The organism is Pseudomonas sp. FW305-3-2-15-E-TSA4 (genome assembly GCF_058787295.1).
In genome coordinates this window covers 56,590-113,828 of sequence record NZ_JBYSZP010000013.1, presented here as the reverse complement: position 1 = coordinate 113,828, position 57,239 = coordinate 56,590, and the positions used below count along the sequence as shown (strand labels likewise).

Here is a 57,239-nt window from a genome sequence, read left to right as displayed (position 1 = left end):
CAGGCGATCATGTGGGACCGCATCAACATCGCCGAAGTGGTTGGCGTGCAGGTCATCAGCCTCGATCAGGCGCCGGAAGGTTACGGCGAGTTCGATGCCGGCGTACCGAAGAAGTTTGTGATCGATCCGCATCGGTTGTTCAGTGCGGCGTAAGTAAAAAGGGCGACCCACGGGTCGCCTTTTTTTTAGATCAAAAGATCGCAGCCTTCGGCAGCTCCTACAGGGATCGATGTAGGAGCTGCCGAAGGCTGCGATCTTTTGATTTTTGCAATCAGAGGGCTGCCAAAGCGCCTTGGTACAGCACCGGCCCCGTCGGCTGCCCGGTCGGCGAACCACCTTTCGGCTCCAGACTCACCGCCAGCGCAATCTGCTGGCCGATCAGGACTTTCTGCGCCGCGCTCAACTCGACCTTGCCCTTGCCGCCTGCAGGAATCACCCCCAGTGAAATCGGCTTGCCGTCCGCCGGTATCGCCCACAATTCCAGACTGCGATCAGGCCCGACCGCCGCCAATGTCAGCGGTTCGACCTGCAGATAATCCGCATGCGCCTCGACCTTCAGCGCCGGTTGCGCGTCGGCGCTCAGCAGGGTGGCGTGGTAGCGGGCGTCGTCGCGGTTGTACAGGGAGCCGAGGAACACCAGCACCACGATCGAACAGGCAGCGACGCTGACGCGCAGCCAGTTCCAGAACGGACGTTTTTCCGGGACGTGCAGCACTTGCGGTTCGATCCGTGCGGTGATGCCTTGCCACACCCGATCTGGCACCGGTTGCTCCGGCAGCGTTTCGGTAAGGCTGGCGAGGCTCTCCTGCCACTGCGCCAACTCGCTTCGCAGTGCTGCATCATCCAGCAGCAATTGTTCAAAACGCCGACGCGCCACCGCCGACATCAGGCCAATGGCGTAATCGGCAGCGAGGGCGCGGCGCAAGGCGGGGGTCTGGTAGTTCATGATTCAAGGCACCTGCGCAGACGTTCCATGCCACGACGAATCCACGACTTCACCGAGCCCAGTGGTGCCGCCAGGTGTTCGGCCAGTTCCGAGCAGGAAAGGCCCTGAAAGTAGGCGACGCTGATCGACTGGCGCTGCATGCCGTCGAGGGTGTCGAGGCAACGGTGCAGCGCGCTGGCTTCGCGGCTGCTGTTCAACAGGTCGTGGGCCGAAGGGCCTTCGTCCGGCAGGGTGTCCTGTTCGAAGTCGGTCATCGGCCACTCGCGCTGTTTGCGCAGTTGGTCGATGGCCTGATGGCGGGTGATGTTGATCATCCAGGTCAGCGGCGCCGACAAATGGGCTTCGTAGCGCGAGGCGTTGTTCCAGATGCGCACGAAGCTTTCCTGCAGCACTTCCTCGGCCAGATCCGCCCGGCCCATGAAGCGCAGGGCCACGCCGTGCAGGCGCGGGCCAACGCTGCGATAGAGCGTTTCGAATGCACCGCGGTCGCCCAGTGAGCACTGGGCCAACAGCTGGCGCAACTGATCGTGGTCGGCGATGGAAATGACGGCTCTCCAGGCAATGGGCGGGCGACGAGGGCGCTGCTCGGGCTGTTCACAGGCTAGTTCAGCGACGGCGCTTGTGCCATTCATCTCGGGTTATCCGCGGTTTCACGTTTTATATACGTGGCTATGCTGAAAATGGATGCGTCGGCGAGGAACATGCTGGCTGAAACCCGGTCAAACCGGCAGTTTTGCCGCTCATAGACGGGCGGTTACCACAGCGCAAGAGGATGTCTGAATGAAGATTTTACGCGGTATTGCCTTGGCTTCACTGATGACCCTTGCAGCGAGCCCGGTGTTTGCCGGCTTCAGTCTGGACGATGTGACAAAAGCGGCTGCAAGCATGCAGGGTGGCAACGCTGCCACCGCCGCCGCGCCGACCTCGGAAACCGCCGGTTTGCTGCAAGCCGTTACCGGTCTCGGTGTTACGCCTCAGCAAGCCGTCGGTGGCACCAGCGCCATGCTCGGCCTGGCCAAGAATCAGTTGAGCAGCACCGATTATTCGCAGCTGGCCAAAGAAGTGCCGGGCATCGACAAACTGTCGGGCGGCAGCGGCAACCTGGCGGCGTTGAGTGGTTTGCTGGGTTCGTCGGGCAAGTCGGCCGGGCTGGAAAACGCGCTGGGCAACGTCAAGGACACCAACGACCTGAACAACGCCTTCGGGGCCTTGGGCATGGACAGCGGCATGGTCGGCCAATTTGCCCCGGTGCTGCTCAAGTACCTGGGTGACCAAGGCGTCGGCGGCCCGATTCTGCAGAGTCTCGGCAGCATCTGGGGCGCCGGCACCGGTAGCTGATTCAGCTGCGCTCGCCGCGCAATTCGCTAATGCGCTGATCCTTCTCGGTCCAGAGCTGGTTGACCCAGTTCTGGACCTGCTGACGAAACAGTGGATCGTTTTCGTAATCGCCCTGCGACAACGCCGGGTCTAGTTCGCGGGTCTGGATGTCGACGATGACGCGCGGCACGCTGCCGCTGATCAGATCCCAGAACCCCGGAATCTTTTCCTGTGGATAAACCACAGTCACGTCGAGCAGCGCATCGAGTTGTTCGCCCATCGCCGCCAGAACAAACGCCACACCTCCCGCCTTGGGTTTGAGCAGATGCTTGAACGGTGACTGCTGCTGCGCGCTTTTCGCCGCGGTGTAGCGGGTGCCTTCCAGATAATTCACCACCGTCACCGGCTGGCGTTTGAACAGCTCGCAGGCCTGCTTGGTGATTTCCAGATCCTTGCCCGCCAACTCCGGGTGCTTGGCGAGGAACGCCTTGCTGTAGCGCTTCATGAACGGGTAATCCAGCGCCCACCACGCCAGACCGAGGAACGGTACCCAGATCAGCTCTTTCTTGAGGAAGAACTTGAAGAACGGCGTGCGCCGGTTGAGGGTCTGGATCAGCGCCGGAATGTCGACCCACGACTGGTGGTTGCTGACCACCAGGTACGAGGTGTCACCACGCAGGTCTGCGCCGCCGCGAATATCCCATTGGGTGGGGATGCACAGGCGAAAGATCAGCTTGTCGATTTCGGCCCAGGTCTCGGCAATCCACATCACCGCCCACGAGGCGTAATCGCGCCAGCGCCCCGGCGCGATCAGCTTGAGCAGGGCAAAGACCAGCAACGGCCCGATCAGGATCAGGGTGTTGAGCAACAGCAGCAGGGTGACGAAACAGCCGGTGAGCAGGCGGCGCATAAGCAACTCTATGAAGGCGGATGGGCGCGCCATGATAAGTGGCTTCGGGTGACAGGCCAAATCGATGGTGACGAATGTTTCACTTTTGGCTGGCTATGCTGGAGCTGATTACCGTGTTGGCAGGGCTGGCCTCTTCGCGAGCAAGCCCGCTCCCACAGTGGATCTTCAGTGTGCATGCCATCTCCAACAGATCCCGGATCCCCTGTGGGAGCGGGCTTGCTCGCGAAGGCGGACTCCAGCGAACCAATTGCCCGTCCGCTGTCTAAAATCTCGCGTCTGACGCCCTCATTTTCCAAGGAAGCCCCTTACGTGAAATCCCTCCTTGCACTGTTTGCCCTCGTCGCCCTGCCGGTCATGGCCGCCGAGCCGACCCTGTACGGGCGTTACGAATACATCGCGCTGCCGGAAATCGGTGGTGAGGTGCTCAAGGCCAAGATGGACACCGGCGCGCTGACTGCCTCGCTGTCGGCCAAGGACATCGAGACCTTCACCCGCGATGGCGAAAACTGGGTGCGTTTCCGCCTCGGCACCAAGGACGCCAGCAACAAGGTCTACGAGCACAAGATCGCACGGATCAGCAAGATCAAGAGTCGCTCGGATGAAGAGGACGAGGGTGACAGCACCGAAGTCGCCAAGCGCCCGGTGGTTGATCTGGAACTGTGCCTGGGCAACGTCAAGCGTACCGTTGAGGTCAACCTGACCGACCGCAGCAACTTCAACTACCCGCTGCTGATCGGTGCCAAGGCCTTGCGCGAGTTTGGCGCAGCGGTGAACCCGGCGCGGCGTTTCACCGCCGACAAGCCGGACTGCTAAGTGGTCTCATTGACGTAACGTCAGGCTTGGGGCACCGTTCGCGCACTTAACCCATGGGCTCGGACGCCATGCCTCATATCCTGATTGTCGAAGACGAAGCGGCGATTGCCGACACGCTGATTTTTGCCCTGCAGGGCGAGGGGTTCGCGACCACGTGGCTGAGCCTCGGCGCGGCGGCGCTGGAGTTTCAACGGCAGACCCCGGCTGACTTGATCATTCTCGATATCGGCTTGCCGGACATCAGCGGTTTCGAAACCTGCAAACAGCTGCGGCGCTTCAGTGAAGTGCCGGTGTTGTTTCTCAGTGCCCGGGACGCCGAGATCGATCGGGTGGTGGGGCTGGAGATCGGCGCCGACGATTACGTGGTCAAGCCGTTCAGCCCACGGGAAGTCGCCGCGCGGGTACGGGCGATTCTCAAGCGCATGGTGCCGCGTCCTGCGGTTGAAGCGTCCTCGACGCTGTTTCGCATCGATGCCGAGCGTGTGCAGATCGTCTATCGGGGACAGCCGTTGAGCCTGACCCGTCATGAGTTTCGCCTGTTGCAATGCCTGCTCGAACAACCGCAGCGGGTGTTCAGCCGCGAGCAATTGCTCGATGCGCTGGGCGTGGCGGCGGACGCCGGTTACGAGCGCAGCATCGACAGCCACATCAAAAGCGTGCGCGCCAAATTGCGCCTGGTGCGGGCCGATGCCGAGCCGATCCAGACCCATCGCGGCCTCGGTTACAGCTACAGCCCGGGGCACAGCTGATGTCGTTGGGGCTGCGGATTTTTCTGGTGTATGTGCTGTTTATCGGCCTGACCGGTTACTTCGTGCTCAACACGGTGATGGAAGAAATCCGCCCGGGCGTGCGCCAGTCCACCGAAGAAACCCTGGTCGACACCGCCAACCTGATGGCGGAGATATTGCGTGATGATTTCAAGGCCGGCACGCTCAGCGAGAACCGCTGGCCCGAATTGTTGCGGGCCTACGGCGAGCGTCAACCGCAGGCGACGATCTGGGGCTTGCCGAAAAACCAGGTCAACCACCGCATCTACGTCACCGACGCCAAAGGCATCGTGGTGCTGGATTCCAGCGGCGTGGCGGTCGGGCAGGATTACTCGCGCTGGAACGATGTCTACCTGACTTTGCGTGGTGAGTACGGCGCTCGTTCGAGCCGCAGCGATCCGAATGATGCGAACTCCTCGGTGATGCACGTCGGTGCGCCGATCCGCGACAACGGCCGGATCATCGGCGTGGTTACCGTGGCCAAACCCAACAGCTCATTGCAGCCTTATGTTGATCGTACCGAGCGGCGCTTGCTGTTTTACGGTGCCGGGCTGATCGGCCTCGGTCTGCTGTTCGGCGCTTTGCTGTCGTGGTGGCTGAGCCGCGCGCTGCACCGTTTGACCGGGTATGCGCAGGCGGTGAGCGAAGGCCGGCGAGTGGAAGTACCGCATTACCGTGGCGGCGAACTGAAGCAACTGGCCACAGCGGTGGAGCAGATGCGCACCCAGCTCGAAGGCAAGGCTTACGTCGAACGCTACGTGCACACCCTGACCCATGAATTGAAAAGCCCGCTGGCGGCGATACGCGGTGCGGCGGAATTGCTGCAGGACGAGATGCCAGCGATTCAGCGCCTGCGTTTTGTCGGCAACATCGACAGCGAAAGCGCACGGATGCAGCAGTTGATCGAGCGGCTGTTGAATCTGGCGCAAGTCGAGCAGCGTCAGGGACTGGACGAGCGCGTGGCGGTACCGCTGGCGGCATTGGTTGATGATTTGCTGCGGGCGCAGGCAGCGCGCATCGAAGGCCGGCGGCTCAAGGTCGAGCAGACGATTGCGCCAGATCTGCTGCTGATCGGCGAGCCGTTTCTGTTGCGTCAGGCGTTGGGCAATCTGCTGGAGAATGCGCTGGATTTCACCCCGGTCGCCGGGCTGCTGCGCTTCAGTGCCGAGCGCGTGGGGGAGCAGGTCGAGTTGCGCTTGTTCAACGAAGCGACGGCGATTCCCGAGTACGCTCTGCCGCGCTTGAGTGAACGGTTTTACTCGCTGCCGCGCCCGGACAGTGGGCGCAAGAGCACTGGACTGGGGCTGAACTTTGTTGAGGAAGTGGTGAAGTTGCATGGTGGGTCGATGCATATCCGCAACGTCGAGAGCGGTGTGGAAGTGACATTGCGCTTGTCCTGAAACCGAGTCGCTGCCTTCGCGAGCAAGCCCGCTCCCACAGGGGGGGGGTGTTGAAACACAGGTCTCTGTCACACCAAAGATCAACTGTGGGAGCGGGCTTGCTCGCGAAGGGGCCGGTGCAGTCTCCACACAATCTCCATATTCCCCCCACATTCCCCTCATACATCAACAGCAGACTCTGCCCATCCAAACAGGGAGAGTCCCATGAACAAGAATCTGACCATAAAGCTCGGGGCGATTGCCCTGCTGATCCTGCTGTTGCTGATACCGCTGCTGATGATCGACGGCATCATCGATGATCGCCAGCAACTGCGCGACGGCGTGCTCGAAGACATCGCTCGCAGCTCCAGCTACAGCCAGCAACTGAGCGGGCCGGTGATGGTAGTGCCGTATCGCAAAGTGATTCACAACTGGAAGCTCAACGACAAAACCAACCAGCGCTACGACGAGCCAAGTGAAGAACGCGGTCGGCTGTACTTTCTCCCGGAGCGCTTCGAACTCGACGGCCAGGTGCAGACCGAGCTGCGCAATCGCGGTATTTACGAAGCGCGACTGTTCCATGCCGACAATCGCATCAACGGGCATTTCTCGTTGCCGGCGCAGCTGGGGATCAAGGAAGATTTTGCCGATTACCAGTTCGATGCGCCGTTTCTGGCGGTAGGCATCAGCGATATTCGCGGCATCGAAAACGCGCTGAAACTGGAACTCGATGGCCAGCGTCTGGATTTCGTCCCCGGCACTCAGGTCGGCTGGCTCGGCGAGGGTGTGCGGGTCACGTTGCCAGCACTGGACACTCGCAACGCCACCGAGCTGACCTTCGGTTTCGACCTGCGCCTGCAAGGTACCGGTTCGCTGCAGGTGCTGCCGGTGGGTAAAACCAGCCAAGTCAGCCTCGCTGCCAACTGGCCGCACCCAAGCTTCGTCGGCAACTTCCTGCCGGGCAAACGCGAGATCAGCGACCAGGGTTTCAGCGCCGATTGGCAGACCACGTTTTTCTCCACCAACCTGCAGGAAGCGATGAACCGCTGCGTGCTGGGCAATGACTGCGAGGCGTTCAACGGGCGCAGCTTCGGCGTGAGTTTCATCGATCCGGTGGATCAATATCTGAAGAGCGATCGGGCGATCAAATATGCGCTGTTGTTTATCGTTCTGACGTTCGCCGGTTTCTTCCTGTTTGAAGTGCTCAAAAATCTGGCAGTACACCCGGTGCAATACGCGTTGGTCGGGGTGGCGCTGGCGTTCTTCTACTTGTTGCTGCTGTCGCTGTCGGAGCACATCGGCTTTGCCCTGGCATATCTGTTGTCGGCCAGTGGCTGTGTGTTGCTGATCGGGTTTTATGTCTGCCACGTGCTGCACAGCGTGCGTCACGGTCTGAGTTTCTCCGCGGGATTGGCGGCGTTGTATGGCCTGCTGTATAGCCTGCTGAGCGCCGAGGATTACGCGCTGCTGATGGGCTCGCTGCTGTTGTTCGGCCTGCTCGGGGTGTTCATGGTGCTGACGCGCAAACTCGACTGGTACGGGATCGGGCAGAAGCCGGCCAAGCCGCTGGAATTTGATGTGGGGGCGATGCAATGAGCGGGCTGCGTGAGGATCAGCGCTGGAAGGAAGAGTTGGTGACGCGGATTGTCGGGTTTCTGCCAGTGGGACCGGGCTGGTGCATTCGCGAGCAGGCTCGCTCCCACAGGAGTACGCATTCCAATGTGGGAGCGGGCTTGCTCGCGAAGGGGCCGGATCAGGCGCCGCAGCCTTAAGGCTTGGGCAGGGTGGCGACCATGGACGGTCGCTGGCTCACCTCGAAATACCAGTTGGCCAGTTGCGGATTGGCGCTGCGCCAGTCCAGATCCGGATGGCGCAGATCGATGTAACCCAGTGCGCAGGCGACGCTGATCGCCGCGACGTCGAAATGGCTGGTCAGCTCGGCGATGGCGTCACTTTCCAGATAGGCCAGGGCGCGCCGGATCTTTTCGCGCTGGGCATCGAGCCATTCGTCCCAGTGTTTTTCCGGGGCGCGCAGCACCAGTTCGTAACGCACCATCACCGAGGCATCCATGATCCCGTCGGCCAGCGAGGCCAGGGTCAGGCGCCGCCAGCGGGCTGCGCCTTCGCGGGGGATCAGCGGATTGCCGACGTGTTGCTGGTCGAGGTATTCGAGGATCACGCGGCTGTCATGGATCACGTTACCGTCCGCCAGACGCAGCGCCGGGATCTTGCCCAGCGGGTTGTCGGCGTTGAGCGCGGTGTCCGGGCTGACCGGCGTGAGGACGCAGTCTTGCAGGGCGACGCGATCCTGCTGACCGGTCTCGTGCAACAGCACCATCACTTTGCGCACGAACGGGGAAAGCGTGTTGTGGAACAGGGTCATGCTGGGGGCGGACATTGGCAAACCTCGGTGGTCATCGAAGAGCAGGAGATTAGCCTAGTCAGATACAGAGCGGCTGGCGAGGGATTTGGTGGTGTTCATCAGGCCGCCTTCGCGAGCAGGCCCGCTCCCACATTGGATCTGTTTCGTTCACAAATCCCCTGTGGGAGCGGGCTTGCTCGCGAAGAGGCCTTGTCAGGCGACACGGAAATCACCCGCGTCGCAGCAACCCCTTGATCGCCAGAAATGCCGGAACACCCAACCCGACCCAGCTCAACGCATCCCAGATCCCGTCCCCCAACAGCGCCGAAAACAATCCCGCCGCACTCAGCAGCGCAATCACCAGCGGGGTGCTGAAGACCTTCCAGAAATTGCTCTGACGCGGCTTCATGCAACAGCCTCCGCTGGCAGTGGTTTCGCCGCTTTACGCCGTACCACCCACAGGTACACGCCGCTGCCGAGGACAATGATGGTCAGCACGTCGAGGGTTGCCCAGAGGATCTTCATCGGCATGCCGCCGTAGTCGCCGAAGTGCAGCGGCTGGGACATGCCCATGGCGTCCATGTACCACGGGCGCTCGGCCACAGCGGTGACCTGTAGGGTGCTGGCGTCGATCAGCACCGGCGTCAGCAGGTGCGAGGTCAGATGCGTGCCGCCCTTCATGAACACTGCGTAGTGATGCTCACTGGAAAACCGCGTGCCGGGGAAGGCGATGAAGTCCGGGTTCATCCCCGGCGCCACGTCGCGGGCGATGTCGAGCAGGCGGGTGGCCGGGGCCAGGCGGGTCAGCGGCGGGACATCGCGATAGGGCGCGACCATGGCGGTCAGCGTGTCATTGCGCCACGCGGCGATGAGCAGGTCAGCGCAGGCGCTGATCACTCCGGTAACGCCGACCACCAAGGCCCAAGTCAGGGTGACGACGCCGATCAGGTTGTGCAGGTCGAGCCAGCGCAGGCGGGTGGACTTGTCCTGACGCACGGTGCCGAACTGCAAGCGGCGCATGAACGGCAGGTACAGCACCGTCCCCGAGATGATCGCGACCACGAACAGCAGGCCCATGAACGCCAGCAGCAACTTGCCCGGTAGCCCGGCAAACATGTCGACGTGCAGGCGCAGGATGAACAACATCAGGCCACCGTTGGCCGACGGGGTTTCCAGCGCTTCACCGGTGCGCGCATCGAGCATGAAGGTGTGCGACGAGTTCGGTTCGGTGCCGGCAGTTTTCGCCATGATCGTCAGCACGGCGTTGGGCTCGTCGTCTTCGAAACCGAAGTACTGCACCACTTCGCCGGGGCGATGTTGTTCTGCGGCCTCGACCAGTTGCGCCAGATTCAGGCGCGGCGTGTCGGCGGGCATCTCGCGCACTTGCGGTGCATCACCGAGCAGATGCTCGATCTCGTGATGGAAAATCAGCGGCAGACCGGTCAGTGCCAACATCAGCAAGAACACAGTGCAGATCAGGCTGGTCCAGGTGTGGATGAACGACCAGCGGCGAATTGTTTTACTTTTCATCTCATGACCTTCAAAAACACCGAAGCCGTCCACGGGGGGACGGCCTGGTGACAGAACCTGTTTCAGCTCACGCGCTTACCACTTGTAAGTGGCGCTGGCGACGACGCTGCGCTGGTCACCGTAGTAGCAGTAGTAGCCGTCGCAAGTGGAGATGTAGTCCTTGTCGAACAGGTTGGTGGCGTTAACTGCCAGCGACGCACCTTTGAGGCTGTTGTCCAGGCGGCCGAGGTCGTAATGCACCGAGGCGTCGAACACGGTGTAGGCGTCCGCCTTGCCCAGCCAGGTGTTGGCCTTGTCGCCGTAAGTGTTGCCGGTGTAACGCACGCCACCGCCGATGCCGAAACCGTCGAGTACGCCGCTGTGCCAGGTGTAGTCGGTCCACAGCGAAGCTTGCTGGTTGGGCATCAGTTGCAGGCGATTGCCCTTGTCCACGCCTTTCTGCACTTCGGATTTGGCCAGGGTGTAGGCGGCGATGACTTTCAGGTTATCGGTGACGTCCGAAACCGCTTCCAGCTCCAGGCCTTTGACCTTCACTTCACCGGTCTGGCTGGTGATGGTCACGTTGTTGACGATGCTGTTGACCGCGACGTTCTTCTGGGTCAGGTCATACACCGCAGCGCTGAGCAAGGTTTTGCTGCCCGGCGGCTGGTACTTGATGCCCAGTTCCCATTGCTTGCCTTCGGTCGGCTTGAGCGAACCGGTGGAGGTGGCGTCGGCGCCGCTGGTTGGCTGGAAGGATTCGGCGTACGACAGGTACGGCACGAAGCCTGAGTCGAACACGTAGCTGAGCGCCGCATTGCCACTGAACGCCTTGTCGCGCTGGGTGTTGGTGGCGTCACCCTTGTTGATGAACTGCGTGCTGGTGTGCACCCAGTCTTCACGCCCGCCGAGGGTCAGGCGCCACTGGTCGAGGGCCATCTGGTCTTGTACGTACAGGCCGGTCTGGTAGGTCTTCTGGTCATAGTCATAGAACGCCGAAGAGCGCGGCGGACGGGTGATCGGCTGACCGTAGATCGGGTTGTTGACGTTAATGTCCGGCGCGGTGCCGAAGATCGACGTGTAATTGGTGTTGCTGCGCTGGTGATCCAGACCAAGCAACAGCGTATGGCGGATGTCGCCGGTGGCGAAGTCGGCCTGGAAGTTGTTGTCCACGGCGAACTGGCTGATGTCTTCATCAACGTTGGTGGTGCCGCGCCCGACATTGCCCTGGTCGTCAACCGTATACCCGGCGTACTCCGTGTTGTAGCTGTTGACGGTCACGGTCTGGAACGACAGGTCCGACTTGGTATAGCGCAGGTTCTGCTTGAACTGCCAGACGTCGTTGAGGCGATGCTCGAAGGCATAACCGAGCGCGTAGTAAGTGCGATCGTAGAAGTCGTAGTCCGGATCACCGAGGTTCTTGTGATGGGAAATCTTGCCGAACGGCATGTCGATCTTGGTGCCCTGGATCGGGTAGAACTGGCTGGTGACACCGGTATCGTCGCGGGTGAACTGGGTCAGCAGGGTGAATTTGGTGTCGTCGTCGATGTTCCAGGTCAGGCTCGGTGCGATGTTGTAGCGCTTGTTTTCGATGTGATCGATCTGCGTGTCGCTGTCGCGCACCACACCGCTGATGCCGTACAGAAACTGCCCGGCCTCGTCGATCTTGCCGGTGCTGGCGAAGTTGATCTGACGATGGTTGTCGCTGCCGTACTGCAACTGGATTTCGCTGCTGGCGTCGCTGCTCGGACGCCGGCTGACCATGTCCAGCAGGCCGCCCGGCGGGGTCTGGCCGTAGACGGAAGAGGCCGGGCCGCGCAGCAGCGCGAGGCGGTCGAGGTTCCAGGTTTCAGGCTTTGGGTTGGCGTATACGCCTCTTGGCAGCGGCAGGCCGTCGAGGAACTGAGTCGGCTCGAAACCGCGCACCCGCAGCCAGTCGATACGGGTGTCGCTGCCGTAGCTGCTGGCGGTGATGCCCGGCATATAGCGCACGGCGTCATCGAGACTGTGCACGCTGCGATCGTCCATTTGCTGACGGGTGGCGACGGAGATCGAGCGCGGCGCCTCGACCAGCGCGGTGTCGGTCTTGCTGCCGGCGGCGGTGCGGGTAGCGGTGTAGCCTTCGACCGGGCCCCAAGCCGTTTCCAGGTTTTCCACGCCGATCACTGCGGTTTCCGGCAGCGCCAGTGTCCCTTCCGGCACTGCAACCAAGGTGTAGGTGCCGGTGCTGCTTTGTTCCAGTTGCAGACCGGTGCCTTGCAGCGCCGCGCGCAGAGCACCAGCGGCGTCGTACTGACCGTTGACCGGCGCTGAGGTCTTGCCGGCGGCCAGCGACGGGTTCAGCGACAACGCGAGGCCGCCCTGGCTGGCGATCTGGTTCAGCGTGGTCGACAGCGGCGCCGCCGGCAGGTTGTAGGCGCGCACGCTGGAGGCCTGTTCAGCAGCGAGCAACGGGCTGCTGAGCAGCGGCGCGCTGAGGGCAATGGCGATGGCCAACAGACTGGGGCGCAACAAGGTGTCTAGCGAACGGGACATGCGAAAGCTCCTGAATGGAAATATTTCTCAATTGCCTGTGTGCCGGACGAGAATTGAAAAGTGATAGGGCTGGATGAAAATAATTTCGATTAACTTGGAAAGGGGCGGCCGCTTCGGAATTTTCGAGTGTGGCGGGTGGCCCTATCGCGAGCAGGCTCACTCCTACAGGGGGAACGCATTCCAGTTGTAGGAGTGAGCCTGCTCGCGATAGCTATTTCCCTGACAACGAATTTTTTAAGGCTTGGTATCAGCCTTCGCCACCGTGACCCAATACGGTGTATGCCGCTCGATCTGTACCGGCAGGGTCGGCAGCAGCGCACTCAAGGCCTTGTCGGTGTCGTGCAGCGGGAAACTGCCGGTGATGCGCAGGTCAGCGACTTCCGGCGCGACGCCCAGATATCCGCGGCGATAACGCGCCAGTTCATGCACCAGGTCTGCGAGCCGCGCGTTGTCCACCACCAGCATGCCGCGGGTCCAGGCATCGGCGCCGGGCGTGAGCGCGGCGACCGTGTCGAGGCCGTCATTGCGGATCAGCACTTGCTGGCCTTCGCGCAGGATCTGCTCTTCAGGATGACTTTGCGGATGCGCCGCCACCGCCGACTGCAACACGCTCAAGCGTGTGCCTTGGTCTTCACGCTTGACCAGAAACCGCGTGCCCAACGCGCGCATGCTGCCTTCGCGGGTTTCGACGATGAACGGCCGCGCATCACCATGGCCGGTCTCGACCATGATCTCGCCGGCCTGTAATACGATCAGCCGCTGCCTGGCATCGAAGCGCACATCCACCGCGCTGTGGGTGTTGAGGTTGAGCACGGTGCCATCGGCCAGCCGCACCGTGCGCTGCTCGCCGGTGGCGGTGCGTTGATCGGCGAGCCAGTAATCCAACGGCAGATATCGATCACCGGCAAACAGCGCCAGACCGATCACCGCCACCACGCTGGCCAATCCGCTGCCGAGTTTGCGCACACGGCGTCGAATGCCTTCGCGCGATTGCAGCAAGGCCGCGCGGGCCGGGCCATTGGCGACGCTGAAGCGCTGATCGAGCATGCCTAGCTGGCGCCAGGCGCGGGCGTGTTCTTCATGTGCCGCATGCCACTTGGCGAACTCCTCGCGCTCCAGCGGACTGCCGGAATCCAGCGACAACTGCCAGGCAATCGCCGCGTCCAGCACCTGGGCCGAGACCGGTTTGGAGCTGGCCGGATTCATGTCGGCTCACCGTACAGGGCGATGTAGCACTGGCGAATGCCTTGCGCGAGATACTGCCGCACGCGCGGCACTGAGACTCCAAGCTTTTCGGCGATTTCGCCATGGCTGAGGCCGTCGAGGCGGTTATAAAGGAAAGCAGCGCGGGCCTTGGTCGACAGTTTACCGAGCAGGCGGTCGATGGCCTTGAGGTCTTCGAGGATCAGTTGCTGTTCTTCCACCGAAGGTTGTTCGCCTTCGGGGATCAGCATCAATTCAGTGAGGTAGGCCTGTTCCAGCGCGGCGCGGCGGAAGTAATCGAACAACAGGCCCTTGGCGATCGCCACCAAAAACGCCCGAGGCTCACGCGGCGTCAGCAGTTGCTCGCGACCGAGCAGCCGCACGAAGGTGTCCTGGCTCAGGTCTTCGGCCCGCTGCGGGCACGCCACGTTGCGCCGCAACCAGCTCAGCAGCCAACCGCGATGGTCGCGATACAACGCACCGACGAGTTCACTGTGAGGGCTTGGGACTGACGACACCAGACGCACCGATTGGGAAATGTTAACCAACGAGAATTGTTCGCGATTCTCGCAGAGGTGGGAATGGTTAGCAATTGGCCACTGGTCGGGTGGTATCAGGAAGACCGCATCATCGTTCTTCGCGAGCAAGCCCGCTCCCACAGGGGAATGCATGCCAGTGTGGGAGCGGGCTTGCTCGCGAAGAGGCCAGTACCGGCACCGAAGATCTAGAAGGAAGGCGCCTGCTGACGGCGTTTCCACTGACTCAAGCGCTGTTGCAGGTTCAACGGACTATGAATCTGCTGCTGCCGCGCGCGGCTGAACAGGATCAACGCCAATTCCGCCGTGGCCAGCGCATCGGCACTCGCGTTGTGCCGCTCGAACACCTCAAGCTTGAACCAGTCGATCCACTCATCCAGCCCGGCCTCGCGGATATTCGCCTGCGGGCACAACAGCGGCGCCATGTCCGCGACATCCAGAAACACATTCTGCAACTTGTAGCCCAGGTGTTCCTTCAATGCGCGTCCGAGCATGTGTTGATCGAAGGGCGCATGAAACGCCAGCACCGGGCTGTCACCGATGAACGCCATCAACTCCAGCAACGCCTCGGCCGGGTCGCTGCCGGCGGCAATCGCATTCGGCCCCAGGCCATGAATCAATACGCTGGGGCTGAGCTTCAGCTCCCGACATTGCAGGGTGCGCTCGAACTGCTGACTGAAGTCGATTGCGCCGTCTTCGATCACCACCGCGCCGATCGACAGCACGCGATCCTTGTTCAGGTTCAGCCCGGTGGTTTCCAGATCGAGCACCACCCAGCGCTGTTCGCGCAGGCTGCATTCTTTCAGTTCGCCGATGGTTGGCAGTTGTGCCAGACGTTGTTGCAGGTCTGCCGACAGCAGAGGGCTGGCCGGCCGCAGCCACGAGAACAGGCTCATAGCTGATACCGCAGGGCCAGGCTGCTTTGCAGGCGCTGGGCCTGGCGCAGGGATTCACGCAGAATGCGCCGATCCAGATGATTGAGGCTGTCGGGATCGACCCGGTTCGACCAGGGCAGATTCTCACGGGTCTGGATCTGGTGCTGCTGCATGCGCGTCTGCTGGATGAAGTGATACGCCTCTTCATACGCCGCGCCATCGAGCCGTTCGATGACTTCTTTTTCCACCAGCTGACGCAAGCGCTCCAGAGTGTTGTTGGTTTCGATGCCATGCGCCAGCGCCAACAGGCGTGCGCCGTCGACGAAGGGCGTCAGGCCCTGAACCTTGAGGTCGAGAGTGGCTTTCTCGCCGTTCTTGCGCGCCAGCACAAATTCGCGGAAACGCCCCACGGGCGGACGATTGCGCAGCGCGTTCTCGGCCAGCATGCGCTGGAACAAACGGTTGTCGCCGACCTGATCGAGAATCCCCCGGCGCAGTTGCGCGCAACCGTTCTCGTCGCCCCAGACCACCCGCAGATCGAAATAAATGCTCGATCCCAGCAGGTTCTCCGGCGTCGCCTCGCGAATGAACGCTGCAAAGCGCCGCGCCCATTCCGCCCGCGACAGGCACAGCTCCGGGTTACCGGCCATGATGTTGCCCTTGCACAGGCTGAAGCCGCACTGCGCCAGGCTCTGGTTGATCTGCTGGGCCAGTGGCAGCAGCTTGCCGCGAATCTCCGCCGCGTGTGCCGCGTCCCGCGCCTCGAACAGAATGCCGTTGTCCTGATCGGTGTGCAGCGTCTGTTCGCGCCGGCCCTCGCTGCCGAAACACAGCCAGCTGAACGGCACGCCGGGGTCGCCTCTTTCGGCGAGGGTCAGTTCGATCACCCGGCACACAGTGTGGTCGTTGAGCAGGGTGATAATGTGGGTGATCTGCGTCGAAGACGCACCGTGAGCGAGCATGCGTTCGACCAGTTGGCCGATCTCGCCGCGCAGGCTCACCAGTTGTTCGAGGCGCTGGGCACTGCGAATGGTGCGGGCCAGGTGCACCAGATCGACCCGTTGCAGCGAGAACAGATCGCGCTCGGAAACCACGCCGCACAGGCGCTGATCCTTGACCAGACAGACGTGGGCGATGTGCCGTTCGGTCATGGCAATCGCCGCGTCGAAAGCGCTGTGATCCGGCGACAGAAAAAACGGCGAACAGGTCATGTGGCGCTCGATGGTTTCGCTGAAATCACCGCTGCCATTGGCGACCACTTCGCGCAAATCACGCAGGGTGAAAATCCCCAGCGGCGCCTTGTGTTCATCCACCGCGACGATGCTGCCGACCTGTTGCTCGTGCATCAGCTTCACCGCTTCGCGCAACGGCGTGTCGGGGCTGCAAGTCACCGGATGGCGCATCGCCAATTCGCCGAGGCGGGTGTTCAGCGAATACTGGGTGCCGAGGGTTTCCACGGCTTTCTGCTGGACTTGCTGGTTGACCTGATCGAGCAGGCTGCTGACCCCGCGCAAAGCGAAATCGCGGAAGCTGTTGGACAGAGCGAACAGCTTGATGAACGCCGGTTTGTTCAGTTGCAGGCAGAAGGTATCTTCGCTGGCCAGATGTTCGGTACGGGTCGCCCGTTCGCCAATTAGCGCCGCCAGCGGGAAGCATTCGCCGGTGGTGATCTCGAAGGTGGTTTCGGTGCCAGGCCGGGTGATGTGCTGGCGTTCGCCGACCACTCGGCCCTGTTTGACGATGTAGAAATATTCGACCGGCCCGTCGGCGGGCTTGATGATGCTTTCGCCCTGGCCATAGAAGCGCAGCTGACATTGTTCCACCAGAAAAGCCAGGTGGGCGTGTTCCATCTGATTGAAGGGCGGGAAGCGCTGGAGGAATTGCAGAGTGCCCTGAATGTTCTGCAACACCGCGGTTTTCCCTGCCTGGGTGAAGGCGTCCGCTTTACTCATAACCATTACCGCAGTCTTTTTCGAATTGTTGTTGTCGGATCGTTGCAGCCATGGTCGGCCCCTGCGCGCGGGGTGCCCATTGGACGTAAGTCTAGGTTTGGGCTGCCGCTCGGCACATTTAGGAAGTGCCCTACAAAAACAGTCGGAAATTCCTCCGCCAGCCACTTGGAAAAAAATCCGACGAAGTGCACATTGAAGCTCTGCTTAGCGATGTCTGACGACTGTGCCAGGTGACTGAATTGAAAACGTAGAGAATGCCATGTCCGACCACGATATTTTGAGCGACGCCGAGCGTGAAGCGCTCAGCGCTGTAATGCTCGAACCCGACTTGCCGCCGCAACGTGTACTGATCGTCGATGACGACAAGGACGCCCGGGAGCTGTTGTCGGAGATTCTCGCGTTGGACGGTATTCGTTGCATGACTGCGGCCAGCGGTGAAGCCGCACTGAAGATGCTCGCGGAAAAACCCTCGATTGGCCTGGTGATCACGGATCTGCGCATGGGCAACGTCGATGGCCTGGACTTGATCCGCCAGGTACGCGAATCGGTGCGGGCGGCGTTGCCGATCATCATTGTTTCCGGCGATGCCGATGTGAAGGACGCCATCGCGGCGATGCATTTGAGCGTGGTGGATTTTCTGCTCAAGCCGATTGATACGGTGAAGCTGCTGGGCCTGGTCAAACACGAATTGGGCATAGAACCCTAAGAGCCCTCACCCTAACCCTCTCCTAAGGGGAGAAGGGACTGACCGAGTTGAATATTCGAGGTACACCGACTTGAAATTCCTCAGTCGAACTCCGGTTTTGAAATGCAAAAAGATCGACTCCCTTTCCCCCTCTACCCCTTGGGGGAGAGGGCTGGGGTGAGGGGGACCGGTCTAAAGTCCTCCACAAATCACCTCCCAAACCGCACAAACAAAAAAGCCCTGATCTCTCGATCAGGGCTTTTTCACATCAGCGCAAACTTACAGGCCGTTGGCCTTCTTGAACTCGCGACGACGACGGTGCAGCACCGGCTCGGTGTAGCCGTTCGGCTGTTTGGTGCCTTCGATCACCAGTTCGACTGCCGCCTGGAAGGCGATGTTGCTGTCGAAGTTCGGTGCCAGCGGACGGTACAGCGGGTCATTGGCGTTCTGCCGATCGACCACCGGCGCCATGCGCTTGAGGCTTTCCATCACTTGTGCTTCGGTGACGATACCGTGGCGCAGCCAGTTGGCGATGTGCTGGCTGGAGATGCGCAGCGTTGCACGGTCTTCCATCAGGCCGACGTCATTGATGTCCGGCACCTTCGAGCAACCCACGCCCTGGTCGATCCAGCGCACCACGTAACCGAGAATGCCCTGGGCGTTGTTGTCCAGTTCGTTCTTGATCTGCTCCGGGGTCCAGCTCGGGTTGACTGCCAGCGGGATGGTCAGGATGTCGTCTACCGAAGCACGGGCACGCTTGGCCAGTTCGGCCTGACGGGCGAACACGTCGACCTTGTGGTAATGCAGCGCGTGCAGCGCAGCCGCAGTCGGCGACGGCACCCAGGCGGTGTTGGCACCGGCCAGCGGGTGCGCGATTTTCTGTTCGAGCATCGCCGCCATCAGGTCAGGCATCGCCCACATGCCTTTACCGATTTGTGCACGACCTTGCAGGCCGGTGCTCAGACCGATATCGACGTTCCAGTTCTCGTAGGCGCCGATCCACTTCTCGGCCTTCATGTCGGCCTTGCGCACCATCGGGCCAGCTTCCATGGAGGTGTGGATTTCGTCGCCGGTACGGTCGAGGAAGCCGGTGTTGATGAACACCACGCGCTCGCTGGCAGCCTTGATGCAGGCTTTGAGGTTGACCGTGGTGCGGCGCTCCTCGTCCATGATCCCGACTTTCAGGGTGTTGCGCTTGAGGCCCAGCACATCTTCGATGCGACCGAACAACTCGTTGGTGAACGCCGCTTCTTCCGGGCCGTGCATCTTCGGTTTGACGATGTAGACCGAGCCGGTGCGGGTGTTCTTGCGCGAGGTGTTGCCGTTGAGGTTGTGCATCGCCGCCAGGCAGGTCACCAGACCGTCGAGGATGCCTTCCGGCACTTCATTGCCGTGTTTGTCGAGGATCGCGTCGATGGTCATCAGGTGACCGACGTTACGCACGAACAGCAGCGAGCGACCGTGCAGGGTCAGTTCACTGCCATCGACCTTGGTGTAGGTGCGATCCGGGTTCATGGTGCGGGTGAAGGTCTGGCCGCCCTTGGCGACTTCTTCGGACAGGTCGCCCTTCATCAGGCCGAGCCAGTTGCGGTAGATCACCACTTTGTCGTCGGCATCGACGGCAGCCACGGAGTCTTCGCAGTCCATGATGGTGGTCAGTGCCGCTTCCATCAGGATGTCTTTGACGCCGGCAGCATCGGTCTGGCCGACCGGGGTGCTGGCGTCGATCTGGATTTCGAAATGCAGGCCGTGGTTCTTCAGCAGTATCGCGATCGGCGCTTCTGCCGAACCCTGGAAGCCGATCAGTTGAGCATCGTCACGCAGGCCGGTGTTGCTGCCGCCCTTGAGGGTGACCAGCAGTTTGCCGTCAACGATCTTGTAAGCCGTCGAATCGACGTGGGAGCCAGCGGCCAGGGGCGCCGCTTCGTCGAGGAACGCACGGGCGAAGGCGATGACTTTGTCGCCACGCACCTTGTTGTAGCCTTTGCCTTTTTCTGCGCCACCGTCTTCGCTGATCGCGTCGGTGCCGTAGAGGGCGTCGTACAGCGAACCCCAGCGCGCGTTCGAGGCGTTGAGGGCGAAGCGGGCGTTCATCACCGGAACCACGAGTTGCGGGCCGGCGGTACGGGCGATTTCATCATCGACATTTTGCGTCGTTGCCTGGAAATCAGCCGCTTCTGGCAGCAGATAACCGATTTCTTGCAGGAAGGCTTTGTAGGCCACGGCGTCGTGCGCCTGACCAGCACGCTCCTGATGCCAGGCATCAAGACGAGCCTGGAAGTCATCGCGTTTGGCGAGTAGGGCTTTGTTCTTCGGCGCCAGGTCATGAATGACCTTGTCGGCACCTTCCCAGAATTTTTCGGCGGTGAGGCCGGTACCGGGAATGGCTTCGTTGTTCACGAAGTCGAACAGGACTTTGGCGACCTGCAGGCCACCGACTTGAACGTGTTCAGTCATTGCTTGCCTCACTCTGCTCAGCTATTTCGCTTTTCAGCTCTTCAATTTTGACAATGAAGCCTCTGGCCATTTAAACCACAAACCTTCCGACCAGTACATGCCATTGCTGGCGGCTGGGCTGGGACCAATCAACGGCTTGGGGGCCTTGCTGACGGGGCTTTCAGGGTTGCGAACATGCCTTGGGCAGACATCGATCCAGCGTTATGTAGTGCGCGCCGAGGCATACTACATGATGCGTTGCGCTTGTGAAAATCAGACTAATAACGTCGTTCTGCGACCTCATGACGCATTGCGGTCACGTCGCGGAACGGGATGTTCTCAAAAAACCATCGGATTGTTCCAGCTAAATATAAAAAGTTGTACACATAAATACTGTGTGGCTTCCATTCAGCTTCGATGAGCCCGCGTTTGTGGCGAGGGAGCTTGCTCCCGCTCGGGTGCGAAGCATCCGCGAAAGATATTACTGACTGAAGAGGGCGTCCTGCGGCCGCCAGCGGGAGCAAGCTCCCTCGCCACAAGTGTTGTTCACTTGAGCATGGCGGCTGAATGTCGGTGCTTGCCTATACTTGCCTTTCTATAACAAAAGTCATGACAAGAGGGCGGCGCCATGGACCATCTCGTACTCACTGTGTTTGCTCCGGACAAGCCCGGGCAGGTCGAGCGCATCGCCCAATGCATCGCCGAACATGGCGGCAACTGGCTGGAAAGCCGCATGTCACGGATGGCCGGGCAGTTCGCCGGGATTCTGCGGGTGGGCGTACCGGCGGAGGCTTACGACGAATTAGTCGATTCCTTACAAGCGCTGTCGGCTCATGGCATTCGCGTGCTGATTGCCGAGAGCGGCATCGAGCAGTCCTGCACCTGGAAACCGATCGCCATGGAGTTGGTCGGCAATGACCGACCGGGCATCGTGCGCGACATCACCCGTTTGCTCAGCGAGCAGGGGGTGAACCTCGAACGGTTGGTGACCGAAGTGCGCCCGGCGCCGATGAGCAGCGAGCCGCTGTTCCACGCCGAAGCGATTCTGGCGGTGCCGCTGACCTTGTCGCTGGATGTGCTGCAATCGCGTCTGGAAACCCTGGCCGATGATCTGATGGTCGAACTGGTGTTACGCACAGAAGTTTAATCGCTGCCCGGGTTATCCAGTTTTTACATGCACCTGCCTGTGGATAACCTGTAGAGACCGGGCGCAACGCCACGTCGGCCGTGGCTTGCAGCATGCTGATCAAAAAATCGCCAACATTCAGTGACTTGCGCACAAACGGCGGGGATCACGCTGTGGATAACCTTGGGAAGGAACGTTGCAGGCCACGAGAACCGTGGCCTGCGAAGCTTTGTGCGTTTTTTGATCAGCTGCGCCGACGCAAACTGATCACCGCATCGACGCTGTAAACGGCCAGACCGGCCCAAATGAAGATGAACGCGATCAGCGTGCTCGACGACAAATGCTCACCAAACAGCAGCACCGCCTGCAGCAGCACCAGGGTTGGCGCGGTGTACTGGAGGAAACCGATGGTGGTGTAGGGCAGATGACGGGTGGCAGCGTTGAAACACACCAGCGGGATGAGCGTCACCGGCCCCGCCGCGACCAGCCACCAGGCTTGCGAGGTGGTCCAGAACTCGGGTTGTGCGCTGGTGGCAGTCTGGTTGAACAGCAGCCAGGCCACGGCAATTGGCACCAGCATCCAGGTTTCCACCACCAGCCCCGGCAAGGCCTTGACCGGCGCCTGTTTGCGGATCAAACCGTAGAAGCCGAAGGTCAGCGCCAGCACCAGCGATACCCACGGCAGACTGCCGACCTGCCACACCTGCTGCGCCACGCCGACGGCTGCCAGCCCCACCGCAATCCACTGCATGCGCCGCAGGCGTTCGCCGAGAATCAGCATCCCCAACAGCACGTTCACCAGCGGGTTGATGTAGTAACCGAGGCTCGCTTCGAGCATGCGCCCGTTGTTCACCGACCATACGTAGGTCAGCCAGTTGGCCGCGATCAGGGTGCCGCTCAGGGCGAGGATCGCCAGACGCTTGGGGTTGTCGAGCAACTCGCGCAACCAGCCCGGATGCTTCCACACCATCAGCAACAGCGCACCGAACAGTGCCGACCACAACACGCGGTGAATGATGATCTCGACAGCGGGGACTTCGGCGATGGCTTTGAAGTAGATCGGGAACAGGCCCCAGATGATGTAGGCACTCAGGCCCAGAATGTACCCGCGACGCGGGTTGGCGGCTTGCATGCAGAATCCTTGCTTAGGCAGCTGACAAAGCAGGGATTGTAAGGAGATTTGTTGGCAAATGAGTTTTGAATTTGTGAATACTGGCCAAATGTGGGAGCGGGCTTGCTCGCGAATGCGGTGTATCAGCAGCAGAATAATTGCCTGACACACCGCCTTCGGGAGCAAGCCCCCTCCCACAAAGGTTTGTGGTGAATCAGAAGAGTTTCAGTGGCTCTTCATTCAGCGCGGACAGTTGTTCACGCAGCGCCAGCACCTGATCGCCCCAATACCGTTCCGTACCAAACCACGGAAAGCTGTGCGGGAACGCCGGGTCATCCCAACGCCGCGCCAGCCAGGCGCTGTAGTGCATCAGGCGCAGGGCGCGCAGCGGTTCGATCAGCGCCAGTTCACGGGGATCGAAGTCGTGGAATTCGTTGTAGCCGTCCATCAGTTCCGACAGTTGCCCGAGGCATTCCTGACGGTCGCCGGCGAGCATCATCCAGATGTCCTGCACGGCCGGGCCCATGCGGCAGTCGTCGAGGTCGACGATGTGGAACATTTCATCGCGGCACATCATATTGCCGGGGTGGCAGTCACCGTGCATGCGGATGTTCTGGTGCGGCGTGGCGGCGTAGACGTCTTCGACCCGCTTGAGCAGGTCGCGGGCCACCGACTCGTAGGCCGGCAGCAGGCTCTTGGGGATGAAATTGCCTTCAAGCAACGTCGCCAGCGAGGTATGGCCGAAGTTCTGTACGCCCAGTGCTTCACGGTGTTCGAACGGCTTGGTCGCGCCGACCGCATGAATCCGCCCGAGCAACTGGCCGAGACGATACAACTGATCGAGATTGCCCGGTTCCGGCGCACGCCCGCCGCGACGCGGAAACAGGGTGAAACGGAAACCGGCGTGTTCGTGCAGGGTCTGGCCGTTGTGGATCAGCGGCGCCACCACCGGGATTTCGACGTCGGCCAGTTCGAAGGTGAACTGGTGTTCTTCGAGGATGGCTTCGTTGGTCCAGCGTTGCGGACGGTAGAACTTGGCGATCAGCGGTTCGGAGTCTTCGATACCGACCTGATAGACGCGGTTTTCGTAGCTGTTGAGCGCCAGAATGCGTGCGTCACTGAGAAACCCGATGCTTTCGACGGCATCGAGCACGAGATCGGGTGTGAGGGTTTCAAACGGGTGGGCCATGCTGACTCCTGCGCGCAGCAGGCTGCCGCGTCCGGCCCAGCATGGTAGCGCAGACTGTGGAGGTTGAGGGTTTTGCCTTGAAAAGTGGGCTGCCTGGAAGGGCCTCTTCGGGAGCAAGCCCCCTCCCACAGTAGATCTCCGGTGTGCCGACCATCTCATGCACTCAGCCGATCCAATGTGGGAGCGGGCTTGCTCGCGAAAGCGGTTTATCAGGCGCCGATGATCCCGCCATCCTCACGGGTAATCGCCATCACCGATGAACGCGGCTTGCCATTCGGCAGATGCTCGGGGAAGGTCGAACCACCGTTCTCGCCCGGATGCTGAATCCCGACAAACAGGGTTTTCTGATCCGGCGAGAAGCTGATCCCGGTGACTTCGCAACCAATCGGCCCGACCATGAACCGGCGAATCTCGCCGGTCTTCGGGTCGGCACAGAGCATCTGGTTGTTGCCCATCCCGGCAAAGTCCCCAGCGTTGCTCGAGTCGCCGTCAGTCAGAATCCACAAGCGCCCGGCCTTGTCGAAGCCCAAACCGTCCGGGCTGTTGAACATGTTCTGCGGGGTGATGTTCGACGAACCGCCCTTCGGCGTACCGGCGTGTACACCCGGGTTGCCGGCGACCACAAACAGGTCCCAGGCGAAGGTTTTCGCCGCATGATCGTCGCGGTCGGTGCGCCAGCGCAGGATCTGCCCGTAGACGTTCTTCGCGCGCGGGTTTGGCCCGCCCACCGGCTGGCCGTCTTCGCCGCGCTTGGCGTTGTTGGTCAGGGTGCAATACACCTGGCCGTCCTTCGGACTGACGACGATCCATTCCGGGCGGTCCATGCGCGTGGCGCCGACCACACTGGCGGCGAGGCGGGCGTGGATCAGCACCTCGGCCTGATCGGCGAAACCGCTGCTGGCGTCGATGCCGTTCTTGCCGTGGGTCAGTTCGATCCACTGGCCCTGGCCTTTCGGGTGATCAGGGTTGCCGTCACCGGCGTCGAACTTGGCCACATACAGCGTGCCGTGGTCGAGGATGTTGCGGTTGGCTTTCGCATTGCGATGGTTGATGCGATCGCGGCTGACGAACTTGTAGATGAACTCGCCACGCTCGTCGTCGCCCATGTACACCACGGCGCGACCGTCATCGGTCTCGGCCAGTGCGGCGTTTTCGTGCTTGAAGCGGCCGAGGGCGGTGCGCTTGACCGGGGTCGATTGCGGATCGAACGGATCGATCTCGACCACCCAGCCGTGACGGTTGAGTTCGTTGGGGTTCTTGGCCATGTCGAAGCGCGGGTCGAACGGGTGCCAGTTGATTTCGCGACTGGCGGCCGACACGCCGTAGCGCTTTTGTGCCGGATCGAACTGCTGCTGGGCGTTGCTGCTGCCGAAGCAGTCGGTGAAGTTTTCTTCGCAGGTCAGGTAGGTGCCCCACGGAGTTTTACCGTTGGCGCAGTTCTGGAAGGTACCGAGGACTTTTTTGCCGTGCTTGTCGGCGGCCGTCTTCATCAACTCGTGACCGGCCGCCGGGCCGCTGATGCGCAGCGGCGAGTTGCCGTGGATGCGGCGGTTGTAGCGCGAGCCCTGGACGAACTGCCATTGGCCGTTCCTGCGCTGCACTTCGATCACCGACACGCCTTCGGAGGCCAGCGCCTTGCGCACGTCTTCGGCCGATTGCGGCATGCCGCCGTGCGGGTAGAGGTAGCGATAATTGGTGTATTCGTTGTTGATCGCCATCAACGCACGGTTTCGGTCGTCGGGGAATTCGAACAGGCTCATGCCGTCGTTGTTGTCGCCGAACTGCACTTCCTGGGCGGCGGCGGTGCCATTGCCGCTCGGGTCGAACGCCGGGCCGTTCTTGTGCAATGGCTGACCCCAACTGATCAGCACCGAAGACTTGTAGCCCTTGGGCAGGCTGATGACATCGGTGGTCGCGGCGGGAATGCTCTCGAAACCGAGCAGGCGGCTGTTGGCGGCGCTGATGCCGGTGGCCAGCGCGCTGCGGCTGAGCAGGTTGCCGCCGAGGAACATGGCGGCACCGCACAGCGCGCCGGCGCTGATGAAGCCGCGACGGCTGAGGCCGACCATCTTTTCCAGGTCAGTCGATTGGTTTTCTTCTAATAGGCTCACATCAGGCTCCCTGCTTGGTTTTGGCAGCCACCTTAATGAGCGTCGATTACGCTTTCGTTGCAGCGCCTGATTACAGCGGCGTGCCGATCAGCACATTGGACGGCGAGAACTGCACCTGCACCGGTTGCTCGACACTCAGCCCGCGGGTGCGAAGCTGCAGCGGCTCCGCCAGAGCGCAGAGCGTCTGGCCATTGGGCAGGGCGATGCGCACTTCGCTGGGGCCGTCCTCGGCATCGAGAATGGCTTCGATGGTGCCGCTCAGAAGATTGTGTCCAGCTGTTGCAGCTTGCTCAGGGGCCAATAGTTCAAGCCAGCCGGCCTTGATCAAGGCCACCACTTCGGTGCCCGGTTGCAGTTCCAGGTGCACGGTGCTGTCGTGGGTGATCTGCGCGTTGATCCACAGGCCTTCGGCCAGTTCGAGGCGAATTAGGTCGTTGCGGCCCTGACCCTCGATAGCCACGACTTTGCCGTGCAACTGGTTGCGCGCGCTGGTTCTGAGCATCAATCGCCCAAGCAGATCCAGATCGCTGGCGTCCTCAGCGGCCTCCAGCACCTGCGCCTGTAAAGCTTGCAGCTTTTGGTACAGACGCAACACCCGTTCGCCTTCGCTGGACAATCTGGCACCGCCGCCGCCCTTGCCGCCGACCGCACGTTCCACCAGCGGTTTCTGCGCCAGGTTGTTCAGCTCATCAATCGCATCCCACGCCGCTTTGTAACTCAGCCCGGCGCTTTTTGCGGCGCGGGTGATCGAGCCCTGTTCGGCAATGTGTTGCAGCAGGGCGATGCGCTGCGGACGGCGGACGATGTGCTGGGAGAGCAGGGTGGGCAGGGTGGGCAGGGACATTGGTGGGTGCTTTTTCACAGTGGCGGTGGAGAGTGAAGTTGGCGGCTTGCGACGCATCAGTCAAGCCAAACACAGTGCTCTTGTAGGAGTGAGCCTGCTCGCGATGGCGGTGGAACAGTCAGCATCAATGTTGGCAGTAATTGCGCTATCGCGAGCAGGCTCACTCCTACAAGGGATTGTGTCGGTTTCAGTTTCCGGGTTTTGGCGTGCGGGCCAGACAATAGACGTCGACTCTTGCAGCGCCCGCATCCCTCAACAATCGCGCCAGTGCCTGGGCCGTGGCGCCGGTGGTCAGCACATCATCAATCAACGCGAAGTGCCGACCTTTCACCTTTGCGTCAGGGGCCAGAGCGAAGGCGTGACGCAAATTGCGCTTGCGCGCCTTAGCGTCGAGATCCTGTTGGGCGCTGGTGTCGTGGACCCGCCGTAGAGCATGTTCCTCAAAAGGCAGATCCAGCTGTTGGCTCAACCATCGCCCGAGCATTGCCGCTTGATTGAACCCACGTTGACGCAGGCGTTTCCCCGCCAGTGGCACCGGCAACAACGCATCAGGCCTTGGCAATCCTTCATCGAAGCGATGTTGCAGGTATTGTCCGGCAACATCGGCGAGCAAGTGACCAAACGGCCATTTCGCGTTGTGTTTAAAACGCGTAATCAAACTGTCCACCGGGAAGTCATAGCGCCACGGCACGACCACCTGTTCGAACGCCGGCGGCTCTAGCAGGCACCCGCCGCAAGTCGGTCCAGCGCCGGGCAGCGGTAGGGCGCAGGTCTGGCAATGGTCGCCGAGCCAGGGCAGATCGGTTTCACAGGCGACGCAGATTGGCACTTCTGCTTCTGCGGGTTCATCGCACAACAAACAGCTTTGTACGTTTTTTAAACAGATGTAAACCTGTGCTTCGTATCGTGGTTGACAGCGCATGACTCTTCCTTAAATATGCCGAACATCCGTGTCGCGCCTGTGGGTATTCCGTTCCCGCAGCCGCCAGCCAAGCATAACCAAGGAACTGCCCATGAGCGCCAGCACCTCTGCCACCCTGCGTCACGACTGGTCTTTAGCCGAAGTCAAAGCGCTCTTCGTACAGCCATTCAACGACTTGCTGTTCCAGGCGCAGACGGTGCACCGCGCACATTTCAACGCCAACCGCGTGCAGGTTTCCACGCTGCTGTCGATCAAGACCGGTGCCTGCCCGGAAGACTGCAAGTACTGCCCGCAGTCCGGTCACTACAACACCGGCCTGGAAAAAGAAAAGCTGATGGAAGTGCAGAAAGTCCTCGAAGAGGCTGCCCGCGCCAAGGCCATCGGCTCGACCCGTTTCTGCATGGGGGCCGCGTGGAAGCACCCGTCGGCCAAAGACATGCCGTATGTGCTGAAGATGGTTGAAGGCGTGAAGGCCATGGGCCTGGAAACATGCATGACTCTCGGTCGTCTCGATCAGGAACAAACCGAAGCGCTGGCCAAGGCTGGCCTCGATTACTACAACCACAACCTCGACACCTCGCCTGAGTTCTACGGCAGCATCATCACCACCCGCACCTACAGCGAACGCTTGCAGACGCTGGCCTACGTGCGTGAGTCGGGGATGAAGATCTGCTCCGGCGGCATTCTCGGCATGGGCGAGTCGCTGGACGACCGCGCCAACCTGCTGATCCAGTTGGCCAACCTGCCGGAGCATCCGGAATCGGTGCCGATCAACATGCTGGTGAAAGTCGCCGGCACGCCGCTGGAAAACGCCGATGACGTCGATCCGTTCGACTTCATCCGCATGCTCGCCGTGGCGCGCATCCTCATGCCGCAATCCCACGTACGCCTGTCCGCCGGCCGCGAAGCGATGAACGAGCAGATGCAGGCGTTGGCGTTCTTCGCCGGTGCCAACTCGATTTTCTACGGCGACAAACTGCTGACCACCGCCAACCCGCAGGCCGACAAGGACATGCAACTGTTCGCGCGTCTGGGCATTCAACCGGAAGCGCGCGAAGAGCATGCCGATGAAGTGCATCAGGCCGCGATCGAGCAGGCGCTGGTGGAGCAGAAGAGCAGCGAGCAGTTCTATAACGCGGCGGTCTAAACCTGCGCAGATTTCTCTGAAGGAATGCAAAACCCCTGTGGGAGCGGGCTTGCTCGCGAAAGCGTCAGTGCAGTCGACATTACCGTTGAATGTCAGACCGCCTTCGCGAGCAAGCCCGCTCCCACAGGGAATCTGTGTCACTTGAAAGTCGAGGCCTGCATGTCTTTCGATCTCGCCGCACGCCTTGCTGCCCGCCGTGCCGAAAACCTCTATCGCCAGCGCCCCCTGCTCGAGTCCCCGCAGGGGCCTGAAGTGGTGGTCGACGGCCAGCCGTTGCTGGCGTTCTGTAACAACGACTACCTCGGACTGGCCAATCACCCGCAGGTGATCGAAGCCTGGCGCGCCGGTGCCGAGCGCTGGGGCGTCGGTGGCGGAGCGTCGCATCTGGTGATCGGCCACAGCGGCCCGCATCACGCACTGGAAGAAGCCCTCGCCGATCTCACCGGCCGGCCGCGTGCGTTGCTGTTCACCACCGGCTACATGGCCAATCTCGGCGCGGTCACGGCGCTGGTCGGGCAGGGCGATACGGTGCTGGAAGACCGGCTCAATCACGCCTCGTTGCTGGATGCCGGTCTGTTGTCCGGCGCGCGTTTCAATCGTTATCTGCACAACGACGCCGACAGCCTGGCCAAGCGCCTGGAGAAAGCCACGGGCAATACGCTGGTGGTCACCGACGGCGTGTTCAGCATGGACGGCGATCTTGCCGATCTGCCAGCGCTGGCGCGCGAGGCCAAGGCCAAAGGCGCGTGGCTGATGGTTGATGATGCCCATGGCTTCGGCCCGCTCGGTGCCAATGGCGGCGGGATCGTCGAGCATTTCGGCTTGAGTCAGGACGATGTGCCGGTGCTGGTTGGCACCCTCGGCAAGGCGTTCGGCACCGCCGGTGCTTTCGTCGCCGGCAGCGAAGAGCTGATCGAAAGCCTGATCCAGTTCGCCCGGCCCTACATCTACACCACCAGCCAGCCACCGGCGTTGGCCTGTGCGACGCTGAAAAGTCTGGAATTACTGCGCAGCGAGCATTGGCGACGTGAGCACCTTAACCTGCTGATCCGCCAATTTCGTCGAGGGGCCGAGCAGATCGGTCTGCAGCTGATGGACAGCTTCACCCCGATCCAGCCGATCCTGATCGGCGATGCCGGTCGCGCCGTGCGCCTTTCGCAGATGCTGCGCGGACGCGGACTGATGGTCACCGCGATTCGTCCGCCGACCGTGCCTGCCGGCAGCGCTCGGCTACGGGTGACCCTGACCGCCGCTCACAGCGAGGCGCAGGTGCAGCTATTGTTAGAAGGACTGGCCGATTGCTTTGCCCAACTGTCGTCGGAGTCAAGCCATGCGTGATTGCCTGATTCTGCTGCCCGGCTGGGGCCTCGGCGTTTCGCCGCTGGAGCCTCTGGCCTCCGCTTTGCAAGGGCTTGACGAGCATTTGCATGTCGAGATCGAGCCGTTGCCGGAGCTGGATTCCAGCGACCTGCAGGACTGGCTCGAAGAACTCGATGAATGTATTCCTCAAGACGTGTGGCTGGGCGGTTGGTCGCTGGGCGGCATGCTTGCCTCTGAACTGGCAGCACGGCGCGGCGAGCGTTGCTGCGGTCTGCTGACGCTGGCGAGCAATCCTTCATTTGTCGCCCATGAGCATTGGCCGAGTGCGATGCCGGGCGAGACGTTCGATGCATTTCTCGCCAGCTGCCAGACCGACCCGCGGATGACCCTAAAACGGTTCTCGTTGTTGTGTGCTCAGGGCGCGCAGGACCCGCGCGGCATGTCGCGGCTGCTGCTGGGTGGCGCGCCGGCCACTTCGCCGCAAGCGTTGATGGCCGGGCTTGAACTGCTGGCGCAGATCGACACGCGCGAAGCGTTGCAGGCGTTTCGCGGCCCGCAGTTGCACTTGTTCGCCGGTCAGGACGGCCTGGTGCCGGCAGAAGCGGCGGGGGCGTTGTTCGCCCTGTTGCCGGATATCGAAATTGGTCTGATCGAACAGGCCAGTCATGCATTTCTTCTGGAAGACCCCCATGGCGTGGCGGGTGCGATCCAGGCTTTTCTACACGAGTGCGGTGATGACTGATTTGTCTCTTGTTGCGCTGCCTGGCGGCTTGCCTGACAAGCGCCAGGTCGCGGCCTCTTTCTCCCGTGCGGCGGCCAGCTACGACAGCGTTGCCGAGTTGCAGCGCGACGTCGGTTCACAGTTGCTGCAGCGTTTGCCGGCAAGTTTTCTGCCGTCAACTTGGCTGGATCTGGGCTGCGGCACCGGCTATTTCACTCGCGCATTGGCCGAGCGATATGTCGAAGGTCAGGGGCTGGCGCTGGATATCGCCGAGGGCATGCTCAATCACGCACGACCATTGGGCGGCGCGCAGCACTTCATCGCGGGTGATGCGGAACGTCTGCCGTTGCAGGATTCAACCTGTGAGCTGATCTTTTCCAGCCTTGCGGTGCAGTGGTGTGCGGACTTCGAATCGGTGCTCAGCGAAGCCTTTCGTGTGCTCAAGCCGGGCGGGATTTTCGCGTTTGCTAGTCTTTGTGTAGGGACCTTGTACGAGTTGCGCGACAGTTGGCGGCAGGTCGATGGTCTGGTGCACGTCAACCGCTTCCGCGAATTCGCCCGGTATGAGCAGTTGTGTGCCGCCAGTGGCTTGCGTACGGTGAGTCTGCAGAATCAGGCGCATGTGTTGCACTACCCGGATGTGCGCAGCCTGACTAACGAACTCAAGGCACTCGGCGCGCACAATCTGAACCCCGGTCGGCCGGGTGGCTTGACCGGACGCGCGCGGATTCTCGGTCTGGTCGAGGCTTACGAGCAGTTCCGTCAGGCACAGGGATTGCCGGCGACTTACCAGGTGGTCTACGCCGTGTTGGAGAAACCCTTATGAGCGCAGCCTATTTCATCACCGGGACTGACACCGATGTCGGCAAGACCACCGTGGCTGCCGGGTTGCTGCATGCTGCGCGCTCGGCAGGGCTGAGTACGGCGGCGGGGAAACCGGTGGCTTCGGGTTGCGAGGTAACGCCCAAGGGTTTGCGCAATGCCGATGCGCTGGCGTTGCTCGCCGAGTGTTCGGTGCCGCTGACTTATCAACAGGTCAATCCGGTGGCATTCGAGCCGGCCATCGCGCCGCATCTGGCAGCGCGTGAGGCCGGCGTCGCGCTGACCGTGCAATCGTTGCTGGCGCCGATGCGCGAAATTCTGGCGCTGAATGCCGATTTCACGTTGATCGAAGGGGCGGGTGGCTGGCGGGTGCCGTTGGCCGATCAGGACAATCTGTCGGATCTGGCCATCGCGTTGAAGCTGCCGGTGATTCTGGTGGTGGGTGTGCGCCTGGGCTGTATCAGTCATGCGCTGCTGACGGCCGAGGCGATTGCCCGCGATGGCCTGCAACTGGCCGGTTGGGTGGCCAATATCATCGATCCGAAAACCTCGCGTCTGGAAGAGAATCTGGCGACGCTGGCCGAGCGGCTTCCAGCGCCGTGTCTGGGGCGGGTACCGAGACTGAAGTCGCTTAGCGCCGAGGCGGTGGCTGATCATCTGCAACTCGATCTGCTGGATTAATGTTTTTGGCTATGACAAGGCACTGTGCTATCAGTATTTTTGACGGGTGTTTTTCTGGCGCCTCTGCTTCAATGGCAGTCATTGATCCTTCCCAAGGATGAGAACTCCCATGGAAATCTCCGGTAACACAGCTTTTTATGCGGGTTTGAGCACGATTCAGACCGGTCAGAACCGTGTCGATCAGGCGGCCAGTCAGATCGCCAACAACACCATCGAGCGTTCGGTCACCAGCCAGTCTTCCGAGGCGCAGGTCGATCGTCTGCGCGGTATCGACCGCAGTCAGCAAATGGATCCGGGCAGCGCCATGGCCGAAATGGCCCAGGGCAAGTTTCAGGTAGAGCTGGGCACCAAGGTCGCCAAGGCTTCCGATGAAATGCTCGGTACGATCATCGATACGTTTGCCTGATTTTTCGCGCCTCCTGCCTGCCGAGCGCCGCGTCTTGTCGCGGCGTTTTTCGTTGTAAGTCCTTCTCCCTCAACTAATCTTTTTTCATTGCCCGTGGCGCTTTGCAGTTCATGGCGGTTTGCCGTGTCCGGCATTTGAAAAAAGTCATGACGAACGGCAAAAGATCGACGCTTGACAAGATTTCGGCGTAAACGTATGTTTCAAACAACTGTTTGACCGTCACAACAAATCAACGCGGTCGTTCATTCCCGGTTACATCAGCAGAGGTTTATCGCTATGCCTGACTACAAGGCCCCCTTGCGTGATATTCGCTTCGTTCGTGACGAACTGCTCGGCTACGAAGCGCACTATCAGAGCCTTCCAGCTTGCTCCGAAGCAACGCCGGACATGGTTGACGCCATTCTTGAAGAAGGCGCCAAGTTTTGTGAGCAGGTACTGGCACCGCTGAACCGTGTGGGCGACCTCGAAGGCTGCACCTGGAGCGAGTCCGGCGTGAAGACCCCGACTGGCTTCAAAGAAGCCTACAAGCAATTCGTCGAAGGCGGCTGGCCAAGCCTGGCGCACGACGTCGAGCACGGCGGTCAAGGCCTGCCGGAGTCGTTGGGTCTGGCTGTGAGCGAAATGGTCGGTGAAGCCAACTGGTCGTGGGGCATGTACCCAGGCCTGTCGCACGGCGCGATGAACACCATCTCCGAGCACGGTACCCCTGAGCAGCAAGAAGCCTATTTGACCAAACTGGTTTCCGGCGAATGGACCGGCACCATGTGCCTGACCGAACCGCACTGCGGCACCGACCTGGGCATGCTGCGCACCAAGGCCGAACCTCAGGCCGATGGTTCCTACAAGGTTTCCGGGACCAAGATCTTCATCTCGGCCGGTGAACACGACATGGCCGACAACATCGTCCACATCGTACTGGCCCGCCTGCCGGACGCTCCGGCTGGCACCAAAGGCATTTCCCTGTTCATCGTTCCGAAATTCCTGCCGAACGCCGATGGCACCCTCGGTGCGCGCAACGCAGTGAGCTGCGGTTCGCTGGAACACAAGATGGGCATCCACGGCAACGCCACTTGCGTGATGAACTTCGACGGCGCCACCGGTTTCCTGATCGGCCCGGCGAACAAAGGCCTGAACTGCATGTTCACCTTCATGAACACCGCACGTCTGGGTACCGCGCTGCAAGGTCTGGCCCACGCCGAGATCGGCTTCCAGGGTGGCCTGAAATACGCTCGCGATCGTCTGCAAATGCGCTCCCTGACTGGCCCGAAAGCGCCGGACAAGGCCGCTGACCCGATCATCGTGCACCCTGACGTACGTCGCATGCTGCTGACCATGAAGGCCTTCGCCGAAGGCAACCGTGCGATGGTGTACTTCACCGCCAAACAGGTCGACATCGTCAAATACGGCGTCGACGAAGAAGAGAAGAAGAAGGCCGACGCACTGCTGGCGTTCATGACGCCGATCGCCAAGGCGTTCATGACCGAAGTCGGTTTCGAAGCCGCCAACCACGGCGTGCAGATCTACGGTGGCCACGGCTTCATCGCCGAGTGGGGCATGGAGCAGAACGTTCGCGACAGCCGCATTTCGATGCTGTACGAAGGCACCACCGGCATCCAGGCACTCGACCTGCTGGGCCGTAAAGTGCTGATGACTCAAGGCGAGGCCCTGAAGGGCTTCACCAAGATCGTCCACAAGTTCTGCCAGAACAACGAAGGCAACGAAGCCGTCAAAGAGTTCGTTGCACCGCTGGCTGCACTGAACAAGGAATGGGGCGAGCTGACCATGAAGGTCGGTATGGCTGCCATGAAAGATCGCGAAGAAGTCGGCGCGGCCTCCGTGGACTACCTGATGTATTCCGGTTACGCCTGCCTGGCCTACTTCTGGGCCGACATGGCACGTCTGGCAGCCGAGAAGCTGGCAGAAGGCACCGGCGACGCTGCGTTCTACACCGCCAAGCTGCAAACCGCGCGCTTCTACTTCCAGCGCATCCTGCCACGTACCCGTACCCACGTGGCCACCATGCTGTCGGGCGCCAACAACCTGATGGACATGAAAGAAGAAGACTTCGCACTGGGCTACTAAGCCTCAACGCGGTCTGACGAAAACCGTTGCTCCCTCGGGGGGCAGCGGTTTTTTTGTTGCTGAATCGCTCAGAAACCCGGGTTTTCTGCCGTTAAAGAGACTGCGTGTGATCTGGATCACATTGTGTGTGCTTAACTGGCCACATTGCAGGCACAATGCCATCTCTTTGATATGACGGGTCGGAGCTTTACCCTTGCCGCGTTCTTCCGCTGTACGTTTCAGCCATTTCCTACCTTCACTGCTGTTGTTGCTCGCGGGGTTGGCGGCTGCGTACGTCAAAGACCTCAACGTGTTCTTCACTTCGCTGTTCAACGTGTTGCCGACCCTGGTTCTGCTGTTGGGCGGCGCTTACTGTGCGGTTTACCGACGTCAGCGCGAGCTGTTTCTGATGCTCACGGTGTACATCGCCTACTTCTTGCTCGACACCCAGACCGACTATTATCGCGACAATGGCAAGGTGCGCGAAGACGCCGCCGTGGTGTTTCACCTGGTCTGTCTGCTGTTGCCGTTGCTGTTCGGGCTGTTCGCGGCGTGGCAGGAACGTACCCATCTGTTTCAGGACATGGTCGCGCGCTTCGCCGTGTTGCTGGCCTTTGGCAGTGTTGCTTTGGGGCTTGAACAGAGTTATCCCCAGGCGCTGCTGATGTGGCTCTCGGAAATCCGCTGGCCGGCGCTGCACGGCGCCTGGATGAGCCTGATCCAGATGTCCTATCCGGTATTCCTCTCGGCATTCCTGTTGCTGGCCTGGCAATACTGGCGCAATCCGCGTCCACTGCACGCGGCGCAGCTGGTCGGGTTGCTCGGGGTGTTCTGGATGCTGCCGAAAACTTTCATCCTGCCGTTCACCCTGAACATCATGTGCAGTCAGGTGATGCTGATGATTGCCGCTGCCGTGGCGCATGAGGCCTATCAAATGGCCTTCCGCGATGAACTCACCGGTCTGCCGGGGCGGCGCGCGCTCAATGAGCGAATGCAGCGTCTGGGCCGCAACTATGTGCTGGCGATGAGCGACGTCGATCACTTCAAGAAATTCAACGACACCCACGGTCACGATGTCGGTGATCAAGTGTTGCGACTGGTCGCCAGCAAGCTGTCGAAAATCAGCGGTGGCGGTAGGGCATATCGCTATGGTGGTGAGGAATTCGCCTTGGTGTTTGCGGGCAAAACCCTCGAGGAGTGCATGCCGCATCTGGAGGTGATTCGCGAGTCGATTGCCTCCTATAACATCCAGTTGCGCAATCAGGAGAACCGTCCGCAGGACGATCAGCAAGGTCGTCAGCGTCGTAGCGGCAGCGGTGCTTCCAGTGTGTCGGTCACGGTCAGTATCGGCGTCGCCGAGCGCGTCGAGCAACGGACGCCGGAAGAAGTCCTCAAGTCCGCCGACCAGGCGTTATACAGTGCCAAGGGCGCCGGGCGTAACTGCGTCATGGCGTTCGGACAGAACCGTCGCGGCGCGGTGCGGATGGACAGCGCTGCTGGCTGACTCAAGCCGCACGTTATCACTCAAAAGCCCGCTGATTGCGGGCTTTCTTTTATCTCTGAATGCTGGTGACCAAAAATAACAAATCAGTCACCGGTTGACCCTATGTGTCGCAAAAGTTGTTGAGGTACACTCGGCCTCAACGAAAACACTCTTCCACGAATCACCTGTTTAGATCTTGCGAGGTTTGCCATGGCTGACTACAAAGCGCCGCTGCGCGATATGCGCTTCGTCCTCAATGAAGTATTCGAAGTCGCCAAACTCTGGGCCGAACTGCCGGCCTTGGCCGAGACTGTCGATGCAGAAACCGTAGAAGCCATTCTCGAAGAAGCCGGCAAGGTCACCAGCAAAAGCATCGCGCCACTGAGCCGTGCGGCCGACGAAGAAGGCTGCCACTGGAAGGACGGTGCCGTCAGCACCCCGGCCGGTTTCCCACAGGCCTATCAGACTTACGCTGAAGGCGGCTGGGTCGGTGTCGGTGGCGATCCGGCCTACGGCGGCATGGGCATGCCCAAGGCTGTTTCGGCTCAAGTAGAAGAGATGGTCAACTCCGCCAGCCTGTCGTTCGGCCTGTACCCGATGCTGACCGCCGGCGCCTGCCTGTCGATCAACGCCCACGCCAGCGAAGAGCTGAAGGCCGCCTACCTGCCGAACATGTATGCCGGCATCTGGGCCGGTTCCATGTGCTTGACCGAGCCGCACGCCGGCACCGACCTGGGCATCATCCGCACCAAGGCCGAACCGCAGGCCGACGGTTCCTACAAGGTCAGCGGCACCAAGATCTTCATCACCGGCGGTGAACACGACCTGACCGAGAACATCATCCACCTGGTGCTGGCGAAACTGCCGGACGCACCTGCTGGCCCGAAAGGCATTTCGCTGTTCCTGGTGCCGAAGTTCATGGTCAATGCCGATGGCAGCCTGGGCGCGCGCAACCCGGCGAACTGCGGTTCGATCGAACACAAGATGGGCATCCAGGCGTCCGCGACCTGCGTGATGAACTTCGATGAAGCTGTGGGCTATCTGGTCGGCGAGCCGAACAAGGGCCTGGCGGCGATGTTCACCATGATGAACTACGAACGTCTGGGCGTCGGCATTCAAGGCCTGGCCAGCGGCGAGCGTTCCTATCAGAACGCCGTCGAATATGCGCGCGATCGTCTGCAGAGCCGTTCGCCGACCGGCGCGCAGAACAAGGACAAGGTTGCCGACCCGATCATCGTCCACCCGGACGTGCGTCGCATGCTGCTGACCATGAAAGCCTCGAACGAGGGCGGTCGCGCCTTCTCCACTTATGTGGCGATGCAACTCGACACCGCCAAGTTCAGCGAAGACGCGACCACCCGCAAGCGCGCAGAAGACCTGGTCGCGCTGCTGACTCCGGTGGCCAAGGCATTCCTCACGGACCTGGGCCTGGAAACCACCGTCCACGGTCAGCAGATTTTCGGCGGCCACGGCTACATCCGCGAGTGGGGCCAGGAGCAACTGGTGCGTGACGTACGCATCACCCAGATCTACGAAGGCACCAACGGCATTCAGGCGCTGGACCTGGTCGGGCGCAAGATCGTCGGCAGCGGCGGCGCGTTCTACAAGCTGTTCGCTGACGAGATCCGCCACTTCACCGCGACCGCCAGCGCTGACCTCGGCGAATTCACCAAGCCGCTGAACGATGCCGTCAGCACCCTCGACGAGCTGACGGCGTGGCTTCTGGATCGGGCGAAAACCAATCCGAACGAAATCGGCGCGGCCTCGGTCGAATATTTGCAAGCGTTTGGCTACACCGCTTATGCCTACATGTGGGCACTGATGGCGAAAGCCGCGCTAGGCAAAGAAGCCCAGGAGGATTTCTACGCCAGCAAGCTAGGCACCGCGCGCTTCTATTTCGCCCGTCTGCTACCGCGTATCCACTCGTTGAGCGCGTCGGTGAAGGCGGGTAGCGAATCGCTGTTCCTGCTGAATGCTGAGCAGTTCTGATGATGTAACGTCATGTAAGCATTCTCTTACATGACGTGCTGCTGTTCTCCCATAGGCGTAGATTGGATCCACAGCTAATCTACAACTCATGGACGTCGCGCAGGAAGCGCAAAGCAACAACACGGACACGTAGGATTCTGCCAGGGTGGCGGAGTGAAATGGATGTCAGGGAAACAGTCTGCAAAGCCCCGCTTCGGCGGGGTTTTCTTTTGCCTGCAGAAAAGTTTTCAGGCCAGCGGATCCAGTGGCGGCGCTGCTTTCAGCGGTTTGTCTTCACGCTGAATCACTTCTTCCAGCAACGTGCGCAGCAACGCCAAAGATGCCTGCTGGCGCTGCACATCGCGGCACACCAGCCCTACCTTCAGCGGCACCCGTGGTTCGCTCAACGGCTTCCACAACAGATCCTCATCGTCGTATTCCTTCTGTGAACGCCCGGGCAGCACCGTCGCCAGTTTGGTGTGCGGCAGACTGTCGAGAATCCCCAGCATATTGTTCAGCTCGGCCTGTACTTGCGGGCGCCTACCCAGGCTGGTCAACTGAGCCTGCCAAATCTGCCGGATCTGAAACTCTTCGCCCAGCAGCAACATCGGCAATTCCGCTGCCTGCCGCATCGAGACCTTCTTGAATTCACGCAGCGGGTGATCCGCCGGGATGACCAGCGTCAGTTCGTCCTCGTACAGCATCACGCCATGCAGCCCCGGTTGGCGCGGCGGCAGGTAGCTGATGCCGATGTCCAGCGAGCCATTGAGCAGGCGTCGCTCAATCTCCTGCCCCGTCAGTTCATAGATCTGCACCACAAGATGCGGCTGCGCCTTGCGCACCCGTTCGAGCATTTGCGGCACAAGGCTGGTGTGCACGGTTTGCAGTACGCCGATCGCCAGCGTGCGCAAGGCCTGCCCCTTGAAGTTGCCCAGCGCTTCCCGCGCCCGCTGCAAACCGTCGAGCAGCGGCACGGCGTGGTTGTACAGCGTGTGCGCGGCAAGGGTCGGCAACAGGCGTTTGCTGCTGCGTTCGAACAGCGTGACATCGAGGTTCTGTTCGAGCTGGCGAATCTGCTGCGACAGTGCTGGTTGCGAAATCGACAGGCGTTCGGCCGCGCGGCCGACATGGCCCTCTTCGTAGACCGCGACGAAATAACGCAGTTGTTTGAAATCCATAAGTAATGCTTATCGAAAATGCTGGTAAATCGAAATGGCCCGAAGCCGTCAGTGAGCCTAGTCTAACCGCAATCACAAGGCTTACAGGGCCAGAGAGCGCGATGAATAGCGTTTGCTTCGACAGTGTTTGCATAGGCGGTTCAAAAAACCTCAAGCAAGGTTTTTTGCAATGAATCTGTTCAGTCTGCGGCGTCAGGCGCCGAGTCTCGATGACCTCGCTTTCGAGGCCGGTCCACCCCAGGCAGGCGATAGCCTGAATGCCGAGCGACTGATGCCCAGCGTCGAGCGACCGGCGCAGGTCTTCGTGCGTGGCCAGGGATCCTGGTTGTGGGACAGCAACGACCGCGCTTATCTCGACTTCTCCCAGGCCGGCGGCGCCAACAGCCTCGGCCACAGCCCTTCGGCGCTGGTCAAAGCCATCGCCAGTCAGGCCCAAGCGCTGATCAATCCCGGTTTCAATCTGCACAACCGCGGCATGCTCAGCCTTGCCGAACGCCTGTGCGCCAGCACCTCCAGCGATCAGGCTTACCTGCTCAACAGCGGCAGCGAGGCCTGTGAGGCAGCGATCAAACTGGCGCGCAAATGGGGCCAACTGCATCGTGGCGGCGCCTCGCGGATCATTGTTGCGAAGCAGGGTTGCCATGGCCGCAGCCTGGCAACGATTTCCGCGTCGGACAGTTGCAACCTGCACAACCGCTTCGCACCGTTGCTGCCGGGTTTCGATCTGGTGCCGTTCAACGATTTGCCGGCGCTGCATGCGGCTGTCGATGCGCAAACCGTGGCGATCATGCTCGAACCGATCCAGAGCGATGCCGGGGTGATTCCGGCCACCGAGCATTACCTCAAAGGCGTCGAGCGTCTGTGCCGAGAATTGGGCATTTTGCTGATCCTCGACGAAGTGCAGACCGGCATCGGGCGCTGTGGCACTTTGCTCGCCGAACAGTCCTACGGCGTGCGCGCCGATATCGTTGTGCTCGGCAAAGGCCTCGGCGGCGGTGTTCCTCTGGCGGCGTTATTGGCCCGTGGCAAGGCCTGCTGTTTTGACGCCGGTGAACTGGGCGGCACTCATCACGGCAACGCGCTGATGACCGCGGCCGGCCTGGTGGTGCTTGATAGCGTGCAGGACCGGGCATTTCTTGAACAGGTCAAAGACCTCGGCCAGCACCTGCGCGAAGGTCTAGCTCGATTGGCACACCGCTACGGGCATGGCGAACTGCGTGGTCAAGGCCTGTTCTGGGGACTGAGCCTGTCAGAGGATTCCGCCGATGCCGTAGTCAAAGCCGCCTTGCACGAAGGCCTGCTGCTCAACGCGCCGCAAGCCAACTGCCTGCGTTTCACCCCGGCACTCACCGTCAGCAAGGCCAACATCGACGAAATGCTCCTGCGCCTGGCCCGCGCCTTCTCGCGAGTGCGTACCGCGCAACTGCAATGCCGCAAAGGGATTGCCGTCTGAGCTGAAGTTTCCTGCCCGATTTGAAGAACCGTCTCGCGGTATAACGCACGCCCCACGCCTGATTCTTTTGGCGTGGGGCGTTTTTTTGTGCCCGATGGTGGCGATCAAATGGCGTTTGCACTGAACCCTGACGAACGGCGCAGGTCGATTAGCTTGTATGGCTCATGTGAGCCAACCCCCATTCAGGAGCTGACCCATGGACTTCATTCGTATCATCATCGCTATTCTGTTGCCGCCACTGGGTGTGTTTCTGCAGGTCGGGTTCGGCGGGGCGTTTTGGCTGAACATTCTGCTGACGCTGTGCGGCTACATTCCCGGGATCGTGCATGCGGTGTACATCATCGCCAAGCGCTGAGTTCAGCGGCACCTGATAGATAGCTTTCGCGAGCAGGCTCGCTCCCACAGGGGATTTTGTGCACAACACAGATCCAATGTGGGAGCGAGCCTGCTTGCGAATGGGACGACGCTATTTTGAATTGGGGCGGTGATCAGTCCGCCAACCCCATCACCCGCCGATAAAACCGCCACTCCTGCTCCAGCGCATGCGCCTGATTGGCGGCGCGACGGAAACCATGGCGTTCGTCGGCGTAGTAATGCGCCTCGACCGGGATGCCGTTTTGCTCCAGCGCCGCGACCATGTCGCGGGTCTGTTGCGGCACCACCACCGCATCCAGCTCACCCTGAAAGAAAATCACCGGCACACGGATGTTGCTCGCATGCAGTAGCGGCGTGCGGGCGGCGTAGCGCTCGGCGTCCTGCTCAGGATCACCGATCAGCCAGTCCAGATAATCACCTTCAAACTTGTGGGTTGCCCGGGCCAATGCCACCGGGTCGCTGACGCCATAGAGGCTGGCGCCCGCGCGGAACACCTGCTGAAACGCCAACGCGCATAACGTGGTGTAACCCCCGGCGCTGCCGCCGCGGATAAACGCGCGCTCGCCGTCGATCAGACCTTGCTCGGCCAGATATGCCACCACTGCGCAGGCGTCCTCGACATCCACCTCACCCCAACTCAGATGCAACGCCTGACGATATTCGCGACCGTAACCGCTGCTGCCGCGATAGTTGAGGTCGGCGACGGCGAAACCACGCTGCGTCCAGTACTGAATGCGCGGGTCAAGCATCGGGTAGCAGGCCGACGTCGGGCCGCCGTGGATGAATACCACCAGTGGCGGCTGGGCTTCGTCGTTCATCGCCGGATAGAAGAACCCGTGAGCCTCACCGCTGCCGCTCGGGTAGCGCAAGGTCTGCGGACGGCTGATGCACTCCGCCGGCAAAGGCGCCACACCGCCAGCCAGCACATTCACTTCGAGGGTAGCGCGATCAATGGCGATCACCGCAGAAGGGCTGATCGGCGAAGCGGCGATGCAATAGATAAATTGCTGATCCAGCGCCAGATGGCGGAAGCGGCTGTAGTCGCCGGTGAAGTCTTCGCCGTCGAGCGCCAGGCGACCAAAACCGCCTTCGCTCCAGCTCGCCAGAAACGAATCGCCCACCGGCAACCAGGTGCTGCCACCCATTTGCCACGGGGCGGGCGCATGATCGGCCTCGGCACAGGGCAGTCGATGCAAGCCGTCGGACGTTGCGCGCCACGGCTGCCAGAAACCGCCGCGATCAGTCAGGCACAACAAGCGTCCTTTCGCGTCGAACCGCGGTTGCTGGATCGACTCTTCAAGGTCAGCCCCCGCCACGCAACGCGGTGCGCCAAAGCCACCCTCAGCCAGACGCTCGGCCACCATCAATCGCGTGGATGTCCAAGGCTGATGCGGCCGACTCCACTCGATCCAGGCCAATCGCGAACCGTCCGGGCTGATCACCGGTGCTGCATAAAAATCCGCACCTTCAGCCAGCAAATGCCGGGTGCCGTCGGCCAGATCAATCGCTACCAGCCGATGCTGGTCGCGCAGTTCCTCAACCGCCAGCACCTGGCCGAAAGCACAATGCAGATCGCCATAACGACACTCGCCAGAAGTCAGCACCTCGGGCGCGCCATCCAACGCCTGCCGATACAACTGCTGATCCGCCTCATTGACGAAAACCACTCCACTTGGCGTCAGACAAAACGCACCACCGCCATATTCGTACACCCGGCTACGCACACTGAAGCCATCCGGCGTCAGACATTTCGCCACGCCGTCTCGCCAGTGCCAGATCCGGCACGCGGCATCTTCCGGGCGATATTCATTCCAGAACAAACCGTGGGCACCGAGTTGCAGTTCGGCGAAATCCATTCCGGCGGCGACAGCCTGGGCGGCGCTGAAAGGCTCAGCCCTTGGCGATGAGGCGTGAGTTTCGTTCATTACGGAAGGCCAGTTGTTCGATGGTCTGGGTGGCGGTCTCGGCTTCTTCTCGGGCCTTGAGAATCACGCCGTGATGTTCGGACTTGCTGCACACCGGGTCGGCATTGCTCGCGTCCCCCGTGAGCATGAACGCCTGACAGCGGCAGCCGCCGAAGTCCTGTTCCTTCTCGTCGCAGGAGCGGCATGGCTCGGGCATCCAGTCGTAACCGCGAAAGCGGTTGAAGCCGAACGAGTCGTACCAGATATGCTGCATGCTGTGGTCGCGCACGTTGGGAAATTGTACCGGCAGCTGTCGGGCACCATGACAGGGCAGGGCAGTGCCGTCCGGGGTAACCGTCAGAAAGATGCTGCCCCAACCGTTCATGCAGGCTTTCGGGCGTTCTTCGTAGTAGTCCGGGGTGACGAAAATCAGCTTGCACGGATGCCCTTCGGCTTCCAGTTTGGCGCGGTATTCGTTGGTGATGCGTTCGGCGCGCACCAGTTGCTCTTTGGTCGGCAACAGGCCGACACGGTTGAGCTGTGCCCAGCCGTAGAACTGGCAGGTGGCGAGTTCGACGAAGTCCGCTTCGAGCGCAATACACAGCTCGATGATGCGGTCGATCTTGTCGATGTTGTGCCGGTGGGTGACGAAGTTCAGCACCATCGGATAGCCGTGGGCCTTCACCGCGCGAGCCATTTCCAGTTTCTGCGCGAAGGCTTTTTTCGAGCCGGCGAGCAGGTTGTTCACTTGCTCGTCGCTGGCCTGGAAACTGATCTGGATGTGATCGAGACCAGCCTTTTTGAAGTCGCTGATTTTTTGCTCGGTCAGACCGATGCCGGAAGTGATTAGGTTGGTGTAGAAACCCAACTGTCGCGCTTCACGGATCAGTTCGGCGAGGTCCTGACGCACCAGCGGTTCGCCACCGGAAAACCCCAATTGCGCCGCGCCCATCTCCCGCGCTTCGCGGAACACCTTGATCCACTGCTCGGTGCTCAGCTCTTTGCCCTGCTCGGCGAAATCCAGTGGATTGGAGCAGTACGGGCATTGCAGCGGGCAGCGGTAGGTCAGCTCGGCGAGCAGCCACAGCGGCAGGCCGACTTCAGATTTTGGCGGTACTTGCACCGATGCTTCAGGCAAGTTCGATCCAGTGCTGCGCACGGGCAACCTCCATGAATTGCTCGATGTCTTCACCGAGCTCGGGCACGCCGGGAAACTGCTCGTCGAGTTTGGCGATGATCGCCGCGACATCGCGTTCACCGTCGATCAAACCGCCGATCAGCGCGGCGCTGTCGTTGAGCTTGATCATGCCCTCGGGGTAGAGCAGCACATGACCTTTTTGCGCCGGTTCGTACTGGAAACGGTAGCCGGGACGCCAGGTCGGGATCTTGCTGCGATCAAAACTCATAGGGTGATTCCTTTGTGCCAGACCCGCTGCTCGGTGACGCTGTGATACGGCGGGCGGTTCAGTTCGTAAGCCATGCTCATGGCATCGAGCATGCTCCAAAGAATGTCCAGTTTGAACTGGAGAATTTCCAGCATGCGCTCCTGACCCTCGCGGGTCTTGTAGTGCTCGAGCGTGATCGCCAGACCATGCTCGACATCGCGCCGCGCCTGACCGAGGCGAGTGCGGAAATATTCGTAACCGGCCGGGTCGATCCATGGGTAATGCCGCGGCCAGCTGTCGAGGCGCGACTGGTGGATCTGCGGCGCGAACAGCTCGGTCAACGAACTGCTGGCGGCTTCCTGCCAACTGGCGCGGCGAGCGAAATTGACGTAGGCATCGACGGCGAAACGCACGCCGGGCAGCACCAGTTCCTGGGAGCGCAGTTGATCCGGGTCGAGGCCGACCGCCTGACCGAGCCGCAGCCAGGCTTCAATGCCGCCGTCTTCACCGGGGGCGCCATCGTGGTCGAGCAGGCGTTGAATCCACTCCCGGCGAATCTCGCGATCCGGGCAATTGGCGAGGATCGCCGCGTCTTTCAGGGGGATGTTCACCTGATAGTAGAAGCGGTTGGCGACCCAGCCCTGAATCTGCTCGCGGGTGGCACGGCCTTCGTACATCGTCACGTGATACGGGTGGTAGATGTGGTAGTAGGCGCCTTTGGCGCGCAGGGCGGCTTCGAATTCGGCGGGGGACAGCGGGGTGTCGGTCATTGCGGTTCTCCGGGGAACAACCCTAGAAATCTTTTCTGTTTGCACTGGCCTCTTCGCGAGCAGGCTCGCTCCCACAGGTTGATCGCATTCCAAATGTGGGAGCGAGCCTGCTCGCGAAGGGCCGCGCATCGGTATCTGCGGCTTACAGCACAATACTCATGCCATCAAACGCCACTTCAACATTACGCCGCGCCAGCTCCGCGCGCTCCGGCGAATCTTCATCGAGAATCGGGTTGGTATTGTTGATGTGGATAAGCACCTTGCGCTGCTCGGGCAACTGCTCCAGCACTTCGAGCATGCCGCCGGGGCCGTTCTGCGCCAGGTGGCCCATCTCGCGACCGGTGCGGGTGCCGACGCCACGGCGCTGCATTTCATCGTCATCCCACAGCGTGCCGTCCACCAGCAGGCAATCACTGCCGGCCATGATCTCCAGCAATGGCGCATCAACCTTGCCCAGCCCCGGTGCGTAGAACAGTTTGCCGCCGGTGTTCAGGTCTTCGACGATCAGGCCGATGTTGTCGCCCGGGTGCGGGTCGAAACGGTGCGGCGAATACGGTGGCGCGGCGCTGCGCAACGGCAGCGGGGTGAAACGCAGGTTCGGGCAGGCAGCGACAGTGAAGCTCTGGTCGAGCTCGATGCGATTCCAGTTCAGTCCGCCGTTCCAGTGGGTCAGCATCTTGAACAGCGGGAAACCGGTGCTCAAATCTTCGTGAACCATGTCCGTGCACCAGACCTGATGCGGGCAGCCTTCGCGCAGGCTGAGCAGGCCGGTGGTGTGGTCGATCTGGCTGTCCATCAGGATGATCGCGCTGATGCCGGTGTCGCGCAGTGCACGGCCCGGTTGCATCGGGGCGAAGCTCTGCAGTTGCGCGCGGATGTCCGGCGAAGCGTTGCACAGCACCCAGTTCACGCCATCATCGGAAATTGCGATGGACGATTGGGTACGGGCCTTGGCATTCAGGCTGCCGTCGCGAAAGCCTGCGCAATTGACGCAGTTACAGTTCCACTGCGGAAATCCGCCACCGGCGGCCGAACCCAGAATCTGGACGAACATGAACGCTCCCATCTTTCAACGCTGAAAATAAAACGCCCCGGCGAGCCGAGGCGTTGCACTGCAAGTCTGCGTAGGCAGAACTCAGCGGCTGGCGAAGTACATGGTGACTTCGAAGCCGATACGCAGGTCGGTGTAAGCCGGTTTTGTCCAGGACATAGGGTGACTCCTCATTGGGTGGGTGGGATAGCGCTGTCCATAGTTATAGTCCACGGCAGCGCAGGGATGTTCCAAATAGTTAGGCTGCTATGTTACTCAAAATTTCAACGGTATTGCCCGTGAATCTTTGAGAAAGCTCCTTGCAGCCTTGGTAATGATCATTTTGTCGCTTGCCACGGCGCGCCGGGTGACGATTCGTTGGCCAGGCAGCGCCAGCCGCCCTTGGCGTTGAGCAACCGCTGCGCTGCCTCCAGCAATGTTGAGCGTTTCAGCTGACCAATGGCTGTGTGCAGTTGCGCCAGATAATCCGACGAGTGGCCGGCGAGCTTGGCCTGCCACAGCAACTCGGCGGCGTCTTTGCCGGACAGATGACTCTCATCGAACTGATCCGCGAGTGACTGGCGTTGTTGGTTGAAGGCCTCTTCATCGAGGTTTTCGATCAGCGCAGGAATGCCCTCGAGGAACTGCTGGATATGGCCGAGCAGCTCAACTGGCGCAGTATCTGGCGACTGCACGCCGAACAGCAATCCACTCTGGCCATGCATCTGCCGCAAGGCGCTGAACACTGCGTAGCCCAATTGCAATTCGACCCGCAGGCGCTGGTAGAACGGTGTCTGACACAGCTGCGCGAGCAAGCGCCAGGCGGCTTCGTCGGCGATCTCGCGGCTGGCGCTCGGGCAGAACAGCAGCAACGCATGCTCGCTGGACGCGGTGTCGATGTGGCTCCACAGATGTTGCGGGTTGATCGCCGTCGCTGCCGGCAATTGATTGTCCGGTGTGCCGGGGATGCGGCTCAGGGCCAGGCCCATGGCCGATTGCGTCTGTGCGTTGAGACCAAGGGCCAGTCCGTCCCAGCGCGAAGTTGTCCACAGCTGTTTGACGTCATTCGACTCGACGGCCGATGACAGACAATATTCAGGCAACGCCTTGAGCAACTGGCGGATCGGTATCAACGGCGCTTCTGGCTCTGCGCCCGCTGAATCAGCGTCAATTTGCGTCAGACATTTCAGCGCGTGTTCGAGGACACTGGGCATCGGCTCCTGCAGGCCGGTCAGTTTCAGCAGCCACTGCGTGCCGGTGGCACTGAACGCCAACTCGACGCCGGCCTGCCGCGCATCTTCCTGAGTTTCCCGCAGACTGCGTCGCAGCTTGCCTTGCAGATCTGTGCCGGCCGCCGCCTCCGTTTGCCAACGCAGGTAAATCGCGCCGTGATCGCTATGCTCCGGCAGCGCCTGGCTGAATTGCATCGGTGAACGCTCACGCCGACCGCGCGAGCGATCCTGAGCGAAAGTCCGCAACCCACGATGGGCGCTGGTCTGGCCGCGAATCAGGCCGGCATTGGCCAGCGGTTCGTTGCAACCCAGGAAAGGGTTGGCGGCAGGCAGGTGCCAATGGTCGCTGAAGTTATCCACAACACCGATGTCGCGCAGGATCTGTTTGAGCGCAACAACGCCGTTTTCCGACAGACCGTGTTCGCGTTGTTCACTGTCGAGCCGCGCCAGTTGCAGGGCGCTGCTGATTTGCTGCTGACGCTCAAGCAGCCTGGTGTACTCCTCGCGCAGCGCTGCCCAGTCCTGTTGCGCGGCAAAGAAGCTCAACCAGTCCAGCAGTTGTTCACCAATGACGCTCAGAGATTCGGCGGGGGCGGTGAATTGCAGATGCAGCAGCGCTTGCCCGGCGAACTGATACAGCGGCACGGCTTTCAAACTATCCGCGAGGCGGTGTTGCTGCAAATGGGCGAGCAGCCCGCCGGGCTTGGCGCTGTTCAGCCAATGGCAGAGAAACGCCAGCGCTTCGGCGGACGAGTCGGGCAGCGCTTCGAAAGCGAACAACAGATTGCCGCTTCGCTCGCCGACCTGTTGATAACTTTTTACCGCCAATGGCAGCGGCGCTGCTTGCTCGACCTTATCCCCAACCGGCAGCACGGCGGCGAACTGCTGCGCCAGTACGCGCAATTCCTCGATGCTCTGCGGCCCGACCAGGCTCAGCGTCATTTGTCCGGTGCGATAAAACTGCCGGTGGAAATCTTTCAGCGCCTGTTGAAACGCTGGTAACTCAACTTTCAGGCTGTCGCGATTTCCCGCATGAAACCCGCGCAGCGGATGTGTAGCGGGCAACCCTTCGTACAACGCCAGTTCCTGCTGAGCCGTCGGATCTTGCGACCACGCGACGAATTCCGCGTCCAGCACTTCCCGTTCGCGCAACTGATCGTGCGAATTCATACGCGGACGGGCGAGCATGTCTGACAGACGCTCAAGCCCGGCGCTGAAGGCAGCGGTCGGCAATTCAAAGAAGAAGTCTGTCGTGCGCTCGCGGGTGCTGGCATTCACCTGCCCACCGTGACTTTGCACGTAGGCCATCAGCGCCTGACTCGCAGGAAAACGCTCAGTGCCGAGAAACAGCAAATGCTCAAGAAAATGCGCCAGCCCCGGCCACTTGAGTGGCACGTCATGGCTACCGGCAGCCACCCGCAACGCAGCGGCACTGCGCTTCAAGCCGGGCACCTGACGCAGGGTCACGCGCAAGCCGTTTGGCAGGGTTTCAGTGTGGGGGCGGGGGTGAGTCGGCGCAGGCATGGGCACTTCCAGAACAGTGAAGTGCCAATGCTAGCGGATTGGGTGGGGTCAGCGCTTGTTCAACGCGTGGTAAAGCTCGGGACGACGGTCGTTGAGGTAGCGATTGGCGGCGCGGGAATCTGCCATCAACTGTCGATCCAGCTCACCGACGATCAATGCTTCATCGAGTCCGGCCTGGGCGATACGGCTGCCGTCCGGCGCGGCGATGCTGCTTTGTCCGCAATAGTGGATCTCGCCTTCCTGCCCGCAATAATTGGCGTACGCCACGTAACACTGGTTTTCGAAGGCACGGGAACGCACGGTAACGTCAGCGACGAAATCGAACGGAATCATGTTTGCCGTCGGCACCAGAATCAGCTCGGCACCGGCCAGCGCCAGACGTCGCGCGTTCTCCGGAAACTCCAGGTCGTAGCAGATCAGAAAACCGAGTTTCCAGCCGTTGAGTTCAACCACCGGAAAATCATCTTCGCCGGGGCTGAACATCGATCGATCAAGATCGCCGAACAGATGGGTCTTGCGGTAATTGCACAGGCGCTCGCCGTGCGCGTCGATCAACTGCACGGCGTTGTAGATCTGCCCGTCGGCCGTGCGCTCGGGGTAACCGTAAGCAATCGCCAGCCCGGCGGCTTTGGCGATTCGACCGATCTGTTGCGCCCATTCACCGTTGTAGACCTCGGCCAGCGTACTGACTGCCTCGGCGCCGATGTTGTAGCCGGTCAGGAACATCTCCGGCAGCACCAGCAGGTCGGCACCCTTGGCCTCCATTGCCAGTTGCTGCAGGCGATGCAGGTTGGCGGCGGGTTCCAGGGGCAGCGGTGGACATTGGTAAAGGGCGACACGCATCGGGAATTCCTCTTACTCGGGCAGGGCGATAGGGCCGATGTCTTTGAACACATCACCCGGGCCCGGGTTCTCTTTATGTGTCGAACCGCCGAAATGCTTCATGATCCCCCACACCGCGTTGAGCGACGTCTGCACCGCGCCTTCGACCCACGCCGGGGTCCACGATACGTCGTCACCGGCGATGAAAATCCCCCGCTGCTCGGCTGGCATGTCGTCCTGCATGAAGTGCGCGTACATGCGCTGGTTGTAGCGATAGTGGCCGGGCAGGGCGCCTTTGAATGCGCCGAGGAAGTACGGGTCGGCTTCCCACGACACGGTGATCGGATCGCCGATGATCCGCGCGGCGATATCGACTTTCGGGTAGATCTTCTTCAGCGCGTTCAACGCCAGCTCTACGCGTTTTTCCACCGGGTGCGGCAGCATCTTCAGCGCGTCGCTCATCCACGAGTAGGACAGGCAGATCACTCCCGGCTTGTCGTCACCGTTGTCGAACAGATAGGTGCCGCGGGTCAGGCGATCGGTGAGGGTCATGCTCATCAGGTCGCGACCGGTTTCCGGGTCCTTGTCCTTCCAGAATGGCCGGTCGACCATGACGAAGGTCTTCGACGACTGCATGTAGCGCGTGCGATCCAGCGCCATCCACATCTTCTGCGAGAACAGGGTTTCGTCGCATTCGATCTGCGTGGTCAGCAGCCAGCTCTGGCAGGTGGTCAGCACGGCGGCGTATTCGCGGGTGTCGCCGTTGTTGTCGGTGACGGCGAAACGGCCGTCCGGCGCGTGAGCGATTTTCTTCACGCCGGAACGCGGCGCGCCACGGTGCAGGGATTTCAGGCTGGTGCCTTCCGGCCAGTGCACGCAGCGCTCCGGCACATGGCGCCAGATGCCTTGCGGCACTTGTTCCACACCGCCAACTACCAGATGCTGGTGATCGTCGCAGTTGGTCATCACCACGCGGAAGATTTCCAGCATCGAATTGGGGAAGTCCGAGTCCCAGCCACCGGTACCGAAACCGACCTGACCGAACACCTCGCGGTGATGGAACGACAGCTTGGCGAAGGCCTTGGACGTGGCCACGAAGTCGTAGAACGTGCGGTCGTCCCACAGCGGCACTAGTTTGTTCCACAGCTCTTTGAGGCGTGGCACATCACGATCACGGATGGCTTGCTGGATATCAGCGAACTGCGAGCCCGCCTCCAGCGCATCCGCCCAGGCGTCAGCCACTTCCTGGAACAGTGCAGGAAGATCCTTCAGGCTTTGTGCGTAATGGGTTTTGCCTTCGAGATCGATCACCGTGCTGCCGGAGGCCGGCGTCAGCGGGTTCGGGAACGGTTTGGTCTCGAGACCGAGCTTGTCGACGTAATGATAAAACGCAGTTGAGGACACCGGGAAACGCATGCCACCCAGTTCCGCGACGATGCCGTCGGTGCCGTTGAACGCTTGCGAACGCAGGCGGCCACCCAGTTTCGAGGCCTCGTACACCACTGGTTTCAAGCCGAGCTTCATCAGTTCGTAGGCGGCCACCATACCCGCGATACCCGCGCCGACAATCGCCACTTCAGCGCCGTGATGGTGTTCAGGAATGCTGCCGAGACCGGCCGGGTGTTCGATCCAGTCGTCGAAGGCGAACGGAAAGTCCGGGCCGAAAATGGTGACGGGTTTCTTACCGTCTGCAGGATGGCGATTGTTCTTGTTCATGGCTGACCTTGCTGGCGACCCGACGCAGGATGCGCGTCTGAGTATAGGAAAAGATGCCAGCCATTCTAGGGAGCGTAGAACACGTTAATAAGACGCAAAGTGTCGTCGTTTTGCCAGTTAACTGATCAATATGACGATTACTGACTTCACTCCGACCAAATGTAGGAGTGAGCCTGCTCGCGATGAGGCAATCAAGCTCACCAGCGCTCAAACCGGCTGCCCCCGATCAATCTTGCTGCTCAAAATGATCGAGGTCGTGGTCTTCTCCACCCCATCCACACTGCCAATCTGATCCAGCAACTGATCGAGCTGCTCCGGCGAATCTGTGCGCAGCCACGCCACATAATCAAATTCGCCACTCACCGCACACAACTGCTGCACCTGCGCCATCGCGCTCAACCGGCGCAATACCTCTTTGCCGGAACGCGGCTGCACCTTTATCCCGACATACGCCTGCAACCCGCCATCGACCACGCGCTGCCCCAAACGTACGCCATAACCGGTGATCACCTTGGCCCTCTCCAGCCGCGCCAACCGCGATGTGACGGTGGTCCGCGCAATGCCCAGCTGCCGGGCAAGCATGGCCACGCTTTCGCGGGCGTTGATTTGCAGGGCGGCGATCAGCTGGCGGTCGATTTCGTCTAAGGCGGGGGGGCGGGTGTCGGGCAAGGGGCGGCTCCGTGACTGTTGAGGGCGGATGAGTTTGCATGTTACAGGCACTAACTGCGACACGCTGCAGGCGATGACTGAGCACGTCACTTATGCCTGGAGGCAATTGTTGCGCCAAAACAAACATCAAATATTTGGTTTGACTTGCCGGGCCTATTTATCAAGAATGCCAACAAGAGCGCGAAATCTGCTGCCTTGCAGGGCTTTAGCGGACGTAGGTACCTCAGCGATGCTGCAACATCGGTGTAAGGTGAGACCTCTTCATCCCATTTCCTGAGGATGCAAATATCAGGATTCAAATATAAAGGGCAGCCAAATGGCTGCCCTTTTCTTTGTCTTCAAGAATGTACCGCTTGTACAAAAGATCGCCATGGCGGTGCTTGTTCATTGCTCTTGACGGAGCGTGCATGAAATTCCAGAGGACGTGCCCGTTCCGCACATCGACCACGACGAGCATGTCGTTTTTTGCCTCATAGGCGTTGATGAATGCCAATCGGAAACCGCCATTATCGTAGAGGACTTTCCATACTTCTAATGGTCCCGCCAGCGTGTCGATGGCATGCCGAACATAGCGTTCTCGGGAGTCTGGACGTTTCTCGACTATATGGGCCAGTTTGTCTCGCATGACTGCAACGTTTCCAATAGGCGTGAGGATGGTAACCGCCAATACGGAGTCGTCGAAGAACCCGAAGTGATCCAAGAGGATTTTGAGGGCGCCTTCTGCGTCGTCAGCCCTCTTTATTTCTTCTATTGCGGCTGACCGAAGCTCTCGCGATAACGTTCTCAGATCGGGTAGAGCAAGGTCGATCCAGGTTTGTTGATCGGCTGCTTCCTTTATCAGTGGCGCAGCATTCACAAGCATAAAAACAATCTTGGACGGGCAGTGGCGTCCGGAGATTACTTGTCTGGGGAAACAGTCAACAAGGCGCGGGGAGGGGAGAAAACATAACTTCGGAACATTCCTACAGCCTTCGGGGAGGTCTTCCGAACATTGCGCTCGCAAAGATTGTCCCCTCAACTGATCGCCCAAGAAAAAGCCGCGCATGTAGCGCGGCTTTCAAATGTGGTGGGCCCACACGGACTTGAACCGTGGACCAAAGGATTATGAGTCCTCTGCTCTAACCAACTGAGCTATAGGCCCTCAGTAGGCCGCGGATTATAGCGACGGTTTGGCGGCTGTGCTATCCGAATAATCCGATACGGTTACACGAAGAAACGTTGCGGCGAATTCTTCCGGAGGTAGCGGCAGGCTGACGATGTAGCCCTGGATCTGTTCGCAGCCTTCGGCGGCGAGGAATTGTTGCTGGGCCTGGGTCTCGACGCCTTCGGCGATCACGGTGAATTGCATGCTCCGGCCCAGAGCGATGATCGCGCGGACAATCGCCGCGTCGTGCGGGTCATCGGGCAGTCCGCGAACAAAGGACTGGTCGATCTTGAGGATGTCCAGCGGCAGGCGTTTGAGGTAGCTGAGCGAAGAATAACCGGTGCCGAAGTCGTCGATCGCCAGTTGTACGCCCAAGTGTTTGAGCTGGTGCAGCACCGCCAAGGCCTCCTCGGCCTGGCTCATGATGAAGTTTTCGGTAATTTCCAGTTGCAGTAAATCCGGCTGCAGACGGTTGTCCCTGAGCAGTTGTTCGATGCGTCCGAGCAGATTCGGCTGGCGTAGTTGCGCACCGGCGAGGTTGACTGACAGCGGGCCGAGGCTGTCGTAGATCTGGCTCCACTCGAACATCTGCCGGCAGGCGGTCTCGAGCACCCAATCGCCGATCTGCAGGATCATGCCGTTCTCTTCGGCCAGTGGAATGAAGTGCTCCGGCGGCACTTCGCCGAAGGTCGGGTGACGCCAGCGGATCAGTGCTTCGGCACCGACCAGGCGATGGTCGTCGAGGCTGATTTTCGGTTGGTAGTAGAGGAACAACTCTTCGCGCTCGATGGCCCGGCGCAGTTCGTGCTCCAGTGCCACGCGCTCGCTGGCCTGGGCAGTGAGGTCGCGAGTGTAGCTTTCGACGCGGTTGCGGCCCTTGGCCTTGGAGCGGTACATCGCCGCGTCGGCGTTTTTCACCAAGGTGGCGACATCGCAGCCATCCCGTGGATAGAGGCTGGTGCCGATGCTGGCGCTGATGAAGAACTCGTGCTCACCGGCCTGAAACGGTGCGCCAAAGCAGTTGAGCAGTTTGAATGCGATGTTGTCGGCATCGCTGGCTTGTTGCAGACCCGGCAGCAGAATGATGAATTCATCACCGCCCAGTCGTGCGACGGTGTCGATATCACGCAGTTGTTCTTTCAAACGCACGGCAATGCCTTTGAGCAGCAGATCGCCAACCGGGTGGCCGAGGCTGTCGTTGATGTGTTTGAAGCGGTCGAGATCGAGGAACAGCACCGCGCCCTGACCACCGTTTTCCTGCTGACTGTTCAGCGCGGTGAGCAGGCGACTTTCGAACAGGGTGCGATTCGGCAGGCCGGTGAGCGGGTCGTGGTGCGCCTGATAATCGAGCTTGGCTTGTGCGTGTTTGAGGCTAGAGATATCGGCGAACACCGCGACGAAGTGGGTGATGAACTTGTCGCGGTTGCGTACGGCGCTGATGGTCAGCCAGCTCGGATACAACTCGCCGTTCTTGCGCCGGTTGGAAATCTCGCCCTGCCAGTGTCCCTCAGCAGTCAACTGGTGCCACATTGCCGCATAAAACGCGCTGTCATGCAGTCCCGAGGCGAGCAGACGCGGGGTGTGACCGAGGGCTTCGCTTTCGCTGTAGCCGGTGATTTCGGTGAACGCACGGTTCACCGCGCTGATGTGCTGCTGGGTGTCGGTGATCAACACGCCTTCGGCGGTGCTCTCGAAAACGGTGGCGGCCTGCTGCAGTTTTTCCTGCATCAAATGGCGCTCGGTGATGTCCCGGGCAATGGTCAACATGCAGTCTTCTTCGCCGATCGGCAACGGACGGCTGGAGACTTCGCACAGTCGGATTTGCCCGTCGCTGCGGCGGATATGGCAGGTGAAATCGCGTACGAAGCCGTCGCGGTGCAGCAGGTCGAGCATCTGCTTGCGTTCGTTGAGGTTGACCCAGATCCCCAGATCCAACGCCGAGCGATCCACCGACATCGCGCTGTTGAACCCGGTGATGCGGCTGAAGCCCTCGTTGACTTCCAGCAGCAAGCCATCGCTCTGACGCGACAGCAACAAGCCGTCCGGCGAGGCGTGAAAGGCCTTGGCGAACTTCTCTTCAGAGGTTTGCAGTTGCTGTTGGGTTTCCTTGAGCTGGGTGATGTCGCGCACGACCACCACCAGCGCCGGAGTGGTGTCGAGGTCGAAGGGCTCGGCGGAGATCAGACCGGTGAACACCTGGCCGTTGTTGCGGCGAAAGGGCATCTCCAGGTTGCGGATGCTGCCGGCCTGCAAGCGCTGTAACAGCCCGGGCCCGACCCCGGGGATGCCCCAGATATTCAGTTCAGTGGCGGTCTGGCCGACCACGTCTTCCGCCTTCAGGCCAATCTGCTCTTCAAAGGCTTCGTTGACCTCCAGCAGACAGCCGTCGGACAACCGCGCGATCACGAGGATATCCGGGCATTGCTGGAACACCGACGCGAACTTCTGCTCCGAAAGCCGCAGCGCCTCCTCAGTGCGCTTGGTTTCGCTGATGTCGATCATCAGCCCGCGCATCACAGGCTCATGGCCATGTTCAATCAGACTGACAATGTCACGCACCCACAGGCAGCGCCCGTCAGCGGTGATCACCCGATAGTCGAGGGTGTGATCGCGTCCGTCGCGTACCGCCTCATCGCAAATGGCCTGGGCGCGGGTCAGGTCGGCGGGGTGAATGATGTTGCGCCAGAAGCCCGGAATCAGCCAGTGCGCCTGTGGATAACCGAGCAGATCTTCGGCATGGGGCGACACATAGCTGTAGGTGAAGTCGCTCATGCGCGCTTCCCAGGCGATGGCCGACAGGCTCTCGACCAATCCGCGGTAATGATATTCGCTGCTGCGCAATTCCTGTTCTAGATCGACGCGGCGGGCGATTTCCGAACTCAAGCGGCGATTGATGCGAATGACCACCGCCAGAATGCTGACCAGCAGCAACAGGCCCGGAAGGCCATAGATCAGAAGATCCGACCAGAATGTCCGATGGTCCAGAACATTACCGACCCAATGTTCCTGAATGCTGCTGATTTCCTCGGGGCTCATGTCCGCGAGGACTTTGTCCAGAATACCCACCAGCATTTTGTTGTCGCGGGGTACGCCCATTGCCAGCTGATAGCGATACGGCGTTTCGCCGCTCACGTATAAACCGTCGAGCTTGAGCTGGCGCAGACTCCAGACGCTGGAGGCAAGGTCGCCGACCACGGCGTCTACCTCATCGGTAGCCAGAGCCTGCAAGGCCGAGCTGACATTGGGCATGGCCACCAGATTCAGGTCGGGATGGTGGGTGCGCAGAAGTTCGTGGGGGGCGTAGTTTTCCACCACGGCGATCTTCAGACCGTACAGGTCCTCGATTTTGCGCGGTTGTGCGCCGCCGATATGGGCGAGAATCACGATCGGAAAGTCGAGGTAGGGGCGGGTAAACGACAGATAGTTCTGGCGCTCCGGCGTGGACATGATCCCTGGCAGCAGGTCGATCTTGCCGGTTTTCACCTGCGCCAGCACTTCGGTCCAGCTCGATGGCTCGACCGGATTGAGTTTGATCGACAGGCGCTGGCGGATCACGTCGATATAGTCGGCGGCCAGGCCTTGATAGCGATTCTGTTCATCGCGGAACTCGAACGGCGGCCACGATGCATCGACACCCAGGCGCAAGTCCGGGTGAGCCGCCAGCCAGCTACGTTCTTCATCGGTCAGAGTCAGCGCGTCAGCCGTTGCGGTCCAGATCATCAGTGACAGCAAGAAAAGCACGGGCGCCAGTCTGGGCATAACCGTCTCGTTATGGCACGGGATTCATTGTTTCGAGTGTAGACGGGGTATGCCGGGGAGGGGCGGTGCGAGGGATTTAATCTGCCGCATAAACAAAACCCCCGGCCTGGGCCGGGGGTTCTGGTATCACTCGTCGAGGAA

General features: G+C 60.8%; 50 protein-coding genes and 1 tRNA gene (2 of these 51 only partly in view). 19 read left to right on the top strand and 32 right to left on the bottom strand.

Features of this window, described 5'->3' with window-relative positions; genetic code table 11:
* Positions 1-153, top strand: partial view of a formaldehyde dehydrogenase, glutathione-independent gene (fdhA, locus tag AC3WMV_RS18805; RefSeq protein ID WP_027610665.1) — the 3' end only. 1,047 nt of this gene lie to the left of the window's left edge; the window shows 153 of its 1,200 coding nt (coding positions 1,048-1,200); its start codon lies beyond the left edge, outside the window; its stop codon occupies positions 151-153.
* A 118-nt stretch (positions 154-271) separates the two neighbouring features.
* Here fdhA and AC3WMV_RS18800 read toward each other — a convergent pair whose 3' ends face one another.
* Positions 272-946, bottom strand: a complete 675-nt coding sequence (locus AC3WMV_RS18800; RefSeq protein ID WP_103368847.1) for an anti-sigma factor — start codon at positions 944-946, stop codon at positions 272-274.
* The gene (locus AC3WMV_RS18795; protein ID WP_103368848.1) at positions 943-1,578 is read right to left on the bottom strand and encodes an RNA polymerase sigma factor; all 636 of its coding nucleotides are present in this window, start codon (positions 1,576-1,578) and stop codon (positions 943-945) included. The genes AC3WMV_RS18800 and AC3WMV_RS18795 overlap by 4 nt, the downstream gene beginning before the upstream one ends.
* A 148-nt stretch (positions 1,579-1,726) precedes the next feature.
* Between AC3WMV_RS18795 and AC3WMV_RS18790 the strand changes: the two genes are divergently transcribed.
* Positions 1,727-2,284: a DUF2780 domain-containing protein gene (locus tag AC3WMV_RS18790; RefSeq protein ID WP_103368849.1), complete on the top strand. Its 558-nt coding sequence runs from the start codon at positions 1,727-1,729 to the stop codon at positions 2,282-2,284.
* A gap of 1 nt (position 2,285) precedes the next feature.
* Here the strand turns inward: AC3WMV_RS18790 and yihG are convergent, their stop codons facing one another.
* Positions 2,286-3,173 carry a 1-acylglycerol-3-phosphate O-acyltransferase, YihG family gene (gene yihG / locus AC3WMV_RS18785; RefSeq protein WP_103368850.1) on the bottom strand — a complete coding sequence of 296 codons (888 nt, stop codon included), beginning with the start codon at positions 3,171-3,173 and terminating at the stop codon, positions 2,286-2,288.
* Between the two features lie 309 nt (positions 3,174-3,482).
* Between yihG and rloA2 the strand changes: the two genes are divergently transcribed.
* From rloA2 to creD, 4 genes are all read left to right on the top strand, one after another.
* Positions 3,483-3,986, top strand: coding sequence for a retropepsin-like aspartic peptidase RloA2 (gene rloA2, locus AC3WMV_RS18780; protein WP_041069928.1), 504 nt, complete (start codon positions 3,483-3,485; stop codon positions 3,984-3,986).
* Between the two features lie 68 nt (positions 3,987-4,054).
* On the top strand, positions 4,055-4,735 hold the full coding sequence (gene creB, locus AC3WMV_RS18775) for a two-component system response regulator CreB (protein ID WP_103368862.1): 681 nt from the start codon (positions 4,055-4,057) through the stop codon (positions 4,733-4,735).
* Positions 4,735-6,153, top strand: coding sequence for a two-component system sensor histidine kinase CreC (gene creC / locus AC3WMV_RS18770; RefSeq protein ID WP_027610671.1), 1,419 nt, complete (start codon positions 4,735-4,737; stop codon positions 6,151-6,153). The genes creB and creC overlap by 1 nt, the downstream gene beginning before the upstream one ends.
* A gap of 204 nt (positions 6,154-6,357) precedes the next feature.
* Positions 6,358-7,728 carry a cell envelope integrity protein CreD gene (gene creD, locus AC3WMV_RS18765; RefSeq protein WP_103368852.1) on the top strand — a complete coding sequence of 457 codons (1,371 nt, stop codon included), beginning with the start codon at positions 6,358-6,360 and terminating at the stop codon, positions 7,726-7,728.
* Positions 7,729-7,900: 172 nt separating this feature from the next.
* Here creD and AC3WMV_RS18760 read toward each other — a convergent pair whose 3' ends face one another.
* The 8 genes from AC3WMV_RS18760 to AC3WMV_RS18725 form a co-directional block, all read right to left on the bottom strand.
* Positions 7,901-8,530, bottom strand: a complete 630-nt coding sequence (locus AC3WMV_RS18760; protein ID WP_103368853.1) for a glutathione S-transferase — start codon at positions 8,528-8,530, stop codon at positions 7,901-7,903.
* 193 nt (positions 8,531-8,723) lie between these two features.
* Positions 8,724-8,903, bottom strand: coding sequence for a hypothetical protein (locus AC3WMV_RS18755; protein ID WP_027610674.1), 180 nt, complete (start codon positions 8,901-8,903; stop codon positions 8,724-8,726).
* The gene (locus AC3WMV_RS18750) at positions 8,900-10,024 is read right to left on the bottom strand and encodes a PepSY-associated TM helix domain-containing protein (RefSeq protein WP_103368854.1); all 1,125 of its coding nucleotides are present in this window, start codon (positions 10,022-10,024) and stop codon (positions 8,900-8,902) included. Before AC3WMV_RS18750 ends, AC3WMV_RS18755 begins: the two co-directional genes overlap by 4 nt.
* A 75-nt stretch (positions 10,025-10,099) precedes the next feature.
* Complete coding sequence (locus AC3WMV_RS18745; protein ID WP_103368855.1) at positions 10,100-12,538, bottom strand: TonB-dependent siderophore receptor; 2,439 nt, start codon at positions 12,536-12,538, stop codon at positions 10,100-10,102.
* Positions 12,539-12,772: 234 nt separating this feature from the next.
* Positions 12,773-13,744, bottom strand: a complete 972-nt coding sequence (locus tag AC3WMV_RS18740) for a FecR domain-containing protein (RefSeq protein ID WP_103368856.1) — start codon at positions 13,742-13,744, stop codon at positions 12,773-12,775.
* Complete coding sequence (locus AC3WMV_RS18735) at positions 13,741-14,259, bottom strand: RNA polymerase sigma factor (protein WP_095137807.1); 519 nt, start codon at positions 14,257-14,259, stop codon at positions 13,741-13,743. The genes AC3WMV_RS18740 and AC3WMV_RS18735 overlap by 4 nt, the downstream gene beginning before the upstream one ends.
* A 206-nt stretch (positions 14,260-14,465) precedes the next feature.
* Positions 14,466-15,173, bottom strand: a complete 708-nt coding sequence (locus AC3WMV_RS18730) for a 3'-5' exonuclease (RefSeq protein ID WP_103368857.1) — start codon at positions 15,171-15,173, stop codon at positions 14,466-14,468.
* Positions 15,170-17,104, bottom strand: coding sequence for a putative nucleotidyltransferase substrate binding domain-containing protein (locus AC3WMV_RS18725; protein ID WP_305887136.1), 1,935 nt, complete (start codon positions 17,102-17,104; stop codon positions 15,170-15,172). Before AC3WMV_RS18725 ends, AC3WMV_RS18730 begins: the two co-directional genes overlap by 4 nt.
* A gap of 259 nt (positions 17,105-17,363) precedes the next feature.
* Here AC3WMV_RS18725 and AC3WMV_RS18720 point away from each other — a divergent pair, with 259 nt between their 5' ends.
* Positions 17,364-17,810, top strand: a complete 447-nt coding sequence (locus AC3WMV_RS18720; protein ID WP_027610681.1) for a response regulator — start codon at positions 17,364-17,366, stop codon at positions 17,808-17,810.
* 258 nt (positions 17,811-18,068) lie between these two features.
* On the opposite strand, the gene AC3WMV_RS18715 is transcribed toward AC3WMV_RS18720, so the two are convergent.
* Positions 18,069-20,246, bottom strand: coding sequence for a malate synthase G (locus AC3WMV_RS18715; RefSeq protein ID WP_103368858.1), 2,178 nt, complete (start codon positions 20,244-20,246; stop codon positions 18,069-18,071).
* Between the two features lie 607 nt (positions 20,247-20,853).
* On the opposite strand from AC3WMV_RS18715, the gene AC3WMV_RS18710 reads away from it, so the two are divergent.
* Positions 20,854-21,372, top strand: a complete 519-nt coding sequence (locus AC3WMV_RS18710) for a glycine cleavage system transcriptional repressor (protein WP_103368859.1) — start codon at positions 20,854-20,856, stop codon at positions 21,370-21,372.
* A 223-nt stretch (positions 21,373-21,595) separates the two neighbouring features.
* On the opposite strand, the gene rarD is transcribed toward AC3WMV_RS18710, so the two are convergent.
* The 5 genes from rarD to AC3WMV_RS18685 all read right to left on the bottom strand — a co-directional run bounded on the left by rarD (position 21,596) and on the right by AC3WMV_RS18685 (position 27,528).
* A complete protein-coding gene (gene rarD / locus AC3WMV_RS18705; RefSeq protein ID WP_095137447.1) occupies positions 21,596-22,483 on the bottom strand; it encodes an EamA family transporter RarD in 888 nt (295 codons plus the stop codon).
* Positions 22,484-22,676: 193 nt separating this feature from the next.
* On the bottom strand, positions 22,677-23,651 hold the full coding sequence (locus AC3WMV_RS18700) for a serine/threonine protein kinase (protein ID WP_103368860.1): 975 nt from the start codon (positions 23,649-23,651) through the stop codon (positions 22,677-22,679).
* A 209-nt stretch (positions 23,652-23,860) separates the two neighbouring features.
* Entirely contained in the window at positions 23,861-25,762 is a 1,902-nt protein-coding gene (locus AC3WMV_RS18695; protein WP_103368861.1) for a PhoX family protein, read from the bottom strand.
* 70 nt (positions 25,763-25,832) lie between these two features.
* Positions 25,833-26,606 carry a TOBE domain-containing protein gene (locus AC3WMV_RS18690; protein WP_492561397.1) on the bottom strand — a complete coding sequence of 258 codons (774 nt, stop codon included), beginning with the start codon at positions 26,604-26,606 and terminating at the stop codon, positions 25,833-25,835.
* Between the two features lie 187 nt (positions 26,607-26,793).
* Positions 26,794-27,528 (bottom strand): ComFC family protein, encoded by a 735-nt coding sequence (locus AC3WMV_RS18685; RefSeq protein WP_103368697.1) that lies wholly within the window; start codon positions 27,526-27,528, stop codon positions 26,794-26,796.
* A 91-nt stretch (positions 27,529-27,619) separates the two neighbouring features.
* Here AC3WMV_RS18685 and bioB point away from each other — a divergent pair, with 91 nt between their 5' ends.
* From bioB to AC3WMV_RS18640, 9 genes are all read left to right on the top strand, one after another.
* Positions 27,620-28,675 carry a biotin synthase BioB gene (bioB, locus tag AC3WMV_RS18680; protein WP_027610689.1) on the top strand — a complete coding sequence of 352 codons (1,056 nt, stop codon included), beginning with the start codon at positions 27,620-27,622 and terminating at the stop codon, positions 28,673-28,675.
* A gap of 159 nt (positions 28,676-28,834) precedes the next feature.
* Positions 28,835-30,013 carry an 8-amino-7-oxononanoate synthase gene (gene bioF, locus AC3WMV_RS18675; RefSeq protein WP_103368698.1) on the top strand — a complete coding sequence of 393 codons (1,179 nt, stop codon included), beginning with the start codon at positions 28,835-28,837 and terminating at the stop codon, positions 30,011-30,013.
* Positions 30,006-30,737: an alpha/beta fold hydrolase gene (locus AC3WMV_RS18670; RefSeq protein ID WP_103368695.1), complete on the top strand. Its 732-nt coding sequence runs from the start codon at positions 30,006-30,008 to the stop codon at positions 30,735-30,737. Before bioF ends, AC3WMV_RS18670 begins: the two co-directional genes overlap by 8 nt.
* Entirely contained in the window at positions 30,730-31,542 is an 813-nt protein-coding gene (gene bioC / locus AC3WMV_RS18665) for a malonyl-ACP O-methyltransferase BioC (protein WP_103368694.1), read from the top strand. Before AC3WMV_RS18670 ends, bioC begins: the two co-directional genes overlap by 8 nt.
* Positions 31,539-32,219, top strand: a complete 681-nt coding sequence (gene bioD / locus AC3WMV_RS18660) for a dethiobiotin synthase (RefSeq protein ID WP_027610693.1) — start codon at positions 31,539-31,541, stop codon at positions 32,217-32,219. The genes bioC and bioD overlap by 4 nt, the downstream gene beginning before the upstream one ends.
* 109 nt (positions 32,220-32,328) lie before the next feature.
* Entirely contained in the window at positions 32,329-32,625 is a 297-nt protein-coding gene (locus AC3WMV_RS18655; protein ID WP_003228898.1) for a hypothetical protein, read from the top strand.
* A 276-nt stretch (positions 32,626-32,901) separates the two neighbouring features.
* Positions 32,902-34,707 (top strand): phenylacyl-CoA dehydrogenase, encoded by a 1,806-nt coding sequence (locus tag AC3WMV_RS18650; protein ID WP_027610694.1) that lies wholly within the window; start codon positions 32,902-32,904, stop codon positions 34,705-34,707.
* Between the two features lie 193 nt (positions 34,708-34,900).
* Positions 34,901-36,190, top strand: coding sequence for a GGDEF domain-containing protein (locus tag AC3WMV_RS18645; RefSeq protein WP_027610695.1), 1,290 nt, complete (start codon positions 34,901-34,903; stop codon positions 36,188-36,190).
* A 189-nt stretch (positions 36,191-36,379) separates the two neighbouring features.
* Positions 36,380-38,158: an acyl-CoA dehydrogenase C-terminal domain-containing protein gene (locus AC3WMV_RS18640; RefSeq protein WP_096796670.1), complete on the top strand. Its 1,779-nt coding sequence runs from the start codon at positions 36,380-36,382 to the stop codon at positions 38,156-38,158.
* A 227-nt stretch (positions 38,159-38,385) separates the two neighbouring features.
* On the opposite strand, the gene AC3WMV_RS18635 is transcribed toward AC3WMV_RS18640, so the two are convergent.
* Positions 38,386-39,315, bottom strand: coding sequence for a LysR family transcriptional regulator (locus AC3WMV_RS18635; RefSeq protein ID WP_103368693.1), 930 nt, complete (start codon positions 39,313-39,315; stop codon positions 38,386-38,388).
* Positions 39,316-39,484: 169 nt separating this feature from the next.
* On the opposite strand from AC3WMV_RS18635, the gene AC3WMV_RS18630 reads away from it, so the two are divergent.
* Positions 39,485-40,768 carry an aspartate aminotransferase family protein gene (locus AC3WMV_RS18630; protein WP_103368692.1) on the top strand — a complete coding sequence of 428 codons (1,284 nt, stop codon included), beginning with the start codon at positions 39,485-39,487 and terminating at the stop codon, positions 40,766-40,768.
* A gap of 196 nt (positions 40,769-40,964) precedes the next feature.
* Complete coding sequence (locus AC3WMV_RS18625) at positions 40,965-41,123, top strand: YqaE/Pmp3 family membrane protein (RefSeq protein ID WP_003228885.1); 159 nt, start codon at positions 40,965-40,967, stop codon at positions 41,121-41,123.
* 133 nt (positions 41,124-41,256) lie between these two features.
* Here AC3WMV_RS18625 and AC3WMV_RS18620 read toward each other — a convergent pair whose 3' ends face one another.
* From AC3WMV_RS18620 to rpoD, 14 genes are all read right to left on the bottom strand, one after another.
* Positions 41,257-43,068 (bottom strand): S9 family peptidase, encoded by a 1,812-nt coding sequence (locus AC3WMV_RS18620; RefSeq protein WP_103368691.1) that lies wholly within the window; start codon positions 43,066-43,068, stop codon positions 41,257-41,259.
* On the bottom strand, positions 43,034-44,206 hold the full coding sequence (gene pqqE / locus AC3WMV_RS18615; RefSeq protein ID WP_103368690.1) for a pyrroloquinoline quinone biosynthesis protein PqqE: 1,173 nt from the start codon (positions 44,204-44,206) through the stop codon (positions 43,034-43,036). The genes AC3WMV_RS18620 and pqqE overlap by 35 nt, the downstream gene beginning before the upstream one ends.
* The gene (gene pqqD, locus AC3WMV_RS18610) at positions 44,178-44,453 is read right to left on the bottom strand and encodes a pyrroloquinoline quinone biosynthesis peptide chaperone PqqD (protein WP_003228880.1); all 276 of its coding nucleotides are present in this window, start codon (positions 44,451-44,453) and stop codon (positions 44,178-44,180) included. Before pqqD ends, pqqE begins: the two co-directional genes overlap by 29 nt.
* On the bottom strand, positions 44,450-45,202 hold the full coding sequence (gene pqqC / locus AC3WMV_RS18605; RefSeq protein ID WP_207264483.1) for a pyrroloquinoline-quinone synthase PqqC: 753 nt from the start codon (positions 45,200-45,202) through the stop codon (positions 44,450-44,452). The genes pqqD and pqqC overlap by 4 nt, the downstream gene beginning before the upstream one ends.
* Before the next feature lie 142 nt (positions 45,203-45,344).
* Entirely contained in the window at positions 45,345-46,256 is a 912-nt protein-coding gene (pqqB, locus tag AC3WMV_RS18600; RefSeq protein WP_041070011.1) for a pyrroloquinoline quinone biosynthesis protein PqqB, read from the bottom strand.
* 81 nt (positions 46,257-46,337) lie between these two features.
* Positions 46,338-46,412: a pyrroloquinoline quinone precursor peptide PqqA gene (gene pqqA / locus AC3WMV_RS18595; protein WP_003422658.1), complete on the bottom strand. Its 75-nt coding sequence runs from the start codon at positions 46,410-46,412 to the stop codon at positions 46,338-46,340.
* Positions 46,413-46,570: 158 nt separating this feature from the next.
* Positions 46,571-48,988, bottom strand: a complete 2,418-nt coding sequence (pqqF, locus tag AC3WMV_RS18590; RefSeq protein ID WP_103368689.1) for a pyrroloquinoline quinone biosynthesis protein PqqF — start codon at positions 48,986-48,988, stop codon at positions 46,571-46,573.
* A 48-nt stretch (positions 48,989-49,036) separates the two neighbouring features.
* Positions 49,037-49,831, bottom strand: coding sequence for a carbon-nitrogen hydrolase family protein (locus AC3WMV_RS18585; protein WP_041070017.1), 795 nt, complete (start codon positions 49,829-49,831; stop codon positions 49,037-49,039).
* Between the two features lie 12 nt (positions 49,832-49,843).
* Positions 49,844-51,526 carry a flavin monoamine oxidase family protein gene (locus AC3WMV_RS18580; RefSeq protein WP_103368688.1) on the bottom strand — a complete coding sequence of 561 codons (1,683 nt, stop codon included), beginning with the start codon at positions 51,524-51,526 and terminating at the stop codon, positions 49,844-49,846.
* A 207-nt stretch (positions 51,527-51,733) separates the two neighbouring features.
* The gene (locus AC3WMV_RS18575; protein WP_027610706.1) at positions 51,734-52,195 is read right to left on the bottom strand and encodes an Lrp/AsnC family transcriptional regulator; all 462 of its coding nucleotides are present in this window, start codon (positions 52,193-52,195) and stop codon (positions 51,734-51,736) included.
* A gap of 295 nt (positions 52,196-52,490) precedes the next feature.
* A complete protein-coding gene (locus tag AC3WMV_RS18570; RefSeq protein WP_103368687.1) occupies positions 52,491-53,057 on the bottom strand; it encodes a PBECR2 nuclease fold domain-containing protein in 567 nt (188 codons plus the stop codon).
* 202 nt (positions 53,058-53,259) lie between these two features.
* Positions 53,260-53,336, bottom strand: a tRNA-Ile gene (locus AC3WMV_RS18565).
* A 15-nt stretch (positions 53,337-53,351) separates the two neighbouring features.
* Positions 53,352-57,098, bottom strand: coding sequence for a bifunctional diguanylate cyclase/phosphodiesterase (locus AC3WMV_RS18560; protein ID WP_103368686.1), 3,747 nt, complete (start codon positions 57,096-57,098; stop codon positions 53,352-53,354).
* A 126-nt stretch (positions 57,099-57,224) separates the two neighbouring features.
* Positions 57,225-57,239, bottom strand: the final stretch of a protein-coding gene (gene rpoD, locus AC3WMV_RS18555; RefSeq protein ID WP_027610709.1) for an RNA polymerase sigma factor RpoD. It continues 1,833 nt past the right edge of the window; only the last 15 of its 1,848 coding nucleotides appear in the window; the start codon falls outside the window, past its right edge; its stop codon occupies positions 57,225-57,227.

Excerpts from the sequence above, each read along its gene's own strand:
- AC3WMV_RS18795 (WP_103368848.1), bottom strand. The coding sequence starts at position 1,578 with ATGAATGGCACAAGCGCCGTCGCTGAACTAGCCTGTGAACAGCCCGAG.
- AC3WMV_RS18620 (WP_103368691.1), bottom strand. The coding sequence starts at position 43,068 with ATGAACGAAACTCACGCCTCATCGCCAAGGGCTGAGCCTTTCAGCGCC.
- pqqC (WP_207264483.1), bottom strand. The coding sequence starts at position 45,202 with ATGACCGACACCCCGCTGTCCCCCGCCGAATTCGAAGCCGCCCTGCGC.
- AC3WMV_RS18720 (WP_027610681.1), top strand. The coding sequence starts at position 17,364 with ATGTCCGACCACGATATTTTGAGCGACGCCGAGCGTGAAGCGCTCAGC.
- bioB (WP_027610689.1), top strand. The coding sequence starts at position 27,620 with ATGAGCGCCAGCACCTCTGCCACCCTGCGTCACGACTGGTCTTTAGCC.
- bioD (WP_027610693.1), top strand. The coding sequence starts at position 31,539 with ATGAGCGCAGCCTATTTCATCACCGGGACTGACACCGATGTCGGCAAG.
- AC3WMV_RS18560 (WP_103368686.1), bottom strand. The coding sequence starts at position 57,098 with ATGCCCAGACTGGCGCCCGTGCTTTTCTTGCTGTCACTGATGATCTGG.
- AC3WMV_RS18630 (WP_103368692.1), top strand. The coding sequence starts at position 39,485 with ATGAATCTGTTCAGTCTGCGGCGTCAGGCGCCGAGTCTCGATGACCTC.
- AC3WMV_RS18670 (WP_103368695.1), top strand. The coding sequence starts at position 30,006 with ATGCGTGATTGCCTGATTCTGCTGCCCGGCTGGGGCCTCGGCGTTTCG.
- AC3WMV_RS18635 (WP_103368693.1), bottom strand. The coding sequence starts at position 39,315 with ATGGATTTCAAACAACTGCGTTATTTCGTCGCGGTCTACGAAGAGGGC.
- AC3WMV_RS18640 (WP_096796670.1), top strand. The coding sequence starts at position 36,380 with ATGGCTGACTACAAAGCGCCGCTGCGCGATATGCGCTTCGTCCTCAAT.
- AC3WMV_RS18570 (WP_103368687.1), bottom strand. The coding sequence starts at position 53,057 with ATGCTTGTGAATGCTGCGCCACTGATAAAGGAAGCAGCCGATCAACAA.
- AC3WMV_RS18715 (WP_103368858.1), bottom strand. The coding sequence starts at position 20,246 with ATGACTGAACACGTTCAAGTCGGTGGCCTGCAGGTCGCCAAAGTCCTG.
- AC3WMV_RS18685 (WP_103368697.1), bottom strand. The coding sequence starts at position 27,528 with ATGCGCTGTCAACCACGATACGAAGCACAGGTTTACATCTGTTTAAAA.
- yihG (WP_103368850.1), bottom strand. The coding sequence starts at position 3,173 with ATGCGCCGCCTGCTCACCGGCTGTTTCGTCACCCTGCTGCTGTTGCTC.
- AC3WMV_RS18730 (WP_103368857.1), bottom strand. The coding sequence starts at position 15,173 with ATGAGCCTGTTCTCGTGGCTGCGGCCGGCCAGCCCTCTGCTGTCGGCA.
- pqqD (WP_003228880.1), bottom strand. The coding sequence starts at position 44,453 with ATGAGTTTTGATCGCAGCAAGATCCCGACCTGGCGTCCCGGCTACCGT.
- AC3WMV_RS18760 (WP_103368853.1), bottom strand. The coding sequence starts at position 8,530 with ATGTCCGCCCCCAGCATGACCCTGTTCCACAACACGCTTTCCCCGTTC.
- AC3WMV_RS18725 (WP_305887136.1), bottom strand. The coding sequence starts at position 17,104 with ATGAGTAAAGCGGACGCCTTCACCCAGGCAGGGAAAACCGCGGTGTTG.
- AC3WMV_RS18700 (WP_103368860.1), bottom strand. The coding sequence starts at position 23,651 with ATGGCCCACCCGTTTGAAACCCTCACACCCGATCTCGTGCTCGATGCC.
- AC3WMV_RS18585 (WP_041070017.1), bottom strand. The coding sequence starts at position 49,831 with ATGCGTGTCGCCCTTTACCAATGTCCACCGCTGCCCCTGGAACCCGCC.
- AC3WMV_RS18745 (WP_103368855.1), bottom strand. The coding sequence starts at position 12,538 with ATGTCCCGTTCGCTAGACACCTTGTTGCGCCCCAGTCTGTTGGCCATC.
- rarD (WP_095137447.1), bottom strand. The coding sequence starts at position 22,483 with ATGCAAGCCGCCAACCCGCGTCGCGGGTACATTCTGGGCCTGAGTGCC.
- AC3WMV_RS18800 (WP_103368847.1), bottom strand. The coding sequence starts at position 946 with ATGAACTACCAGACCCCCGCCTTGCGCCGCGCCCTCGCTGCCGATTAC.
- AC3WMV_RS18625 (WP_003228885.1), top strand. The coding sequence starts at position 40,965 with ATGGACTTCATTCGTATCATCATCGCTATTCTGTTGCCGCCACTGGGT.
- creC (WP_027610671.1), top strand. The coding sequence starts at position 4,735 with ATGTCGTTGGGGCTGCGGATTTTTCTGGTGTATGTGCTGTTTATCGGC.
- AC3WMV_RS18690 (WP_492561397.1), bottom strand. The coding sequence starts at position 26,606 with ATGTCCCTGCCCACCCTGCCCACCCTGCTCTCCCAGCACATCGTCCGC.
- AC3WMV_RS18655 (WP_003228898.1), top strand. The coding sequence starts at position 32,329 with ATGGAAATCTCCGGTAACACAGCTTTTTATGCGGGTTTGAGCACGATT.
- creB (WP_103368862.1), top strand. The coding sequence starts at position 4,055 with ATGCCTCATATCCTGATTGTCGAAGACGAAGCGGCGATTGCCGACACG.
- AC3WMV_RS18710 (WP_103368859.1), top strand. The coding sequence starts at position 20,854 with ATGGACCATCTCGTACTCACTGTGTTTGCTCCGGACAAGCCCGGGCAG.
- AC3WMV_RS18650 (WP_027610694.1), top strand. The coding sequence starts at position 32,902 with ATGCCTGACTACAAGGCCCCCTTGCGTGATATTCGCTTCGTTCGTGAC.
- AC3WMV_RS18755 (WP_027610674.1), bottom strand. The coding sequence starts at position 8,903 with ATGAAGCCGCGTCAGAGCAATTTCTGGAAGGTCTTCAGCACCCCGCTG.
- AC3WMV_RS18580 (WP_103368688.1), bottom strand. The coding sequence starts at position 51,526 with ATGAACAAGAACAATCGCCATCCTGCAGACGGTAAGAAACCCGTCACC.
- creD (WP_103368852.1), top strand. The coding sequence starts at position 6,358 with ATGAACAAGAATCTGACCATAAAGCTCGGGGCGATTGCCCTGCTGATC.
- AC3WMV_RS18740 (WP_103368856.1), bottom strand. The coding sequence starts at position 13,744 with ATGAATCCGGCCAGCTCCAAACCGGTCTCGGCCCAGGTGCTGGACGCG.
- pqqF (WP_103368689.1), bottom strand. The coding sequence starts at position 48,988 with ATGCCTGCGCCGACTCACCCCCGCCCCCACACTGAAACCCTGCCAAAC.
- pqqB (WP_041070011.1), bottom strand. The coding sequence starts at position 46,256 with ATGTTCGTCCAGATTCTGGGTTCGGCCGCCGGTGGCGGATTTCCGCAG.
- bioC (WP_103368694.1), top strand. The coding sequence starts at position 30,730 with ATGACTGATTTGTCTCTTGTTGCGCTGCCTGGCGGCTTGCCTGACAAG.
- AC3WMV_RS18790 (WP_103368849.1), top strand. The coding sequence starts at position 1,727 with ATGAAGATTTTACGCGGTATTGCCTTGGCTTCACTGATGACCCTTGCA.
- bioF (WP_103368698.1), top strand. The coding sequence starts at position 28,835 with ATGTCTTTCGATCTCGCCGCACGCCTTGCTGCCCGCCGTGCCGAAAAC.
- AC3WMV_RS18750 (WP_103368854.1), bottom strand. The coding sequence starts at position 10,024 with ATGAAAAGTAAAACAATTCGCCGCTGGTCGTTCATCCACACCTGGACC.